Source organism: Joostella atrarenae, assembly GCF_021764745.1.
GTDB lineage: Bacteria > Bacteroidota > Bacteroidia > Flavobacteriales > Flavobacteriaceae > Galbibacter > Galbibacter atrarenae.
In genome coordinates this window covers 1-57671 of sequence record NZ_JAETXX010000005.1, presented here as the reverse complement: position 1 = coordinate 57671, position 57671 = coordinate 1, and the positions used below count along the sequence as shown (strand labels likewise).

The 57671-nt window shown below is 33.3% G+C and carries 40 protein-coding genes, 1 tRNA gene, 1 other RNA gene and 1 pseudogene (1 of these 43 running past the window's edge); 13 read left to right on the top strand and 30 right to left on the bottom strand.

All coding sequences use genetic code 11. The features are described from left to right. Window positions 1-546 carry the 3' portion of a DUF6048 family protein gene (locus JM658_RS09290; RefSeq protein ID WP_236958978.1) on the top strand. It extends 252 nt beyond the left edge of the window, so the window shows 546 of its 798 coding nt (coding positions 253-798); its start codon lies beyond the left edge, outside the window; the stop codon is at window positions 544-546. On the opposite strand, the gene JM658_RS09285 is transcribed toward JM658_RS09290, so the two are convergent. Beyond that, on the bottom strand, window positions 543-779 hold the full coding sequence (locus JM658_RS09285) for a hypothetical protein (protein ID WP_236958977.1): 237 nt from the start codon (window positions 777-779) through the stop codon (window positions 543-545). The two genes, JM658_RS09290 and JM658_RS09285, sit on opposite strands and share 4 nt — an antisense overlap. 102 nt (window positions 780-881) lie before the next feature. After that, window positions 882-2042, bottom strand: coding sequence for a THUMP domain-containing class I SAM-dependent RNA methyltransferase (locus JM658_RS09280; RefSeq protein ID WP_236958976.1), 1161 nt, complete (start codon window positions 2040-2042; stop codon window positions 882-884). 90 nt (window positions 2043-2132) lie between these two features. On the opposite strand from JM658_RS09280, the gene JM658_RS09275 reads away from it, so the two are divergent. Beyond that, window positions 2133-2807 (top strand): ZIP family metal transporter, encoded by a 675-nt coding sequence (locus JM658_RS09275; protein ID WP_236958975.1) that lies wholly within the window; start codon window positions 2133-2135, stop codon window positions 2805-2807. A gap of 1 nt (window position 2808) precedes the next feature. On the opposite strand, the gene JM658_RS09270 is transcribed toward JM658_RS09275, so the two are convergent. Further along, window positions 2809-4002 carry a Gfo/Idh/MocA family protein gene (locus JM658_RS09270; RefSeq protein ID WP_236958974.1) on the bottom strand — a complete coding sequence of 398 codons (1194 nt, stop codon included), beginning with the start codon at window positions 4000-4002 and terminating at the stop codon, window positions 2809-2811. A gap of 213 nt (window positions 4003-4215) precedes the next feature. Here JM658_RS09270 and JM658_RS09265 point away from each other — a divergent pair, with 213 nt between their 5' ends. Further along, the gene (locus JM658_RS09265) at window positions 4216-4644 is read left to right on the top strand and encodes a DUF4268 domain-containing protein (RefSeq protein WP_236958973.1); all 429 of its coding nucleotides are present in this window, start codon (window positions 4216-4218) and stop codon (window positions 4642-4644) included. Between the two features lie 97 nt (window positions 4645-4741). Here the strand turns inward: JM658_RS09265 and JM658_RS09260 are convergent, their stop codons facing one another. The 5 genes from JM658_RS09260 to JM658_RS09240 all read right to left on the bottom strand — a co-directional run bounded on the left by JM658_RS09260 (window position 4742) and on the right by JM658_RS09240 (window position 9034). Further along, window positions 4742-6031 (bottom strand): lactonase family protein, encoded by a 1290-nt coding sequence (locus JM658_RS09260; protein ID WP_236958972.1) that lies wholly within the window; start codon window positions 6029-6031, stop codon window positions 4742-4744. 597 nt (window positions 6032-6628) lie between these two features. Further along, complete coding sequence (rny, locus tag JM658_RS09255; RefSeq protein ID WP_236958971.1) at window positions 6629-8194, bottom strand: ribonuclease Y; 1566 nt, start codon at window positions 8192-8194, stop codon at window positions 6629-6631. 51 nt (window positions 8195-8245) lie between these two features. Continuing rightward, window positions 8246-8375, bottom strand: a non-coding RNA gene (ssrS, locus tag JM658_RS09250) — 6S RNA. A gap of 63 nt (window positions 8376-8438) precedes the next feature. Beyond that, on the bottom strand, window positions 8439-8729 hold the full coding sequence (locus JM658_RS09245) for a cell division protein ZapA (RefSeq protein WP_236958970.1): 291 nt from the start codon (window positions 8727-8729) through the stop codon (window positions 8439-8441). Between the two features lie 14 nt (window positions 8730-8743). Further along, a complete protein-coding gene (locus JM658_RS09240; protein ID WP_236958969.1) occupies window positions 8744-9034 on the bottom strand; it encodes a hypothetical protein in 291 nt (96 codons plus the stop codon). A gap of 265 nt (window positions 9035-9299) precedes the next feature. On the opposite strand from JM658_RS09240, the gene JM658_RS09235 reads away from it, so the two are divergent. Together JM658_RS09235 and JM658_RS09230 are read left to right on the top strand one after the other, a co-directional pair. Continuing rightward, complete coding sequence (locus JM658_RS09235) at window positions 9300-10991, top strand: M23 family metallopeptidase (RefSeq protein WP_236958968.1); 1692 nt, start codon at window positions 9300-9302, stop codon at window positions 10989-10991. A gap of 219 nt (window positions 10992-11210) precedes the next feature. Next, entirely contained in the window at window positions 11211-11843 is a 633-nt protein-coding gene (locus tag JM658_RS09230) for a hypothetical protein (RefSeq protein WP_236958967.1), read from the top strand. Between the two features lie 80 nt (window positions 11844-11923). On the opposite strand, the gene JM658_RS09225 is transcribed toward JM658_RS09230, so the two are convergent. Both JM658_RS09225 and JM658_RS09220 read right to left on the bottom strand, forming a co-directional pair. Beyond that, the gene (locus tag JM658_RS09225) at window positions 11924-13390 is read right to left on the bottom strand and encodes a Gfo/Idh/MocA family protein (RefSeq protein ID WP_236958966.1); all 1467 of its coding nucleotides are present in this window, start codon (window positions 13388-13390) and stop codon (window positions 11924-11926) included. Window positions 13391-13593: 203 nt separating this feature from the next. Beyond that, window positions 13594-15099 carry an ATP-binding cassette domain-containing protein gene (locus JM658_RS09220; protein WP_236958965.1) on the bottom strand — a complete coding sequence of 502 codons (1506 nt, stop codon included), beginning with the start codon at window positions 15097-15099 and terminating at the stop codon, window positions 13594-13596. A gap of 187 nt (window positions 15100-15286) precedes the next feature. Between JM658_RS09220 and JM658_RS09215 the strand changes: the two genes are divergently transcribed. Then, a complete protein-coding gene (locus tag JM658_RS09215) occupies window positions 15287-15892 on the top strand; it encodes a hypothetical protein (protein ID WP_236958964.1) in 606 nt (201 codons plus the stop codon). Between the two features lie 10 nt (window positions 15893-15902). On the opposite strand, the gene JM658_RS09210 is transcribed toward JM658_RS09215, so the two are convergent. Further along, entirely contained in the window at window positions 15903-17096 is a 1194-nt protein-coding gene (locus tag JM658_RS09210) for an MFS transporter (RefSeq protein WP_236958963.1), read from the bottom strand. 351 nt (window positions 17097-17447) lie between these two features. Here JM658_RS09210 and JM658_RS09205 point away from each other — a divergent pair. The 3 genes from JM658_RS09205 (at window position 17448) to JM658_RS09195 (ending at window position 20037) form a co-directional block, all read left to right on the top strand. Then, a tRNA-Pro gene (locus JM658_RS09205) sits at window positions 17448-17522 on the top strand. Window positions 17523-17738: 216 nt separating this feature from the next. Then, on the top strand, window positions 17739-18989 hold the full coding sequence (locus JM658_RS09200; RefSeq protein WP_236958962.1) for a site-specific integrase: 1251 nt from the start codon (window positions 17739-17741) through the stop codon (window positions 18987-18989). A gap of 892 nt (window positions 18990-19881) precedes the next feature. Continuing rightward, on the top strand, window positions 19882-20037 hold the full coding sequence (locus tag JM658_RS09195) for a histone H1 (RefSeq protein WP_236958961.1): 156 nt from the start codon (window positions 19882-19884) through the stop codon (window positions 20035-20037). Between the two features lie 529 nt (window positions 20038-20566). On the opposite strand, the gene JM658_RS17130 is transcribed toward JM658_RS09195, so the two are convergent. From JM658_RS17130 to JM658_RS09130, 14 genes are all read right to left on the bottom strand, one after another. Beyond that, window positions 20567-21118 (bottom strand): alkaline phosphatase, encoded by a 552-nt coding sequence (locus tag JM658_RS17130; RefSeq protein WP_317207870.1) that lies wholly within the window; start codon window positions 21116-21118, stop codon window positions 20567-20569. 17 nt (window positions 21119-21135) lie between these two features. Then, on the bottom strand, window positions 21136-21684 hold the full coding sequence (locus tag JM658_RS17125; protein WP_262911751.1) for an alkaline phosphatase: 549 nt from the start codon (window positions 21682-21684) through the stop codon (window positions 21136-21138). A 141-nt stretch (window positions 21685-21825) separates the two neighbouring features. Next, window positions 21826-23127 carry an L-fucose:H+ symporter permease gene (fucP, locus tag JM658_RS09185; RefSeq protein ID WP_236958960.1) on the bottom strand — a complete coding sequence of 434 codons (1302 nt, stop codon included), beginning with the start codon at window positions 23125-23127 and terminating at the stop codon, window positions 21826-21828. An 84-nt stretch (window positions 23128-23211) separates the two neighbouring features. Continuing rightward, complete coding sequence (locus JM658_RS09180; RefSeq protein WP_236958959.1) at window positions 23212-24741, bottom strand: sulfatase-like hydrolase/transferase; 1530 nt, start codon at window positions 24739-24741, stop codon at window positions 23212-23214. A gap of 340 nt (window positions 24742-25081) precedes the next feature. Further along, window positions 25082-28627: a T9SS type A sorting domain-containing protein gene (locus JM658_RS09175; RefSeq protein WP_236958958.1), complete on the bottom strand. Its 3546-nt coding sequence runs from the start codon at window positions 28625-28627 to the stop codon at window positions 25082-25084. A 277-nt stretch (window positions 28628-28904) separates the two neighbouring features. Then, window positions 28905-29609 carry an exonuclease/endonuclease/phosphatase family protein gene (locus JM658_RS09170; protein ID WP_236958957.1) on the bottom strand — a complete coding sequence of 235 codons (705 nt, stop codon included), beginning with the start codon at window positions 29607-29609 and terminating at the stop codon, window positions 28905-28907. A gap of 7 nt (window positions 29610-29616) precedes the next feature. Then, complete coding sequence (locus tag JM658_RS09165) at window positions 29617-31038, bottom strand: sulfatase-like hydrolase/transferase (protein ID WP_236958956.1); 1422 nt, start codon at window positions 31036-31038, stop codon at window positions 29617-29619. Window positions 31039-31051: 13 nt separating this feature from the next. Next, window positions 31052-32230, bottom strand: a complete 1179-nt coding sequence (locus JM658_RS09160; protein WP_236958955.1) for a glycoside hydrolase family 71/99-like protein — start codon at window positions 32228-32230, stop codon at window positions 31052-31054. Window positions 32231-32352: 122 nt separating this feature from the next. Further along, complete coding sequence (locus tag JM658_RS09155; RefSeq protein WP_236958954.1) at window positions 32353-34662, bottom strand: GH92 family glycosyl hydrolase; 2310 nt, start codon at window positions 34660-34662, stop codon at window positions 32353-32355. A 157-nt stretch (window positions 34663-34819) separates the two neighbouring features. Beyond that, complete coding sequence (locus JM658_RS09150; RefSeq protein WP_236958953.1) at window positions 34820-36157, bottom strand: glycoside hydrolase family 71/99-like protein; 1338 nt, start codon at window positions 36155-36157, stop codon at window positions 34820-34822. An 88-nt stretch (window positions 36158-36245) separates the two neighbouring features. Next, window positions 36246-36932 carry a DUF3823 domain-containing protein gene (locus tag JM658_RS09145; RefSeq protein WP_236958952.1) on the bottom strand — a complete coding sequence of 229 codons (687 nt, stop codon included), beginning with the start codon at window positions 36930-36932 and terminating at the stop codon, window positions 36246-36248. Between the two features lie 32 nt (window positions 36933-36964). Then, on the bottom strand, window positions 36965-38845 hold the full coding sequence (locus JM658_RS09140) for a RagB/SusD family nutrient uptake outer membrane protein (protein ID WP_236958951.1): 1881 nt from the start codon (window positions 38843-38845) through the stop codon (window positions 36965-36967). A gap of 12 nt (window positions 38846-38857) precedes the next feature. Then, window positions 38858-42025, bottom strand: coding sequence for a SusC/RagA family TonB-linked outer membrane protein (locus JM658_RS09135; RefSeq protein ID WP_236958950.1), 3168 nt, complete (start codon window positions 42023-42025; stop codon window positions 38858-38860). Window positions 42026-42974: 949 nt separating this feature from the next. Beyond that, window positions 42975-45257, bottom strand: a complete 2283-nt coding sequence (locus JM658_RS09130; RefSeq protein WP_236958949.1) for a GH92 family glycosyl hydrolase — start codon at window positions 45255-45257, stop codon at window positions 42975-42977. Window positions 45258-45469: 212 nt separating this feature from the next. Here JM658_RS09130 and JM658_RS09125 point away from each other — a divergent pair, with 212 nt between their 5' ends. Next, window positions 45470-47983 (top strand): hypothetical protein, encoded by a 2514-nt coding sequence (locus JM658_RS09125; RefSeq protein ID WP_236958948.1) that lies wholly within the window; start codon window positions 45470-45472, stop codon window positions 47981-47983. 440 nt (window positions 47984-48423) lie between these two features. On the opposite strand, the gene JM658_RS09120 is transcribed toward JM658_RS09125, so the two are convergent. The 5 genes and pseudogenes from JM658_RS09120 to JM658_RS09105 form a co-directional block, all read right to left on the bottom strand. Continuing rightward, entirely contained in the window at window positions 48424-49089 is a 666-nt protein-coding gene (locus JM658_RS09120; RefSeq protein WP_236958947.1) for a hypothetical protein, read from the bottom strand. A 12-nt stretch (window positions 49090-49101) separates the two neighbouring features. After that, window positions 49102-49413, bottom strand: a pseudogene (locus tag JM658_RS17255) (HNH endonuclease signature motif containing protein); the annotation flags it as partial. Between the two features lie 5 nt (window positions 49414-49418). Continuing rightward, entirely contained in the window at window positions 49419-49913 is a 495-nt protein-coding gene (locus tag JM658_RS09115; protein ID WP_236958946.1) for a helix-turn-helix domain-containing protein, read from the bottom strand. Between the two features lie 1027 nt (window positions 49914-50940). Further along, window positions 50941-52035 carry a hypothetical protein gene (locus tag JM658_RS09110; RefSeq protein ID WP_236959125.1) on the bottom strand — a complete coding sequence of 365 codons (1095 nt, stop codon included), beginning with the start codon at window positions 52033-52035 and terminating at the stop codon, window positions 50941-50943. 91 nt (window positions 52036-52126) lie between these two features. Then, the gene (locus JM658_RS09105) at window positions 52127-52825 is read right to left on the bottom strand and encodes an RNA polymerase sigma factor (protein WP_317207867.1); all 699 of its coding nucleotides are present in this window, start codon (window positions 52823-52825) and stop codon (window positions 52127-52129) included. A 551-nt stretch (window positions 52826-53376) separates the two neighbouring features. Here JM658_RS09105 and JM658_RS09100 point away from each other — a divergent pair. The 3 genes from JM658_RS09100 (at window position 53377) to JM658_RS09090 (ending at window position 56609) form a co-directional block, all read left to right on the top strand. Continuing rightward, window positions 53377-53670 (top strand): hypothetical protein, encoded by a 294-nt coding sequence (locus JM658_RS09100; RefSeq protein ID WP_236958945.1) that lies wholly within the window; start codon window positions 53377-53379, stop codon window positions 53668-53670. Between the two features lie 573 nt (window positions 53671-54243). Further along, window positions 54244-54909 carry a hypothetical protein gene (locus JM658_RS09095; RefSeq protein ID WP_236958944.1) on the top strand — a complete coding sequence of 222 codons (666 nt, stop codon included), beginning with the start codon at window positions 54244-54246 and terminating at the stop codon, window positions 54907-54909. Window positions 54910-54944: 35 nt separating this feature from the next. Then, a complete protein-coding gene (locus tag JM658_RS09090; RefSeq protein WP_236958943.1) occupies window positions 54945-56609 on the top strand; it encodes a restriction endonuclease in 1665 nt (554 codons plus the stop codon). The last annotated feature ends 1062 nt before the right edge of the window (window positions 56610-57671 follow it).

The following is a 57671-nucleotide window of genomic DNA, read 5'->3' as shown; positions in this document are numbered from 1 at the left end:
AACTTTTATGTTGCTGCAGAGCTTGGTAATGAAGAAAAAACAACTCAAGAAGACAACTTTAATTTCACAACTAACGGAAGCTACGTAAAAATTGGTTTTGATTGGAATACCTATGAGAATTGGTATGGAATGGAGAATATTATAAATATAGGAATTCGTTTCGGACTCAGTACTTTTGATCAAACATTAAATGAATACCAAGTATATAATCCTAATCAATTTTGGGGAGAAACTGCCGCTGGAATTACAGGAGAAGATATGTTGGGCACTTACAGTGGATTAAATGCACAATGGACAGAAGTAGTTTTTGGACTTAAAGTAGAACTCTTTAGAAATCTTTATTTGAGTGGAAGTGTTCGCCTTAATTTCTTAATTAACGAGACTGAAGCTAGTCAATTTCCAAACTTATTTATTCCTGGCTTTAACAAGGTTACAGACGGAAGTAGATTTGGGGTAGGTTACAACTACACTTTATCTTATTTAATTCCAATATTTAAAAGTAATAAGCCTAAAAAGAAAGAAAAGGATAAACCAGAAAACAACTAGCTTACATCTTTAAAACCTTTCAAGAAAATCCACTTCATTTTAATCTGCTCTTTACCTTCAATTTCTACTACGGCAAATTTTGGAGCTAATAAGCTACTGCAAAAAGCTGCTATTAGAACTAGAACAATATGAGATACATCTTCAATTAGATACAATAAACTAAAACGAAGTATTAAAAATATACCAATAAACCCTACTAAATTATATATTAATGCTTTTGTTTTAGGCTTCATTTTATAAACTATTTATCGATTTTATATTCCAAAATATATGCTCAGATGTTAGGCTCTGAGCATATATTTATATTTTATTATTAATTAAGTTTTAACTAAATGCTAGTATTTATTGAATTTAGCTTTCTTACTACCTTCATAAATTTCATACTTCAATAACTTACTTTCTAGCTTCCCGTTAAAAAGTTTAATTCTTCTAGAAGGTCTCAAACCAACATTTTTAATTGCTTCCATATTTGAAGTTATAAACCAAGCATCTGTATTTGGATAGCTTTGCTTTAATGTATCTCCAATTTCAGCATAAAAAGCTTCCATATCTATCTGTAATCGTTCTCCATAAGGCGGATTGAAAACCATATGCAGTTTTCCTTCTGTTTGCTTAACTGAAGCAAAAAAATCTTGCCTCTCAATAGTAATATAATCAGATAGATTAGCATTTTTCACATTGTCAATTGCTTTTGTAACCGCTGAAGGCGCTTTATCGAAACCATAAATTTTATGGTGAAATTCTCTTGTCTTCTTGAGGCTACTCTCTACAATCTTATCAAATAAATCTTGATCATAATCTCTCCATTTTTCAAAAGAAAACTCTCTTCTATTGATATTTGCTGGAATATTACAAGCAATCATTGCAGCTTCTACTGGAATTGTTCCACTTCCACACATTGGATCAAGCAAATCCGACTGGCCATCCCAACCACTTAGCAACAGCATTCCTGCTGCCAAAACCTCATTTATAGGAGCTATATTGGTTGCTGTTTTATAACCTCTCTGATGCAAAGACTGACCAGAACTATCTAAAGAGACATTACATATATCTTTCTGGATATGTATGTTTATTCTAAGATCTGGATATTTCAAATCTACATCTGGACGTTTTCCTACAGTATTTCTAAACTTATCTGCAATAGCATCTTTTGTTTTCAATGCTATAAATAAAGAATGGTTAAATTTTTCTGAATTTACTGTAGCATCTATAGCAAACGTATTGTTATAAGACATATATGCTTCCCAATCCATTTTATAAATTTTATCATAAAGGTCTTGTTCGTCCCTTACTTTAAAACTATGAATAGGCTTTAAAATTTTTATAGCTGTACGTAGGCAAAGGTTTGCTTTGTACATAAACCCTTGATCCCCTTCAAAAGAAACATTCCTAACTCCCTTTTCTATATTAAGAGCCCCCAGCTTTCTGAGTTCATTTTCTAGCACCTCTTCAAAACCAAACATGGTTTTAGCTACCATTTTAAAATTATTAGGCATATTGTATTTACTTTAAAAGACAAAAATACATTAATTTAGCTCGCTGAAATAATAAATACAAGATATGCCCATTAAAATAGGGATTTTAATATGTTAAATTATCTACTTCCAATATTAGCTGTACTTATAGGATTCTTAATCGTTGTCCTTTTTAAATTCAATGAAAAGAGCAACCTTAAGCTATTCTTAGCTTTTAGTGGGGCATTTTTATTGTCTATTACTGTTTTTAATCTCTTTCCAGAAGTATATCATCATGGAGACACCAAACGAACTGGAGTCTTTATTATGCTTGGAATATTACTACAGATTTTCTTGGAATTCTTTTCGAAAGGAGCTGAACATGGCCATGTTCATATCCATGATGATATGAATAAATTCCCTTGGTTACTATTTGTTAGTTTAAGTATCCATTCCATTTTAGAAGGTTTTCCGATGCATGAACACGATACGTTAGTTTACGGAATAATAATCCATAAAATTCCGATCGCGATTATTCTTAGCACCTTTTTTATAAACTCTAAGATGAGTAAAACTAAAATAGCTGCTTTCTTAATCTTCTTTTCTTTAATGACCCCTTTAGGAAGCTATATAGCCGATAATTTCCAAATAGCAAAAGATTACTATCATGAAATATCGGCTATTGTAATTGGTATCTTTTTACATATCTCAACTGTTATACTTTTTGAAAGCTCAGAAGGACATAAATTTAACCTTAGAAAATTAATCGTAATTCTCTTGGGGATTGTAATTGCTTATTACGTCTAACTTATAACAAAGACGATTCTTCCCAAGTTACAATTCTATTTTGATGCATTGCATCTATTCCCATTTGTACGGCAATTGCAGCATTTGCTCCAGTTACCACATTGGATATAGGTTGCTTATTTGTTAAGATACTATCTCTAAAATCCATTAAAGCTTGCTTACTTGGATCCTCATGATCAATATTTAATGGTATCCCTTTACCTTCATCCCATCCAGTAGTAATTGTAGCACCAGAAACGCCATCAACATCTCCTAACACTTTACTATTTTGTTTTTTTCCTTCAGGATAGAACCATGCTTTTGTATAGTCTAATATTAAAGTTCCCTTGTCTCCAATAACTTTAATTTGGTAATCGTCTTTTGCATTAGAAGTTAAGCATGTAAAAGTAGCTTTTACACCTTGAGGGTATTCATACATAAGATGCACATTATCGTATGTTTCTCTACCATCCTTCCAATAATCAATTCCTCCCATTCCCATAACACGCTGAGGAGTAGACTTGGTTACCCAATTAACAAAATCTATTTGATGTGAACATAATTCAGCTACTAATCCCCCTGAAAACTCTTCGTACATACGCCAATTAATGGCATGCTCAAGCGATGGATCTGGCACTGCTCTTCTCCAATCTCCATTTCTGTTCCATTGGCACTCAAAAGCAGTAATATTACCTACTTTACCTTCATTAATCATTTTAACAATATCAACATACATTCTAGAACTATGATATTGATGTCCTGTTTGAACAATTTTACCAGAACTTTGTGCTAAATCTACTAAGTCTTTTATCTCTTTATAACCTCTGGTCATTGTTTTTTCACAATACACATGCTTTCCAGCTTTTAAAGCATCCATTGCTATTTTTCCGTGAGTTGCAAAGGGAGTCGCTATAAGAACAGCATCAATATTTTTGTCTGCTAAAAGATCATTATAATCTGTATAAGATTTAGCTTGCTTTCCTGCTCGCTTTAATCCTTTTTCTAGACGGAAAGGTAAAACATCGCAACATGCTCCTACTGTTATTCCTTCTATTTCATTTAAAAAAGGAATAAGACCTCCTCCTCTACTTCCAGTTCCGATAACTCCGATTTGAATGGGTTTATCAAATGAAAATGAATTCGCTGCAACAGTTCCAAAAACTGATGTAGCTGCTAATGCAGCGCTACTTTTCATTACAAAATCTCTACGTTTCATTAATTTATTCGGTATTTATAGGGGGTTAATAATTATTTAATTTAAAACTAAAAGGTTAAAAAATAAGGGTACAAATAAAAAATGTGTACGTACCTTATTTTAAAACAAAAAAGTTTAGCTGTGAAATTAAACATAAAATGAAGAATAAAAAACCTTATTAACATTCTCTTTTACTAGAAATGAAATATTTTTGCTTTCATATAACGTGAATAAATGTTTAGCAGAGAAGAATCTAAAGCAATGCGTAAGGAATTTTGGATATCATTTGGAAAGTCATTTCCAAGGAAATGGATTCTTTACAATACAAAAATTAAAGACTTTTCGTTTAAGTTTGATTTTGATACAAAAAAAGCCTTAGTAACCCTAGATATAGAGGACAGCAATCTTGAAAATAGGATTAAATATTATGAGAAATTAGAATCTTTAAAGTCGGTATTGACTGAAAATTATTTACCAGATGTAATCTATAACGATTCATTCTTTCTGGAAAATGGTAAAGAAATATCAAGAATTTATGTATTAAAAGAAGGTGTTAGCATCCACAATAAAAATACATGGCAAGAAACAATGGTTTTTCTAAATGACACTATGGATAAATTTGAAGAATTTTACTTAGACTTTGAAGATTTCATTAAATCCTAATACCAAAACTAAATAAGAAATAGTTATCAAAAACTACAAGAGCATATAAATAAGCTCCTTTAGACGACTAAAGGAGCTTAAATTGCATTGATAAATATTATAAGGTTATAATACCGTAAGTTCCTACTTTAGGCAGTTGCGTAGAAGAATAAACCCCTAACTCTTTAAGCTTATTCCCTGCTAAAACTTCGAAAACCATTACAGCACCTTGATTGCCTATTAATTGATATAGGTATTTCCCATCTTCACTAACCACAAGATCACTAAAAAAAAGCTCTTCAGAAGTATCTTTATATAAAGTTTCGTCAGTAAGCTTCAATTCGCCATTATCTGCAATTAAATAACTAGATATAGAACTAGAAAGAGCGTTCGCTGCCCACAATGTTTTTCCGTCTTTGGATATCTCTACCCAACAGTTAGCAATTTGACCACCTTCCATAGAGTTTCCTGTTTTAACATCGCCAGAAACAAGTTCTATCTGACCTTTGGTATCAACCACATAAGAAGACGTAGATCCTGTTTGCCATGAATATTTAGGAGACTGCGCTACTTTATTAGCTTCTTCTCGTAACATTCCTTTATTATCTAAAAAACGAGCTTCAGAAACTAAAATAATATGCTTATTTCCTTTTTTCACGATATCAAAGCCAACAGGAATTGGTAGCCATCTTCCGTTTTTAGAATCATGAGGAGAATTAGCTTGAGAAACAGGTGCGTCGCTAAGACTTCCATCTGCATTTACAGCATAAATTTTTACCAACCCACTTACCAGTTCATTTACAACCAAAAACTTACCATCTTCAGTAAAAGCCACACAAGATGGTCTTGCATTTAAATCTCTAACAGAATTAGAAATAGCCGTAAGTTTACCATTAGCGTCTATCTTAAACCCTTTCAAGTTACCACTAAAAGGTGGAGTAGGTACATTTCCAGAACTTGCTACATATACAAGGTTTCCATGCGAAGCAACACTTAAAGGATGAATATCTCCAGCTGCTGCTTTATCTACTGAAGTTAGACTTTTGTCTGCCATAACCTTCATTGTACTTATAGAAGCATCACCAGCATTTACAACAATTACAAACTTACCATCGTTAGTATTTGTAAGTCCATAAGCAGAGATTAAAGGATCGATTCCATCTTTTAAAGGATGCGTATGATCATAACCCCAATCAAATATTTCAACATTCCCAGTACCTTTTCCTTCTGTTGGAAACTCTCCTATCATATTTAATGCTCCATTTCCATCTTGAATAAAGCCCACAACCGTATTTGCTGTAGTATGGTTTGTCGCTACATAAACGCCTTTACCATTTTGTGATTGCACATCAGCAATCCCTGCGGAGATCATTAAAACAATTGCCGCTTTTAATTTTTTTGATTTCATTAGTGTATAAATTAAATTAATTAAAACTCAAACTGTAAACAAACTATTAAACAGTTATTAACTTTATCACTAATAAGGGTTTACCAACTAGGTTGCATATGGTAATTCTCTTAGAAAAATTAAGCTGTTTAATTTGAGTAAAAATGAAATCTTAATTAAATAGAGTAAATAAATAACATCACCCTATTAATAGGTTTAAAAACAGAATCCCCACTTAATACTACTTATAAGCGCATTTTTTAAATAAAAAAAAAGCTTACAAAAGATGAATATAAAGAATATATTAATATAAACACTACTATATTTAGTATATATTCTAAATTTTAAAAATTTATGATTTAAAACTTATAATGATTAGAGGTTTACTACTACGTAAAAAAAACATAGTCAACTGTTAGAGGTTGTTATGCTTAATGTATAGTGTCGATTAGAATACTATATTTAAACCATTTCATTATCGTGAATGATGCAGTTATACGTTAGAAGAAACCATATAGATTCAAATAGCCTATTATAAGAAAACAAAGAAAAATAAATACAAAAAAAATCGCCTGAAAATTACTTTCCAGACGATTATATAAGTTATTATATATAAGGCTATTTAGCTATATTTACTGCTCTAGTTTCTCTAATTACAGTAATTTTTACCTGCCCAGGATACGTCATATCCGTTTGTATTTTTTGAGAAATTTCAAAAGATAATTCTGAAGCTTTATCATCACTTACCTTTTCACTTTCTACAATAACACGAAGTTCACGTCCAGCTTGAATAGCATAAGCTTTTTTCACTCCAGTAAACCCGAAAGCTATTTCTTCTAAATCTTTTAGTCTTTGGATGTAAGAATCTAATACTTGTCTTCTTGCTCCTGGTCTTGCTCCACTAATAGCATCACAAACCTGAACAATTGGCGCTAAAAGAGTTTTCATTTCAATCTCGTCGTGGTGAGCACCAATAGCATTACATACATCTGGTTTCTCGCCATATTTCTCTGCCCACTCCATACCTAAAATAGCATGTGGAGTTTCCATTTCTGTTTCAGGAACTTTCCCTATATCATGCAATAAACCAGCACGTTTCGCCAATTTTGCATTTACTCCTAATTCTGCTGCCATCACACTACATAATTTTGCAACTTCTCTAGAGTGTTGTAGTAAATTCTGACCGTAAGAAGAACGATATTTCATTCGTCCTACTGCTTTTATAAGCTCTGGATGTAGACCATGAATTCCTAAATCTATTACCGTACGCTTACCAACTTCTATTATCTCTTCTTCAATCTGCTTCTTAGTTTTCTTAACTACCTCTTCAATTCTAGCAGGGTGAATTCTACCATCAGTAACAAGTCTGTGTAACGATAGTCTTGCGATCTCTCTTCTCACAGAATCAAAACATGAAAGAATAATAGCTTCAGGAGTATCATCTACAATAATCTCTACTCCAGTAGCAGATTCTAAAGCTCTAATGTTTCTTCCTTCTCTACCAATAATACGACCCTTAACGTCGTCTGACTCTAAATTAAACACAGACACACAATTATCTATTGCCTCTTCTGTACCAATTCTTTGAATGGTATTTACAATAACTTTTTTAGCCTCTTGTTGTGCAGTAAGTTTAGCCTCCTCCAATGTATTCTGAATAAACGCCATGGCATCACTCTTCGCATCGGATTTTAACGATTCTACAAGTTGAGATTTAGCCTCAGCGGCAGAAAGCCCTGAAATCAACTCTAATTGATCAATCTGACTCTTATGGAGTTTCTCGATTTCCCCTTGCTTTTTATCTAAAAAGTCCAAGCGGTAATCATAATCTTTATTTTTAGCCTCTACTTCTAAGTTAAGTTTTCTGTTTTTAGCAAGTTCATTAGACACTTGAGACTCTTTATCTCTTGTCCTTTTTTCAGCTTCTGCAATTTTTTTATCCTTAGAAACAATTACTTTTTCATGTTCTGCTTTAAGTTCTAGAAACTTTTCTTTCGCTTGAAGTATTTTATCTTTCTTAATACTTTCTCCTTCTGTCTTAGCTTCTCTTAATATCTTTTGAGCTTCTTTCTTAGCTCCTGAGATCATTTTGGTTGCATTCTTCTTTTCAAGCACCTTCGCTATCACAAACCCAACTATAATCCCTATTACTCCAACAATTATTGATAGTGTAGTATTATCCATCTTTACATATATTTAAAAAAAAAGCCTACATTGGTAATTGAAGTTTTGTACAAACTCCTCTAAACAGGTTTAAGGCTACCAAACTGATCAAGGATCCGCGATTCCTGTATCTGAAGTTAATCAGAGGAGCGGCTTGCTTTTACAACTTGAACTCACCTTTTTTAATTAATACTTGTTGAGTTTGTCAAAAAAATGCAACCAATGTAGGCAGTAACATTATACTATTTTAAAGAACATTTTATTTTCAGCTCAAATGCTTAGATAACATTGCGTCTAAGTTTTTTAAACGCTCCTCCATCTCTTCACTTGTTTTGTTAGTATCAATACCTTCTTGTTCTACTTTAGAAGCAAATTGTAAGGCACACATAGCCAATACATCTTGTTTGTCTCTAACGGCATAGTTCTGTTCGAACTGCTTAATTAACACATCTATCGTTTTCGCCGCCTTCCTAAGTCCTTCTTCTTGTTCTGGCTCTACAGTTAAAGGATACACCCTATCTGCTATAGATATCTTTATTTTAAGCTTCTCTCCCATCTATTTTAGAACGTTTATTCCGATAATTGAGCAACACATTGATCAATTTCTCGAATTAAAGTATTTATTTTAAGCTTAGCTTCTTTTTTATTTTCATTACTGCCAAGCATTGAATTTGCCATTTTGAGCGATTCATATTTATCCTCCCATTTCGTTACTGAAAGTGATAAATCCTTATTTTCATTCTTCAAACCACTTAATTCTTCTTCTAATTTACGATTAGCATTTCTTTGCTGCTGCAACTTCTCAAGCAACTTACCAATCTTATTTTCCAGAGAATCAACTATTTCTATAATCTCGCTCATATATGCAATATTCAATACATATCTTTACAAAGTTAAGATACCTTTACATACTTCACAACAGTTTGCAAAAATTTCTTTTCCTATTAAATTTCTTAAGTTAAATCTTAGTTATTTTTCAGAACAAAAAAATTCCTGTTCCTTAAAATATTTATCTTTTTTCTATCGTTATTATTAATCCTCACTAATATAATTAATTTTGCGTTTTTATAGTACTTTTTACTGATTTAATTATCATTTCATTATTTTTGTAAGACAATTTTTTTTCATGCGCTATCTATCGGTATTTATTTGTAGTCTTCTACTTCCCTTATTTATTTACTCACAAAACAATTATCCGAAAAACTATTTTCGTTCCCCTTTAGACATTCCTATTGTACTAGCTGGTACTTTTGGAGAGTTACGTTCCAATCATTTTCATGCTGGAATGGATATTAAAACACAACAAAGAGAAGGACTTGATGTTTATGCCGCTGCAGATGGATATGTTTCAAGAATTAAGGTTCAACATTACGGTTACGGAAAAGCAATTTACATAACTCACCCTAATGGGTATACTACTGTATATGGACATTTACAAAAGTTCTCCCCAGAAATTCAAGAGATAGTAAAAAAGCAGCAGTATAAGAATCAATCATATGAAATTGAGCTTTTTCCTCCTGAAAATGAAATAAAAGTATCCAAAAGTCAGCTTATCGCCCTCAGTGGGAATACAGGCGGAAGCGGCGGTCCACATTTGCACTTTGAAATCCGTGATGGATTAGAAAAACCTATCAACCCTCTTTTATTTGGTTATACTGTTAAAGACACCAAAGCACCACGCATTTTAGGAATTCACGCCTACCCAGTAGGAGATGGCTCTATAATTAATAACAATGACAGCAGAATAGAACTGCGCCTTACAAAACAGCAAAATGGGACTTATTTAGCTGATAAAATCGATGCTTCTGGTAGCATTGGTTTGGGCGTAGAAACTTATGACCAGCTAGATATGGCATATAATAAAAATGGTGCCTATAAAGTTTGTACTACTGTTAATGGGACTTTAAATTTTGAATACGATTTTGAAACTTTTTCTTTTGATGAAAGTCGTTATATAAATACATTAATCGATTACCCTACTTATATAGATAATCGTAAGAAAATTCAGAAATGCTATATCGAGCCTTATAATAAACTAAGCATTTATAAAAAGAGAAATGACAACGGTGTAATTTCTGTTGATGAAGGTATGTCGTATCAAGTAACTATGGAAGTTTCAGATTTTGTAGGAAATACAAGCACTATAATTATTCCTATTGAAGGCAAAAAACAGAACGCTTCTTTCCTTCAGAAAAAAGAAAACATAGGAGATTATCTTATCGCCAATCGTGATAATATCTTTTCCGTTGGAAATGCCTCTCTATTTTTTCCTGAAGACACTTTTTATGAAGATTTCTTTATTCAGTTAACCCAAGAAGATGAAGCTATCATTATTCACAACGAACGTACACCTGTAAGAGACGATTACACAATTAGCATGAATATAAATAATAGAACCGATATTGATAAAGAAAAACTATTTATCGCTCATGTTAATGAAGACGGAAGACTTTCATACGAATATACTTATAGAAAAGGTGATTTACTAAGCACAAGAACCCGCGATCTCGGAAAGTTTAAAGTAGCTAAAGACACTGTTGCTCCAGTAATTAAGCCTGCAAACTTTAGAAGTGGGCAATATCTTTCTAGTTATGGAGAGTTAAAACTAAGAATCACAGACGATCTGAGTGGTATAAATTCATATAAAGCAACAATCAATGGCGAATGGATTTTAACTGAATATGAGTACAAAAAAAACATGCTTACTTATGATTTAAGCGATATAGACTTTAAAGATAGCTCTAGAAACCTAGAAGTTATTGTTACAGATAATGTAGGTAATAGCGCAACCTTCAACGCTACTTTTAACTCTAATTAATCGTTTTAAGTATTTCTGAATATACACAAATCGTGAAGAAAAAGTTAAAAACAAGCATTTACAGAACAAATCTCGAGAAATTGAGGTAGGCTTAGAGATTTTCGATATTTTTGACACCCAAAATTAAAGACACCACACCAAACTGGATTAACAACTACTGATAGAGAAATTCAAAAATAATTTTTCTAATATAAAAACAGAATTCAGGTTCTAAGAAAAATGAAAAAAAATATATTATTACTCACTTTACTACTTTTAAGTAGCATCACATTTGCACAAAAAACAATATACCAAAGTGATTCTTTTGAAGAGTTAAGCAAAAACCATAAAACGGTTGCCATTGTTCCTTTTGAAGCACGTTTAGAGCTAGACAACAAGCAACTCACAAAAGAGCAACTAGAGAAACTTCAAGAGAAAGAGGGATATGAAGTGCAAAATGCATTAGAAACTTATTTTCTTAAGATGCATAAACGCAAGGACTACCGTATAGAGTTTCAAGATATTAACAATACAAATGCAATTTTATCTAAAGAAGGTATAGATCTAATGAATTTAGATATTTACACAACTCAAGATTTATGTAAACTCCTAAATGTCGATGCTATTATTTCTGGAGATCTAACATTAAATGCTTTAATTTCTGAAGGTGTTTCTACCGATTTTGACTTTGTATCTTTTGTTTCCGGAACATCAGATTACGGAAGAATAGCTATTAAATTAAGTGATGGTGCAACAGGAAAATTACTTTGGAAATACGAAAAAGTAATTACCAGAAAATCTGGAAAAAACACTTACGACATTATTGAAGCTATGATGCGTAAATCTACTCGTAAGTTCCCTTATGACAAATAATTAACAACTTACTATACATTAAAAATAAAGGCGAGCCATATGGTTCGCCTTTATTTTTTGGTATAAAACAATTCAAAATATTACATTTTCCATCCTTTACGATAGTCTCTTGTTACAAACTGATTAGCTTCTTCTAGATTTGTGATTTTCATGTTCTCACCATCCCATAATAGTTTCTTACGGCCATAAAACTCTTCACTTCCTTTACTATTCTCTCTTTTCAGCATATAACTTCTAATAGCTAAATTACCCATCAACACAGTCTCTGTCATTGGACCTGCATAATCAAAAGAAGAGGTAAGTCCTTTATGTTCTTTACTATTAAATCCAGCTTTACATGCATCCACCCACTTACGTTGGTGCCCATATTCTGGTTCTGGCATTTCCTCAACTTCTGGACCAAATTCTGTAGTACCATCATTTAGATACAACTTTGGCATTAATGGAGAACTGTCATTAATATTTGTAGAAATGATTCCATTTTCACCATGAATTAAAACTCCATTTTGACTTCCTTTACCTCCAATATCACTATCCGCAGGTATAATATCTGGATGAGACGGTCTAATACCTCCATCACTCCATGTCATTACTAAAGGAGATTTTGTCTTCTCTGTAGCATCAAATTTTATGGTTATAAAAGAAGAGTTAGGACATCCTTCTGGATGATAATCTGGTGTCCACATTTTAGTAAATACTGTACCTACACTACATTCTGCAGCTTTAGGATACATTAAATCCAATGTTCTAAAAGGAATATCTATAAGGTGGCAACCTACATCTCCCAACGCTCCAGTTCCATAATCCCACCAACCACGCCAGTTAAATGGATGTATGTTTGGCACATATGGAGTTTCTTTAGCTGGACCTAACCACAAGTCCCAATCTAAAGCACTAGGTTTTTTACTAGGATCTGGTTTTGGCATTTCATAACCTTGAGGCCATACAGGGCGATTTGTCCAAACCTCTACTTTTGTTATTTTACCTAATTTACCAGAATCTACCCATTTTTGGACCATCCCTAATAAAGGATTCGACCCCCCTTGATTCCCCATTTGAGTAACAACCTTTTGTGTTCTCGCCATTTCCGTAAGCATTCTAGCTTCACGAATATTATGAGTCATAGGCTTCTGAACATAAACATGTTTTCCTCTCTCCATTGCATACTTGGCAGCAGGGCCATGAACATGATCTGGAGTAGAAATAGTTACCGCGTCTATATCTTTCTCCTTATCGAGCATCTCTCTAAAATCTGCATATAACTTTGCCTTAGGAAATTTCTTAACTGTTGCTGCTGCAGATCCTGAAAAATCGACATCACACAAAGCTAAAATACGTTCTCTACCATTTACAGACGCATTTACAATGTCGCTTTGCCCTTTTCCTCCAGCTCCAATTGCGGCAATATTTAATCGATCACTAGGTGCCATATATCCAACACCTCCTAATACATGCCTAGGCACTATTAAAAATGATGATGCTAAAGCACTATTCTTAATAAAATTTCTTCGTGAATTGTCCTTTGTTTTTTTACTGTTTTCACTCATTAATTTAAGTCTTGGTTTATTAATTTAGGTTATTCTTACTTAAGTGTGCAGCACATATAAATAATAAAACGATTTAGTATTTTATCATAAGCATGTATACTGAATGCTAAATTTATAAAAATGATTGCAATTTATTACACCTTCTTCAAAAAAAGATAGCTTTTTTATCTAAATGAATGATAAACAACTAATATCTCTGTGAATTAAACTATTTTACCTTTTGACAAGGTTAGTGTTTTATTTACGCTATTTGGAATTTCCTCTTTTCGATGAGAAACATAAATCATAGTTACTTCCTTAGACATACAAATATAATCCAAGAGTTCTTTAAAATACTGAATTTGGTTGCTATCCATCCCTTGACATGGTTCGTCTAAAATAAGAAGCGGTGGATTTTTAACTAAAGCTCTTAAAAGCAATAAAACTCTTTGCTCTCCAAGCGATGCATTAATAAACAATGAACTTTTTAAATGCGACAAACCTACTAAAATCAACCAATCGCTAGCAATTTCCTCTTGATTCTTGGTTGGAATTGAAACAGTACCAATTTCATCTTTAAAACCAGAAATAATCACATCAGAACATGTTAAAGTACTATAATGATTGGCAGTGGTTTTCATTCCTGGAACACTATTTATTACACCCCTACCCCGCATAAAATAAAGATGCAACTCTGGTGACAAAAATCCAATCTTTTGCTTTATATCCCATATACTTTCACCACTTCCACGTTTTGTATCAAAAAGCACTAAATGATTATTGTATCCTTGTGGATTATCCGCAGTAATTAAACTTAACAAAGTAGACTTTCCAGCACCATTATGTCCTAAAAGCGCCCAACATTCCCCTGGCTTTATAAGCCAATCTATATTTTTCAAAATAGACTTTCCAGACATAGAAACATTAACACCTTTCATTTCTACAATTATATTATAATCATGGTCATTGCTCTTAAGTAATTTACTTAAATCAATATTTTTATCAATATTTACAGCAGATACTTCTATATTTTTAATTGAAGAAGGAGTCGTATCCTGCACAATTTTACCCTTCTCTAACACAATAGACCTATCAATAAAAGGGGGAATCTCTTCTGTTCCACAAATGAGAACAAGTGTTACTCCTTGCTGGGTAACATCATAAAAAAATTTGGATAACTCTTTTCTGGCAGCTACATCTAAACCCGTAAAAGGTTGATCTAATATCAACAACTCTGGAGCTTGAAAAATAGCAACTACTAATTGAAGTTTCTTACGCTCTCCATTACTTAACTGCATTAAATTTTTATATAATAAACTAGAAACATGGAAACTATCCAAGAGCTCATCCTCCAGAATACTCCCTTCTGTATACTTTTCCTTTTTATTTATTTGATATAAATACTGACTCACAGAAAGTTGTTTCTCATACTCATGAAACTCATAACGCTTACTATAATATGTACTAGCCATCCCTGAAACTTCACTAAAATTATCTTGTTGAGAGACAAAAACAGTTTTTAATGGGTTATAAATACTCCCCGAACTTTGTCCGTTCCCATTGGAAATTAAAGTCGCTAAAGTTGTTTTTCCACTTCCGGAAGCTCCAGATATAGAAAGAGATGTCCCCTTTTCTATCGTCAAGTTAATATCCTCTAAAATAATATGATTTTTAATCGCTAAAGTCACTTTAGACAATTCAATAAAAGGAGTCTGAAATTCTGGCATCATAATTAAATTTATCACAACGAATTTCGGTCTTTCCTAATAGAATAACAATACCATTAACTTTAAAATAAAGTTCAAAACAAATTTTAATTATCTTTATAATACTACCAACCTAACACATATGAAGTAAATCATAACAACTAAAATGTTTAAAAGTGAATTTACTTCACACATAAAAAATTAAAAAAAGATGAAAGCTCTTATATTATTTCTAACATTCGTTTCCTTCATTTCCTGTAAAGAACCAAACAACAAAAACACAGATACAGTTGAAAAAATAACAATAGAAAGTCATGAAAAGGAAATAGAAAATCCTGTCCAAGAAAATTATGCACAACAAACTGTAAACGATGAATTAGCTGAGAGAATTAAAACCTATTTAAAGGAAGTCTATTTAAAAAATGATATTGATATTTTAGAAGAAAATGATAGAAAATTTCAATTATATGAAATTGACTTAAATGATGATGATGAAAATGAGGTTTTCATAAACTTCTTTACTCGCTATTTTTGTGGAACTGGCGGCTGTGCAATGTTACTACTAGACACTCATCTTAAACCAATTACAAAATTCTCTGTAATGAATCCACCACTCTTTGTTGAAAAAACAAAGAAAAATAAATGGGCTATAATTTTAATCAAAGATGCAGGAGTATATAAAGAACTCATATATAGCGAAGGCAAATACCCTTCTAACCCGAGTGTTTTAGAAAAGGCTCCATACGATGCTCCAAGTGGTCATGCCGAAATACTTTTTAGTGATGATTACAGCAAAGCAAAAACCTATACTTATTAAATAAAATGAATTAATTCTGGAAAACTAACCCTTGCTTGGTTGCCTTATTTTTACGGTACCATAAAATTGAAATAGCCAAAACAACTCCACTTGAAGCCATTATTGCGCCTACAATACTTGCTGAAGTATAACTGAGTCCATATGCAATAGGAAGTCCAGCAAAAAAGGCTCCTGAAGCATTCCCCATGTTAAATGCGCTTTGATTGGCTGAAGATCCTAACATCTCAGAACCTTTGGCACTTTTTATTACCGCCATTTGAATCGGAGTAGATACAGTAAAAGCAGTCATTCCAATAATAAACGTCATCAATAATACTACATAACCACTTGATGCTACAAAACTATTAATTAGTAGCACACAAACCATCACCACTAAACTGATAATAACGGCTTTTAAAGGCGAAAATATTTCTGCCAATTTTGCTCCAACAAAATTTCCTACTACCATTCCTAAACCAGCAATAATCATAGCGTAGCTAACTATATTTTCATTCAATCCAGCAACATCAGTAATCAAAGGGGCTATATAACTATACCAAGCAAAAAATCCACCAGTACCAACCATTGTAAGTACAATAAGTCCTAAGAAATCTAAATTCTTAAATACTTTAAACTCATTTGCCATTCCTCTTGAAGGCGTAGTTTCCACTTTAGGCATCCAAAAATAAATACTTAACATAGTCATTATCCCTATCACACCTACAATCATAAAGGAAATACTCCAATGGTAATGATGCCCAACATAAGTTCCCAACGGAACACCAATAACATTAGCTATTGTTAAACCAGAAAACATTGTAGCTATTGCTTTGGCTGACTTCCCTTCTCTAGCAAGCTTTCCAGCAACCACAGCTCCTATTCCAAAGAAAGCCCCATGAGGCAACCCAGATAAAAACCTAGCTACTAATAAAAGTGAATAACTATCTGCAAATGCAGAGATGGTATTAAAAACAGTAAACCATATCATTAGGTATAATAACATTTTATGAGGCGCCCACTTGTTACCAATGGTAGTCAATAAAGGTGCCCCAACGACCACACCCAATGCATAAGCAGATATAAAGTGGCCTGCCTTAGGAATTGAAATATTTAAAGCTGCAGCTACATCAGGCAAGATCCCCATTATAACAAACTCTGTCATTCCGATGCCAAAACCACCGATAGCTAATGCTAATAACGCTTTTTTGTTTGTTACTTCTGCCATTTTATTTCTTAGTTAGATTACTTAAATTTATTTCTACAAAAGTACCAATCTAAAAAGGAATATAACTATACAGAATTGTCTAGTATATGTAAATAAATATCCTATACTTATTGAGCAATATTCAAACTCAAAAACTTAATTAATCTGTAAGTACAATTAAATATTCTCTATTAAATTATTATTACAAAAAAACATAAGACACTGCATATCAGATATAAAAATTAATAATGAGAAATATCTTCAAAATAAATTAATATTTAGTTTTTTTATTCAAACAATAATCATACTTTTGTGCCCGCTTTAAACGGTACTTTTATTTAAAGTGAAATTGAACTTTACTCAAAAAGTTTTCGGGGTGTAGCGTAGCCCGGTTATCGCGCCGCGTTTGGGACGCGGAGGTCGCAGGTTCGAATCCTGCCACCCCGACGAACCTAGAAATAGGTCAAAATAAAACACTGTTAATCTGTTGATTTTCAGTGTTTTTTGCTTTTTATGCATTCATTTGATATCATTTAAAATCATATAATAGGTGTGCAATTCGGTGTGCAATGTTTCACTAAAAATGCACTATCTTTAGAGAACCTTCGGGTATGATTTGACTTTCTATTTAACAGATTATTGTTTAACTAAAAGTCATTGAAAATGAAGACAAAACACACTTTTACGATGATTTTCTTTACCAGAAAATCAAGGAGTAATCCCAAACAACTTTCCATCTATGTACGTATTACGATTAACGGAAAACGTGCAGAAATTAGTTTAAAGCGAGTTGTTCCAGTCAAAGATTGGGACAGTCAAAAAAGAAGAGGCAGAGGTAGTTTGCAAAAAATAAGAATCCTAAACGCTTATTTGGACGAGGTTTATAACAGGCTTTTGGAATGCCATAAAGAACTTTTGGCAGAAGATAAGTTTATATCTTCGGATGCTATCAAAGCCCGGTATTTGGGAGAGGATGCTAATAGTAAGACCCTACGGGAACTCATTGCATACCATCATGGAAATATGTCATTTGTTCTTAAAAGGGGTACAATGAAAAATTATTATACCACTGAAAAATATCTTTACAAATTCTTGCTAAAGAAAAGAAGATTAAAGGACATCTACCTGAAACAATTGAATTACGAGTTTGTAACCGATTTTGAACACTTCCTTCGCAATTACAGGAATTCCAAGAAACAGCTCTTGTTAAGTAATAACGGAGTTATGAAACATTTGGAACGTTTCAAGAAAATAGTAAACCTTGCCGTTAAACTGGAATGGATGCATAAAAACCCGTTTAACCAATTTCAATTGAAATACCAGAAGTACGATAGAGCTTATTTAAGTGAGAGGGAACTGGAATTGTTAGAAAGTACAGAGTTCACAAGTGAACGGTTACAGCGGGTAAAGGATTGTTTTGTTTTTTCATGTTATACAGGCTTGTCTTATATAGATGTAAAAGAACTAACCGAAGACAATATCGTACAGGGTATCGATGGGAACTATTGGATATTTACCAAAAGGGAGAAAACAGACGAACGTGTTAAAGTGCCATTAATGCCCGTTGCATTAGAAATCATTGAAAAATACAGAATCTTACATGAGACGGATTCAATGGGATATTTATTACCTGTAAACTCCAATCAAAAAACCAATAAATATTTGAAAGAGATAGCAGGAATGTGTAATATTCATAAAAATATTACTTTTCATGTTGCCCGGCATACCTTTGCTACAACCGTAATGCTTTCCAATGGTGTACCTATTGAAACGGTATCAAAATTACTGGGGCACTCTAAACTTACGACCACACAATTATATGCAAGGGTTGTGGAGACTAAAATTAGTGAGGATATTTCTAATTTATTGGACAAATTTAAAGTAAGAGGAAAAAAATTAAGGACTAAAACCTAGGCTAATGAGAGTCTTGAATTGTTCAGTTTCAAGGGAAGCATACAATACCTTTGCCATTAAAGTGTATGCGGCTCTCCTACATTGGTTATAATCTCAAAAAACACCTTAAGCTCACCCAAAAGCATACTAAAAGTAGAGTGGGAAGCTTAAAAGTACGTCGAAAACATATTTTATGCTGTTTTAAGCACTCTGATTTTAGCGTACAATTCAATCAGATCTTAAAAGAGGCTGTCTAAAAACTAATTAGATAGCCTCTCCACTTTTGTTAGGCTCGTAGCTTGGGTTGTAATTTTCTTACATCCTTCCAGAATGGATGCTTTATTCTAATGGTGATAGCATTACCTTGTGAGAAAAGTCAAACCGTTCGCTTTGAAAGTCATCAAACAAAACTATTTCATGACCGAAAAGGGCTTTTCTCCAATGCTTTATAAATATAAATTTTAGGGGTTTGAAAGTGAGTGTAGTGGATGTCAAGCCAGCTATCAAAAGGCTGGCGACCTATTATTCTTTGGAGTCTGCCTTGGTTTTCCACAGTACCGGGAACCAAATAGGAGCTTCTTTTATTAAGAACCCTTAGAATGTGTTGGGACCGTACTTCCATTTTTGGGACTTTGTCATGTAAATCTCCAAGCAGGGCCTTTTTGAAAAATGGATGTTTGGTCAAGTGGGAATTTTTACATTGTTAAAAGGGAATAACCAAAACCGCATAGTAACAATTACGGAAAAATTATAAATGATAAATTTAAGACCATACTCAAATAACGCAGACGACCATTACCTAGCAATGAAATGGTTGAAGAAAAAGGTGATTACAAAGAAGAGTCACTTTACTCACTTTGGTTTTTAAGTTTCTTGTTCTTAAAATATAACCATCTTATGAAAGATAAACAGGATGGATGCCGAATTTGAGGCATTTCAAAAAAACTATAACACACAATTGGAAAGTGGGAACAAAGCCGCAGGTACTCGCGCCCGTAAATCATCCCTTGATCTTACAAAACTCTTAAAGGAATTCAGGAAAGAATCTTTGGAGGTTTCCAAGAAGTAATCGATTAAAGAAAAAATCTGTCTAAAAATAGTTTAGACGATTTTTATTTATAAACTTTAAAGTTGGAGTTGCTATCTCTCCTGTTGTTTTGAAACAAACTTATGAGTAATCGTTTCTAATATTATACCCATAAGCAAAACTTGAGTGAGTGCTTGTCAAAATTCTTGATTGTTGTTTCTAGGCTTAACAGTTTTATGTTTTCAAGCGTGTAAACTAAAGTTTCATACTTATGTTCAGATAAATAAGCCTTCAATTACTCTTTATGAAGAGTTTAAAAATCTGAATACTTTGCAATTAGAAGCTTTGTGGATTAAGTCTCCACAAATAACCGTAAATTTAGTTTGATTTCATTCATTTACTTAACCGCTTGTTCATAGTATTTAATACCATACTAATACCCCTTACTCTCCCAATTGAGTAGCGAAAATTGCACAAACTTGTGCGATTTTTTATTTTATTTTGTAGCACGAACAATTGCTTACATAAACATTAAAAATGAAGAAAGGGTTCATATTTTACTATAACTAAATTACTTTTGTTTCCATCCAGTAACCTTCAATATTTTATAAAAGATTTCGTTGTTTTCATAAACTCCGGTAAATTCTTCTGCTCCAGGACCAAAGGCAAAAACAGGAATAAGAGTTGCAGAATGACCGTTCGTTGAAAAATTCATGCCTACTCTTCTGTAATCGTTATACTTCGTTGAATCGGCTTTCGTCTTGCGCTGACCCGCTAAAGTAAAACCTCCAGTTTCATGGTCCGAAGTGACAATGACCAATGTATTTCCATCTTTCTTCGCAAAATCTAATACTTTTCCAATAGTATTGTCAAAATCTATTAACTCTGACACCAAATAGGGCCCGTCATTATTATGCCCGCCCCAATCTATTTGCGAGCCCTCAGACATAATAAAAAATCCGTTATCATCTTTCTTTAAAAAATTAATCGCTAAAAGGGTTGCATCAGAAAGAAAATTACCACGTCCATCCAACATTTTAGGCATTGCATTGGGCGCTAATAGATATCCTGCCTTCTTTTTAGATTTTATTGAGTTAAAATCATCTAAAGTATTTGTATTAATGTGAAAGCCTTTGTTCTCTAATTCTTTAAGTAAATCAACTTCACCATGCTTCTTAAAAAACTGTATACCCCCCCAGCAAAGAAATCCACCTCTGATTCTACTAAATCTTTAGAAATAGCATCATTCATTTGTCTACTGAATTGGTGTGCATAAAAACTAGCAGGTGTGGCGTGAATTATTGAAGAAGTAGCAATCACACCTGTTTTAATATTATTTTGATATCCGATTTCTACCAAATTTTTTATGGCCGTAGAATCATCAGCAACTCCAACAGCTCCGTTAAAAGATTTCTCTCCACAAGCAAAAGCTGTAGCTCCAGCAGCAGAGTCTGTAACATCAAACCCAGACGAAGATGTTTTTATCAAACCTATATTTTCAAATCTCTCATAATTTGATTTCGTTTTTTTAAAATAAAATGATGAAGAAATTTGGTATAATCCTGTTCCATCACTAATAAGTAGTATTACATTTTTTACTACCTTCTCTTTCCTATCTACTTGTGATAGTCCACAACTAACCATGGAAAAAAAACTGAAAATTACAAATATGCTTTTTTTTAATTTCATCTTATAATTATTAGAAAATATAGGTATTTAAAGATCAATCTTTTAAATTCACTTGGCACCTCCAATATCTTAATGTGCACTATAATTCTTCATAAAGTTAATCTACAATTATATACGCAGTAATGATAAAGACTTAATAAACTAATACTTTCGTAAAACTTTATATCCGTACCAGCCTATATATATAAAACAAAGGATTGGTAATATAAAAGAAAAGTTTACTTCCGGAACTCCTAAAATTGTAATATCAGAAACGTCACTTCCTCCTAAATCTATAATTAATGCTTGCATTTTAGGTAACAATGCTCCACCCACAATGGACATAATTAAACCTGCAGAACCAACTTTAGATTGTTCTTCAGTTAAATCTCCAAGGGCTATACCATAAATAGTTGGAAACATAGGAGACATCCAAAAGGAGACCCCAACCAAACAAAATAGGCCTACAATATTATTTATAAAAATGGCTCCCAGAAGAAAAGCAATTCCAATAATGGAGAAAAAAAGTAAAAGCTTACCAGAACTTATAAACTTTAAAAGATAAGTGCCAATTGCACGGCCCGAGGTAAATAAAATAAAAGCACCCATTTGATAATATCCTGCAATTGCACTATCCATTCCTATACCCTCTGCGTATTGGTAGATATATGTCCAACACATTATTAAGCATCCCATATGACAAATTTGGGCTATTACACCCAATACATACTTATGGTTACGACTTAAGGTCCAAAAAGTGGTTTTAAGGCTAGGCATTTCATTTTCATCTTTTGATTGCGGCATTTTACTTAAAAAAAAGACAAAAAAAACTATGATGAGTATCAGTCCTAGAATTACATAAGGACTTCTTATAACCAACAAGTCGGAAGTTTTTATTAATATTTTTGATGCTTCATCTAGAGCACTAAAATTAGAAATATCGTCTGATTCTAATTCCTTTAACACAAATTGTTGAGCAACAAATAATCCTGCAATTAAACCTACTGGGTTAAAAGCCTGCGCCAAATTTAAACGTTGAGTCGCTGTTTTTTTGTCTCCCATAGCCAGTACATATGGATTCGCCGCTGTTTCTAAAAAAGCAAGACCAAACGTTAATATATAGAGTCCCAGACAAAAAAACCAAAATTGTTCTGTAATAGATGCTGGATAAAATAAAAGTGCTCCAAATGCATACAATCCTAGACCTATTAATACGCCAGTTTTATAAGTGTATTTTCGCATGAACATGGCGGCTGGTAATGCCATACAAAAGTAACCTCCATAAAACGCCATTTGTACCCAGGCAGCTTCCGAATTAGATAGTTCCAATACTTTTTTAAATGCTTGTACCATGGGGTCTGTTACGGCGTTTGCAAAACCCCATAAGGCAAATAGCGAAGTTACCATAATAAATGGGATTAGAAATTTTCTTTCAACGATAGGCCCCTTTTTTGTTTTTTTCATTTTAATTTATTATTTAAAAATGCTTTAGAAAATAAAATATCACGTTCTTGCAAGCGATGCAATATTTTATAAACTAAGAATTCTTTAGATTAATTCACGTGACTTTACACCTTGATAGCGATCTGAATTATTTTTTTTCAACCATTCCAACAAGCAAGCTCTAAGCTCTTCTGCTTTCTCTTTATAACTTTCTCTGTTAACGTTTTTACCTAAAAGATTATTTAATTCATGCGGGTCTTTATTAAGATTGTACATGGCATTGATTACTGTAGACTCTTTTGTGTATGGAATTATTAATTTCCAACCATCTTTAACAACCATATAATTTGGAGCAACAGGACCTCTATAATCCCACTCCGTAACCACATATTCACCATGTTCTTTATCCTTTCCGTTAATGACTCCTCGTAAACTTTTACCATCGGAGGGATGTGTACCAGAAATATCCAAATAATCTAAAATAGTTGGAAACAAATCAACAGTTGAAAAATAACCATCAACCACTGTATTTTTTTTAATCTCTCCAGGAAAACGTACTAGTAAGGGAATATGTGACGATTCTTCATAGAATACATTTTTCTCTCTTAAACCATGAGCTCCAAGCATTTCACCATGATCACTTGTAAATATCACTAAGGTATCATCGGTTAATTTATTCTTATCTAAAGTGTTTAAAATCTCCCCTATCCAATCGTCTATTTCGGTAATGATTCCGTAGTAGTTAGAAATCATATATTTTATTTTCTCTGGATCAGAATATTCTGCCATCCCAATTCTACCATTGGCCTGTTTATAAGGAGAATTTTCCATATTATCATCTATGCTTACTGGTGGTACCATTTCATCAACAGAATACATCCCATAATAAGGTTTTGTAGGTGTCATTGGTGCATGAGGCATATGTATAGATAATGTAATACTAAATGTGGTGTCTTTTAGCCGCTCTATAGCTTTAATAGTTTCTTTAGCTTGATAAGCTGTAATACTATGAGCTGCTGGCACCATTAGCTCCCCGTGTAAATCTGGCTGTACTCTTCGGTTCTTTCTATCCTTCTTTACTTCATCATACGTTTCTCCATAGTAAGAGTCTAAAGGGTCTGGCTTATAAGGTCTTTTAACAAAAGTATCGTAAAATTCTCCTTCATTTAATGTTGGCTGCGGAAACTTTTCATTTAAGTAATCCATATAGACATAGTTTTGGCCTCCATGTTGAAATATAGATTTTCCGTTTTTAGCATTTTGTATAGGGTTTCTATAAATACTTGCATGGCTACTCATTGTATGCCATTTACCATAATACTCACAATGATATCCGTTGGCTGTAAGTATCTCATCAAAAGTGGGAGTAGTCATTACTGGCTCATCATTATAATAATAGGTTTTGTCGTTTGTATTTACCCCAGTATTTTCTACTGTCATCCCTGTTAGAATTGCAGAACGTGCTGGACCGCAAACTGCCATAGGCGTATAAGCATTTTTAAAATATGCGCCACTGTTTGCCAACCGATCTAAGTTAGGCGTTTTTAAAACCGAATTACCTGCTATACTCAAAGCTTTGTATTGTTGCTGGTCTGTAATAATAAAGAGTAAGTTCTTTTTCTTTTGGGAAAACATTTTACTAGATAAGAGTATGCATATTACTATACATAAACTGTATCTAAAAATTTTATTTAATTTCATATTTCTTGCAATTGTTATGTGTATTTTGATTGTATGAACTTGGTGATTAGTTCTAAAAAAGACAAATAGATGTCTTGTTTTTACTACAGGAATCAAATGTAATTGGAAGCTCTTAATTAACTATTAAAAACTAATTAACAGCAAGCTCATTTGTGTTTTTAATATTGAAAATTGTTGTTATAAAATGGGTTCAAAATGAGTGTTAAAAGAATCTCAGAAGCATTAACACCTTAGTAATAGCTTGAAAATTAAAGTTTTAGAGTAACCTTATTTTTTATTTAATTATTAATTTTTTTTCAAAAATCCGATTTCCTTGCTTTATAGATACTACATAAACACCCTTACTAAATTGTTCCGTATCTATTTTTAATTCGGTGTTTTTACTATTTGAAAATTGTCTATTGAGCAGCTTTTGCCCTGAAGTGTTATAAATGACCACATCTACTTTATCTTTTTCTGAAAACTCATTATAAAGACGAATCTTAATCATATTGGTGGCAGGATTTGGAAATAACTTCATTCCTACTGTATCCTCTATTGTAAAGTTCTCTTCTATTAAAAAAGATTTTGCTAAACCACTAGACATTTTAATTTTAATACCATCTATTCTCGTTGTAACAGAAGTTCCCGACTTATCATTATAAAGCCTAAACCAGTTTATCGCGTTTAAATTTGGAGCTCCTATAGTTTCGGCATCAATAAAAGGTAGCTCTATTTCGTTCCATCCTGAGGAGAGATTTTGAAGCGTCCACTGAAGTTCATCTGTATCTGCTTGTCCTCCACTTCCTAACTCTACTCTTATTCCGTTTAAATCTGCTGCATCAGCATAATAAGAAAATGACAACTTGCCCATTGAGATAGAGGTTCCTGAATTGTATGCAGGAGAAAAAACCTTAAAAAATTCATCTGTAGCATTCCCTGTAGTTTTAACACTAGCTGTACCTTGAACAAAAGTGCCACTTCCGCTTAAATTGTTACCAGCTTCAGTATTCCATCCATTTAATGTATCGCAAGTATCCAAATATTCATCTGAGATAGTAATTTTTTTAGCATCTGATAATTCACCAAACCAAGAAACACCATCTTGAACCATTTTCCATTGAAAATTATACGTTCCCTCTTGTAAGGGAGCAATTATATCGAAATTAAAGGTTACGGTTTCATTGGGTTCAACACTTTCCCCAGAGCTTAAATAAACTCTATTCGTTCCCCAATTCGTATTGTCTTGAGGGTTCTCACTACCAAGTTTATAATTTCCTGTTGCTAACCAAGTAGTAGATCCTATGTTTTTATAAGTTACATCTATAGAGACTGTATCCCCTGGATGAAGCACACTAGGTATGTTTCCATAAGAAACAAACTCGGCATCGTTACTTTGAACTTGTAAAGTATGCGGTGTTGATGGTTCATGATCTAAAGTAAGTGGCAATTCTTCTTTTAACATTTTTGCTCCATTGCCCGTTAACCTTAAGTAGAAATCTGAGGAACACTGTACGCCATCTGCATCTAAGGTTAAAAAGTATTGATTGGTAGGAATCATAGACGCATCTTCTGCGGCTTTGGCAATAGCAGTACCTTCATCGTACTCATCAAACATGGCTACGTATGCAGAAGCAGGCATTTGTTTTTCATTAAATTTACTTTTTATATAATAAAATTGTTGCCACATAAAATCCCCATGCATCCTCGGTATGCTATTCGGTCTATCTTCATAGCCTTCTTTCCAATTAGACCAAGCAAACCCCGGCCATGCTCCTGGCATATAGTCTATTCCATTGGTTTTACAGTATTCCATATCGTCTGCAATTTTCTGAACCCAATTATGATTAAATTTTTGACTATTCAAGCCGTTAAAATCCAATGTTCCTACGTGCCAAGGATTAATCATATCCGCTTCATTATAAGCGGGAAAGTTCTCAGACTGCTGTCTCCAATTTTTATCCAAACCAATTATTACATAATATCCCTTATTTTTAAACCACTCGATAACGTCCTTATAGGATGTATTGTTACCTGGTCTTCCTGGGGTTCCTAATCCCCAGATACAAACAACTGGTTTTCCATCTTGTTTCGCATAAGCTGGCGATTGTAGCAATTGCAAGTTTGAAGTTACTGTATTATTCCAATCAGACTTAATTTCTGTTTGGAAATTGCTCCAACTGGAAATATCATACATGATATAAAATTTTCGACCATAAGTCTCGGCAGCTGATTTAACTTTTAATGCCATACCATCTCTTTGAGCCTTCAACGAACTACTATTCAACTCACTCCCGAACCTTTGTAACGCTGCCACCTCTATTCCGTAGTTTTGCATCCATTCAAAGTGTTTATTTACAACTTGATCATCATAAGATGAAAATAAAGTTGAAGGTTGCCCGTTCCCGAGGTTAGCATACCCCGTTTGATACCCATTATTATATTCCCTCATATCTGGGTACAACTCAAATGATTGGTTTCCTGGCGAGGGTTGACTTGTTCCCCAGTGCACCCATTTATTTCTAGGTGAATTATCTCCTGTAGCAGAAAACCAGCCCTGATATCCTGTAATTACATTTCCTATAATATCTCCTTGTAGCGTGTCTACTACCTTAATTTTTTTGGGTAAGGTTTCTTCTCCAAACCACTCCACAAATTCTTGTACAACTTTCCATTGAAAGTTATAAGTTTCTAAAGAGTCTGGTGCCGTAATCGAAAAATCAAAGGTTTTTTCCTCATTGGGAAGTATTTCCTCTAAAGAATCTAATTGTACACGCACAAACCCGAAAGAGTCATCGTCATTGAAACTTCCAAGTTTATAAGAATCCTCTCGAGTCCAAGTTGTAGTACCTGCATTTTTCATAGTTACACTCACATCAATCTGTTGCCCACGTTCCATTCTTTGTGGTATCGAACTCTGGCTAATAAATTCAGCATTATTACCCATTTGATTCTTCGCTTTCAGAAACCAAATCTTGGAAGAAGTCCCTTCTCTTACTGAATATAGATCAGCTCCATTTGTACCATAAGCTAAGGCCTCTTCACCCTGTCTCCCTACAGGCATATTTATAATTTGGTAAGGCTGTTGAAAAGCATCCTGCCATGTTTCATTTTCCTTACGAATAAATTGGTAGGCAAAATCTTTATACGTTAAAACTGCCGCATGATGGCCATTATTTGAAATATCCATGGCTGTAGTATCCTCACTTTTAAGCGACGCTATTAATTCTGCTGTTAAGTTCTCTGTACCAGTAGTTATAGACAATGGAAGTTCATACACATAGCGTATCTCATTATCGTGAGATTTACTAAAAAGTATAATCTTTCCTGTATGTGAATCTACCGCTACCGACTCACAATTTTGTTTTCCGTTGCTATATTGGTATTTAATAGTTTTTACGATCGAATAAGTATTTCCGCTTATAGACTGGGGATCGTAAGCAGGCTCTTCAATGATAAACAATCTATACTCGCTCCTATTCCTTGGATTATCCCCAACATCTCCAATAACCAGATAAGAAGTACCATTAAGCTGAAAAGATGCTATATCCTCCCAATCGTTGGAACTAGCATTGGTAACACTTCCTTCGGTAAGGGTGTTTCCCAAACTATCAATAAGAAATAAATTGGGGCCATCTCCAGAATCGTTATGTACCCAAAAGGCACCTTGTGTTTTATAGGAAGCTGCTATTCCACTTGCTTCATTAATATCGGGGTTGGTTATGGTTCCAACGCTTACAGGTTGATCATAACTTAGCATGGTATCTTGTGCATAAAGCTTATTTAAAGAGCTTATAAGCACCATAACAATAAAGGCTAAACTAATGGTAATAGATTTCATTTCACATTGCTTTTAAGGGTTGGTTTTTACGAATTGATTAATTCTAATATTGAGTTTTTAAAAAGTCTTCAAAGTAGCGTTATCTATTTGTATTCAGAATGGTACCTCTAGTGGTTTTATAGAATGGTAACATCGTTTCAACAGTTTTAACTATTGCAAGTCTCTCTTTTATTAAGAAAAAGCTAATCATTTAAGAATATTTAACTACCAAAATTGGTTTATGATCGGAAGGATATTTCCCTTTTACATTATAATCTATTTGTTTATAATTGAGTACTTATACATTTCCCTTATACAAAATCCAGTCTATTCCTTTGCCTCCATTCAAACAGTCTTTCAACAAATTATGTTTTGCTGCATTCTCACGAGCCAAAGTATCTATACTTCCATTAAAGAAATGAGTGTTGAAAATGTAAAATTCTTTATTATCCTCCCAATGTCCTCTGTAATCCTCTGTATAATTATTTCCATTCTCATTATCGGGCATATTGATAAAAGCAAAACGAGCCATAGTTGCAATTCTTGGATTTACGCGAGGGCCACTACCCAAAATTTTGGGTGTCCTCGAAAGTGCAAAATTATTTAGTTCTCGTAGCCTAAACTTATCCCGCTTACAGAAAATAGCCATATGTTCATCGTCATCACCTCCTTTGCGACCTTCACCCATTACTGCGTATGCTGGCAATTGTTCAGCTAAATAATCTATTTGCTCTTTTAACCCTTCCTGTGTTCCTATAATATCCGGATCGTATTTTTTAATCAATGCCACTTGCATTTCTCGACGGTCTTTCCACAAAGGCTTGTGGGTGGAGCTTGCAAATTTTAAATTATACGTCATTAGCGATAATGACCTCTCAGCTTTCTTATTAGCATCTGTTTGCCCATACAGAACGCCCCCCAATGTTAGGAAACAAATTAGCATTGAAATACGCCTTTTAATGGTAAACCATTTTTTTTCATCCAAACTTATAGTTACCCCCATATAGCTATTATTTTTTATTTTTAAAACTTTTTAAAAACTCCTTATTCTCCTTCAATAACTTCGCTACCTTATCTGGCATTTCCGCTGCTAGGTCGTGAGATTCCGTTGGATCTGTTTTTAAATTAAAAAGCTGAATTTTATTCTTTGGTTCCTCTGGGGTTACCCCTGGATAATCATCAGGAGTTGCCTGTCCTTTCATTTGTGCAATAATAGTAGTACCATCGGGTTTTCTAGGGTCTGACCAAGTACTTAAATCTATTTTTTTACGGTACCTTGGCTTGTTGACAAACAATTTAAAATCTCCTTTTCTTATCGACATAATTTCATCATTATGCATACTAAATACGGGAGGATGCTCCTGGCTTCTCCCTTGAAGAATGTTCGTAATATCTTGTCCATCTAATGTATTGTCCTTGGGAAGGGGTGTATTGGTAAGCGCACATAATGTAGGTAAGATATCGGGAGACCAAAGCGGTACATTAACCTGAGTATTTTTTGGAAACACTTTAGGGTATTGAATCATGAATGGAACTCGAATACCACCTTCCCATGTAGTTGCTTTCATCCCTTTAAAACCTCCGGAACTTCCTCCATACCATGGACCGTTGTCTGACATAAAAATTACGATGGTATTATTTAAAAGATTTTCTTTTTTTAAAGTAGCCATTACTTCACCTACAGACCAATCCAACTCGCGTATAACATCTGCATATAAGTCATTTGGCGTTTCAGGAGTGTAAAATTCATCAGAAGCAGCCAAAGGTTTATGTGGCATAGCATGCGCTAGGTATAAGAAAAAGGGTCTATGCTTATTTTCTTGAATAAAACTAACTGCTTCTCTTGTATATTCCTTGGTTAATTTTCGTTGATCTATAGGAAACTCAACAACTTCACTATTCTCTATAAGTTGTACTGGACGCATATCATTAGAATAAAGTATGCCATAATATTCGTCGAAACCTTGTGCTTCAGGAAAAAACTTAGACACATGTCCTAAATGCCATTTACCTATTGCTTTGGTACGGTAGTTAGACTTTTTAAAAACCTCTGCCATGGTTACTTCTTTTGGATCTAAACCGATAGTGTCTACTGCAACGTGGGCATCTGGAGTAGGGTTTTTTAAAAGTTTATGGCGTAATGGAAATTTTCCAGTTAAAAGTGAGGCTCTAGAGGGAGCACAATACGGTGTAGGCACATAAAAATCGGTACTTGTAACTCCATTTTTTCCAATGCTATCAATGTTTGGAGTTTGGTAATTTTTCTGTCCGAAAGAAGAAATATCGCCATACCCCATATCATCAGTTAAAATAATCAAGACATTAGGTTTAGACTCTTCGTTAGGTTTTGTTTTACTTCCTTCACAAGAAACTATACCAAATATAACACAGCTTATTCCTAATAGTTCCCATATTTTATTGAATATTCTCATAAACTAAAAAATCTTAATTTTTTAATGGCATTTCTTTACTTAAGGGCTTTTCTCCTTTAATCATTTTCCCTGCTTCTCCTGTTAAAAACAAGTAGTGATCTGGTGCAACACCATCGTTTCCAACAAAATGTACACCTTCACTATTTGGCGGATTATCAAGTATGGGAATAATTGCAGTTCCTTCATCCACCTCATCAAACATTCCTACATATAACATTTCGCCCCCTGCTTGAATGGCATTGTAAATTAAATCCCAATAAAACCTACCTCCAACTCGTGGTATCGCCCCGTATGAAGTATGCCTAGCTAATCCTGGTGTTCTTTTAGATAAGTTATGCCAGCTAAATCCAGCATATACCAATGGCACGTAATCTACATTGTTATTTTTACACCAAGCAATATCAGCTATCACGTGATCTCTATACCTAATTTCATCTTGATGTAATAAGGGTGTAAAACGTTGTACCATCCAAGGCAACACAATATCTGCTGATTTAATTACCTCATGTAAATATGGGTCTGGCAAACAATCTTTATCTAGTTCCCTAAAATAAGTTGGCACTCCTAGCATAACAGCACAACCACCATATTCTGGATCATTTTTTAGAAAATCTATCAATCGATTAATCCCTATTTCTCTAATATTATAAGGTCTATCTGGAAAGCCTATCCCCCATATAGCCACCAAAGGTTTTCCGTTATATTTCAGGTAGTTTTCGCTATTGGTTACTTTTAGTCTGTCTACTAATTTCTTCCAATCTTCAATAATGGCAGAACAATCTTCTCCATCAGCTTTTAAGCCCGACAAATCGTACATCACAGAAATGGCTCGACCATTCTTTTCAGCAGCATTTACTGCATTTCTCAAGATAATATCTTCAGATTTATTAGAGTTTTTATAATCTCTTGCAACATTAAAGAAGCGTTGCATAAATACACCATCAATACCATATTGTTTCATCCATTTAAAATGAAGATCGGTAGTACTTTTATCCAAAGAACTAAACACTTTTGCTTTGGTTCCGTCTGGAAACTTAAAGCTTGTCTCGTATGTTTTTTCATACGCAGAAACGTCTGGCCAAAAATCAATTGTATTATGTGTATTATCAAATTTCCCATTGGCTCCATAATGACCCCACTGCTTTCCAGATCCATCGCCAGGAGCTCTAAACCACCCCTGGTAACCTGCCATTACTAAGCCTTTATAACTTTTAAATTTACTCTTTTCGCTGTGTTTGCTTTGTGCTACGCTTGTTAGACATACAAACAATAAAATAAAAATAGAACTATGCTTTATGTAACTCATTGTTTGCTTTATTTAAATAATTCTTTATTTGGGGTTGGTCCCATTTCAAATTCTATAATCCCACCTTGAGTAATCACATCGTGGTTAAAAAATGGTTTTTCAAGAGCATTTCCGTTTACAGCAATTGATTGTATATATTTATTTTCTGAAGTGTTGTTTTTTGTGATTACTTTAAACTTCTTGCCATTTGTAAGATTTATAACTACCTCATCAAAAATAGGTCTACCAATAGAATACACGGGTTCTCCGGGATTAAAAGAATAAAACCCCATGGCATTTAATACGTACCAAGCAGACATTTGTCCGCAATCTTCATTCCCTGATAATCCATTAGGGTTATTAAAGTATAAAGACTTCATAATACTATCTGTAAGCTTTTGAGTCTTCCATGATTGGTCTACATAATTATACATATGTGTAATATGATGGCTCGGCTCATTGCCATGTGCATACTGACCTATTAACCCTGAGATATCGCTTGATCTTTCTTCTCCTTTAATCTCAGAGCTTGTAGAAAATAATTTATCTAGCTTAGCTGAAAATTTATTTTGTCCTCCCATAAGCGCAACCAATCCATCGACATCATGTGGAACAAACCAAGTCCATTGCCATGCGTTTCCTTCAACATAATCATCATTTCGGTGTTTCGAGTATGCCGGATCGAATGGTTCTCTAAATGTTCCATCTTCTTTAACCCCTCTCATAAAACCAGTTTCTTGGTCGAAGTACTTCTTGTACCTCTTGGAGCGCTCCATAAAGCGTTTGTAGTCTTTTTCTTTTCCTAAATCTTTAGCCATTTGCGCTATACACCAATCGTTATAAGCATATTCTAAAGCTTTAGACACTGCTTCATTTTCTTTATCTGAAGGTATAAAACCAAGCTCTTCATTATATTTTTTGGCTAAAGGAGATAACTTGTTTTTAACTCCTTCGGAAGGGAAGTAAATTCCAGTTGTATCATAGGATGCTGTTCGAACCATAGCTTCATAAGCTTTGTTAACATCGAAGTTTTGGTCTCCTTTAAAGTATGCATCTACAATTACTGGAATTGAGTGATACCCGATCATGGTTCCCGTATAATTTGCTGCTAATTCCCATTTGGGCAATATGCCACCATGCTCATATTTCTTCAGCAAAGAATTTATAAATGCGGTATTCCTTTCAGGATTCGTTATCGTCTGAAGCGGATGAAACGCTCGAAAAGTATCCCATAAAGAAAATACTGTATAAATATTCTCGTTAGAATCGCTTTTATGGATCTTTTGATCCATTCCTCGGTACCTTCCATCTACATCAGAAAAAATATAAGGGCTTAATGAAGTGTGATATAATCCTGTATAAAAAATTGTTTTTTCCTCTTCTGTACCTCCTTTAATTTGAATTTTATCGAGTTCTTTAACCCATTCCTTATGTGCTTTTTTACGCACTCTATTAAAATCCCAATCTGGAATTTCTTCATTTAAGTTTTTCTTTGCACCTTCATAATCTACAGAAGAGATTCCTACTTTTACTTGTAACGCTCTTTTAGTATCTCGTTTGAAGTTTAATACAGCTACTACTTTATTACTTTTTATTGTATTAAGGTTTGGTTGGATTGAGTCGTTGCTGTAAAATGTAGATAGGAAAGGTCTATCAAACTTCGCATAAAAATATACGTGATGATTTTTTGCCCAGCCTTTTGTCACTTTATGTCCAATTATTTCTGTATCACTCAACACTTTAATTTCATTATTTGTATTAAAATGATCATGAACAGTATGAGACAAATCTATAATCATTTTTTTTTCTGTGCTTTCTGGATATGTATATTGATGAAAACCTGCACGCTTACTGGCTGTTAACTCTACATCTATATTATAATCGGAAAGTTTCACTGCATAATATCCTGGTGTTGCTTTTTCGGTATCATGGCTGAATCTGCTTCTATATCCTTCTTGAGGGTTTTCTGCACTACCAGGTTTAATGTGTGTTTCTCCTGTGTAGGGCATAAATAAAATGTCTCCTAAATCTCCTATCCCAGTTCCACTTAAATGTGTATGGCTAAAGCCCATAATAGAATTATCTGAATAATGATATCCACCACAAGCATCCCATCCAGAAGTTCGCGTGTCTGGACTTAATTGAACCATTCCGTTAGGTGTAGTAGCACCGGGGAAAGTATGTCCATGTCCTCCTGTTCCTATAAAAGTATTTACATATGACACATTTTCAATCTCCTCTTTATCTTTAGATTGATCTGTATTTGATTTCTTTTTAATGGTACAGCTTACTATTAAAAAAAATGTCAAAAAAATTGTACCTAATGAGTTTAACTTCATCAAAAAAATATTAAAAATTGGGTGAATATATTAAAGGGCTCGCATGAAAGCGAACTGAGTTTATCTTAGATAACATAAAAACAACAGACAGGTAATGTTGCACATGCCTGCTGTTTTTTCAACTAACTATGATAAACTAACTAATTATAAAACTTACTTACCGAATAGGTTTTGAAATGCTATAATTTCCATCATTATGAAACCAATTAGCTCCTTGCCCAGTTAACCATAAATAATAGTCTGTTTGTAGGTCTTTTTCAATCCCAACAAATTTTCCTCCATCATCTCCATTCTGGGGAACTTCATTTTCTAATTTTACTTTAAATATGGCAGTTCCTTCATCTATTTCATCAAACATGGCAACATATAAGCTTTTAGCTCCATTGAGTTTTGCTCCTGCGATTTGCTTCCATAAAAAATCTCCCTTAGCACGAGGAATTTGATTGTATAAGCTTGGATCTTTTCTCATATTACCCCAAGTAAAACCTGGAAAAACCAACGGCACATAGTCTACATCATTTTTTTCGGTCCATTCTATATCTTGCGATACAATATTAGCATTGTAACTATCTATATTGTATCTTCCTACTGCCCAAGGCATAATCACATCTACCTGTCTAATTAAATCATGAAATGCAGGATTGTTTTCTGTATCGTTACCAAAGGTTCTCCAGTAATATGGTACCCCTAACATTATAGATACTTTATTAGTGGGACCTTTTAGCTTAACTACTAATTTGCTCACATCATTTGTATTATACTCTCGATTATCATCAAAGCCTACTCCCCAGATAGACATCATTGGTTTTCCATTATGTCTTAGATAAGTTGGGTGTTCAAAATTATCGAACAGGTTAAATTTTTCAACAATTTCATTCCAATCCTTTTCTACATAAGCTACACGTTCACTATTGCTTCCACTTAAATCGTACATAATACTAATAGCTCGATCGTATTTCTTAGCAGCTTTTAATGCATTTTCCAGTACTTTATTGAAATGTCTTTTTCCTTTTTCATTAGAAGAATGAATTTCAGCAACAAAACGTTGCATGTGTACACCATCAATACCGTGCTCTTTCATCCATTTAAAATGAAGATCTACAGATTCCGCATCATAAGGACTGTATAGATAAGCGGGACTACCATCGGCATGTTCAAACGGACTTAAATACTTTTTTTCATACTCTGCCATGTCGGGCCACATATCTATAGTTGAACAACCAGGAAAAAAGCCACAGTCATTTTTGTAGTGATACCAGCCTCGGTTGCTATCATCACCTTCAGCGGCAAACCAACCTTGATATCCAGCCATAACCAATTCGGTATAAGAAGTGTATAGACATCCTGTTTCATCGTATACCGCTTCCTCTACTTGTGCCGGCTGTTCTGGTTTGGGATCTGGCATATCCACGTCTTGGCCTCCATTATCTGAACAGGATGACGTCCATAAAATGAAAGATAAAACTAGTAAATTAATAATCTTAAATACTCTCATAAATTAATATTTTGATGGTTTTGAAACCCTCGGGAGCTCTTTATAATAAAAGGAACCCCCTAAGGATTTTAAATAATTAGCAATTTTGTTAAAGCTCTATACTTACTGGTGAAGCATAATTAAATCTAGAGTTTGGAGCATCGTACAGGGCTCCTATTCTAAAAAAGTAGGTATTGCCTTCTCTTAAATCAATTTCATCTTCAACATTAATTGTCAATGTGTACTCTATGGTAGGATCTACAACAGTATTAATGTCTAGTTCTGTCAAAGCTAATCTCATAGGCTCTCCTACATTTCCATCTGCTCCAGCATATAGTCCAATTTTCTTAACTGGATTAACTCCTGTCTGCTCAACGGAAAAAGTAGCTGTTACTAAATACCCTGATTTGGAAATCTTTGGATTCTTAATTCTTAAATATGGCTTTACTGTTAAATCCAATTTAGTTCGACCATTAATTTCCATTTTAATAGTATCAATGGGATGAAAATTTGTTTTAATCGGAAACACATTATAACTGGCTGCAAATAACTGACTGTCTTCAAAAGTACCATCTACCTTATAATTCATGTATTGTGGAGAAACATTTTCCCAACCGTGCTCTCTCAATTCCAATTCTCCCCCTCTTATTATATCTTGTTGAACTAATTCTCCCGTAGCTTCATCGATTATACTTCCATATAATCCAGAGTCTGGTGCATCAAGCTCATCTATATCGCAAGAAGTAGCCACACTAAATGTTATTAGTAAGACTAATATATATTTGATTTTTTTCATGTTTACTTTTTTTAAAATTAAGTTGCTAGAAATTATGGATTCTGTGTTAATCCATTTAATCCTACACCAGGAATTTTTCTGTAATAATTGGTTACATCAAAAGTTTGCGGACTATTCCCCCTTACTCGATTTCTAACAAAAATATATTCGTAAGGGGCATTTCCTCTCAAGTCTAATACAGGCATAATTGAGTGCTTACGAGTATTATTAAAGGTAGTATGGTAGGTTCTTCTTCTCATTAAGTCCCAAACTCCTTTATTTTCGAAAGCTAATTCTACAGCTCGTTCTCTTAGAACATTTTCTACTGTTAAAGCGATGTCGGTTTGATGAAAAGCTCTTTTTCTTGTGGCATTTAGAGCTTGTGTGGCTTTTGCCATGTCTCCAAGTCCACTTTCTACTACTGCTTCTGCATAGTTTAACAGTACTTCAGCATACCTGAATTCTGCAAAATCCGTAGTACTTCTATTCCATCCTGGAACCACTGGCTCTGTGCTTAAGAATTTTTTAAGTCCAAAGCCTGTTTTGGTCATATTTCCACCATAAGGATTAAAACCTGAATGTGCATCTGGGTTCTCTGTACCGTATGTATAATAAGTTTGACCATTTACCTCTATACTTGCATTTGTTTCTATTCTTGCCTCTCCGTTGGGTTCAATGTATCCTGCTTGGTATATTATGTTGACGTCCTTCCACTGAGAGTTTGGCAATATTACCGTAGCACTTAATCTAGCATCTTTATTGGCAAATAAATCTAATGGGTTTGCGAAATGTTTGTAGTTTCTATTAGGGTCAAAACCATTGTAGTTATCTAAGTCTCCATCGGTTGTAGTAACAATTGAGCCATCTTCTCCTGGTTTGTCATAATACTCAAACAAATCAACAAGTTCTAACGTTGGACAATATCTACCAGGATGAGGCCATCCATTTCTTGTTTGAGCCGGATTAAACCAAATATCATAATTATTACCATAATTGTCTCCAGGAATTGTACGCCCTTTTATTAGAATAGCTTCTTCTGGAGCAATATTAGGATCCTCAAACATAGCACGGAAATTTTCCGAAGCCTCTTCAGCACTGGCTGGATTTGGCTTGTACAAAGAGTAAGGGCCTTTGTCTATGATTTCTGCAGAAGCATCGATACACGCTTGGTAATACCTGTTAGCTTCAATAGCAGGTATTCCTACTAAATCCTCATTAACAGCATCTCCTGTTAGGTCTATTTTTGAACCAAACTTTGCTATAGAGGCTGCATGTAAGGCTGCTCTAGACTTCAATGCCAAGACTGCCCATTTAGAGGCTCTTCTACCGTTGGAATCTCCCAATGTTTTTATAGCTACATCGCACTCTGATAAAATAAAATCCCAAGTTTCTTTTTCTGTACTTCTAGAAACCAATAGCGAAGATGGATCTCCATTATAATCTTGAGGTTCAAGAATTATAGGCACCCCTCCATAACGCTTCGCTAATCCAAAATAAGCAAATGCTCTTATAAATGCAGATTCACCTATATAGAAATTTTTGTCCTCCTCTGAAATGTCTAAATCGGGTATAATATCAATAAATAAATTTACATCCCTTATTAGCCTAAAAGCAGGATCCCACCAATTCAAATAACTACCACTAATAAAACTATTTTTTTCACTATGATGTGCCATCATCGTAAGCATGGAGTTAGAAAATCCTCCATTATTAGGCCCTCCATCATTATAATTAAAACCTTCTTTTGGGAAATACGTTAGGTCTTCAATGGGTAGTCTATCGTATAAATCAGCCAAGTATAGTTTTGTGCCTTCGGGATCGGAAAACAATTCGTCTGCCGTAATTTTATCAGTTGGTTCCAAATCTAAATCATGATTACATGCTGTAAATGGAGCTAACAGTATAAATAGTATAAAATATTTTGTAATTTTCATATCGCGTTCATTTTAAAAATTAACATTCATCCCTAAATTAAAGGTTCTGGTCACAGGATAAGTAAATCCTGCTGAATATGAACCTTCTATCTTCTCTGGATCAAAAGGCTTTACAAAGTCGTCTGCCCAAGTATAGAGATTAAATCCATTTAAATAAATTCTCACATTTGTAATTCCCAATGCATCAGATAAAACATCGGATTTAAGGTCATATCCAAATTCAACAGATTTTAAACGAACATAAGAAGCATCCCTTCTCCATACAGAGCTTTCTTTATACATAGCTCCTACATCCCCAATGGTTCTATTTGCAGGCCATGTACCTGGTATCCATTCGCTATTAATGTCATATGGGTCTGCTTTACGCCATCTATCATAAAAATAAGCAGGAGTATTTCCCCTAAAAGCAAACATTTCTGCATAGACTTCTCTAAATCGAACTGTGTATTGTGCAGCTCCTTGAAACAAAGCGTTAAAAAAGAACCCTTTATAGCTAGCATTCAAGTTCAAACCAAAAAACATTTTAGGTCTTCCCGAATAAAATAAAGGTTGTTCATCTTGACCATCTACAATTCCATCATTATTAACATCAGCATATTGAAAATCTCCAGGCAATTCTCTCAATACGTTACTTCTATCTCCATTTTGTAAAGGAGCGATTACCAATTCTTGCTCATTTTGAAATTGACCTATGTAATCATATCCCCAAGCAATGTCATTCCATCTATCACCTCTTTGATTTCTCCATCTGTCCATGCTATTGGTAAAGGCTTCTCCCTCTACATAATCTCTTTTAGTTCTAGCATAGGAAAAGTTGGTAGAGATCCCGTAATTAAAATCCTGACCTATTGTATTTCTATAGGCAAGAGTAAACTCTACCCCTTGGGTAATTTCGCTATTTAAGTTCTCCTCTGGCAACACACCTCCATAAGTATTAGGCAATGCAACACTTGGTCTTGCTGGGATTCCTTCCAACAATCTTTGATACATATCAAAAGTGAAATTAAATCTGTTCTTGAAAAGATCTATATCTACTCCAAGATTGGTAGTGGTAGCTTCCATCCAAGACAAGTTGCTATTTGGTGGTGGTGGTGTACTAATCCCCTCTGTTAATTCTCCATTTGTAAACTCATACGACCCCCCACTCCCAATCGAGTACCCTGGCACATATTGGAAAGGTCCACCTGAAGGCATTCCGGCGATACCATAAGAAACTCTAAATTTTAAGTTGGATATCCAACTTATATTATTTTTTATGAATGACTCTTCAGATACTCTCCAACCAACAGAAGCACTTGGGTAAAAGCCCCATCTACTATCAGGCGCATATCTGTATGAACCCATATAACGTCCTGCCAATTGAATCAAGTACTTTCCTTTAAAACCGTAATTTATGTTTCCTATATATGAGAAATCTGCTGTTTCAACCTCAAGACCATCACTTTCTTGATTCTGAGCATCTGCAAATCGCAATTGGTCTTTTGTATAAAAGTTTGCATAGTATCTTTTGATATTGGAAAATCTTTCTAACCAAGAATTTTTTTCAACAATAAATTGGGCTTCCACATCGTGTTTATCATCAAATAAATTCTTATAATTTACATACCCTTGAAACGATAAACCATCGCCATTTTTATTTCTATTACTTATACTCGCCGTACCGTCCTCCTGTTTTTGTGGATTGTATGCGTCATTTTCTTCATCATAAGTATATAAATTATAGGTAGGATATACACTTTTACCTTGTTCATTTAACATATCGTAAGCCCCTACTCCCTTTAAAGTAAGACCTTTTAAAAATGGTGCTTCGTACTCCAATGAAAATGTAGATGTAAAAGTCCTGTTCTTACTTTCACTGTACCCCGTAAGGTCTTGCTTCATAAATGCAACAGGATTTGAACCAGAAGAAACAGGAGCATGGTATTCTGGGTTGTAATTTGCATATGGTCTCTCAATTGGCAATGTAACACGAGAACCTTTAAAAATATTAAAAAAATTGGTTCCTGGCTCCCAGTTTCTGTCCCATCTCCCGCTCAACAAAAGTGACCCTGTTAGGTTGTTAGCAAATTCGGTTGTAATATTAGATCTAAAGGTGTAACGATTATATCCCATATCTCCACTTTTCAATAATCCATCTTCAGAAACATAACCAAAGCTCATAAAATAATTTGTTTTTTCGTTTCCTCCAGATGCTGTAAAATTTTGTTGGATCGTAAATGCACTATTTTTTATGGTTAAATCTGTCCAATCTGTACTTTCATAACCTGGCCCTCCAGCTTTCCATTTTTCTATTTCTTCACGGGAATAATATGGTACACCTGCTCCTCCAGGAATAAATAGTTGTGTGTCATTCCACATTTGTGTGTACTGAGCTGCATTAGCCATTTCTGGAATATCTGTAGGCTGAATCATCCCAGTTAAAGAACTGTAAGTAAATGATGTTTTCTTTTTTCCGCCCTTCTTTGTGGTAACCAATATAACACCATTAGCAGCTCCCAATCCATAAATAGCAGCAGATGCATCCTTTAGAATTGATATACTTTCAATATCTTCGGAATTTAGTTGTTGAAAATCTTTAGAACCGCCTCTACGAATTCCATCAATAACATAGATAGGCTCTCCAAAGCCTCTAATATTAATGGAATTATCAAATGATCCCGGTTGCCCTGATTGCTGCCTAATTTGCACCCCAGCAACTTTACCAGATAACTTCTGAGCAACGCTAGTATTAGCAGTAGTTTCAATTTCTTCATTTGAGATAACTCCTACTGCGGCTGTTAAGCTTTTTTTCTTCTGAGTACCATACCCTATTACAACCACATCATCTAATGCTGTAGTGTTTTCCACCATAATGACTTTAAAGTCATTACCTCTATCTATTGGAATATTTTGGGTCTCGAAACCTATATAACTAAATATTAAAATAGGATTTGATTGATCTGATGAAACTTTAATTTCGAAATTACCATCAAAATCCGAAGTAACTCCATTTGTAGTACCTTTAACTAAAATAGATACCCCTGGCATAGGTGTGTTCGATTGATCATAGACAGATCCTCTAATTGTTTTGTTTTGTCCATACGTTACTATGCTACTAAACAACAAAAAGCAAAGCAATGTTAGTTTAGGCGGGAGTGAAAACTTACTCCCTAAGCTTTTTCTAAATACATTTTTCTTCATAAAATTAAATTTCAGTTAGCGTTAGATTTGTCATTGTACGTTCAATTAAGTTTTAAGCTCTTCAACTAAACAATAAATATTAGTTGTCAATTATGTGAATATCAAACTGATTGAGATATTCTAGATTCTATAAAAACTAATGGTCCGATTATTTAGATTCCGAATGTATAATAGAGAGGTTAATTAACGGATAATTAACACTTAATAATAAATTAATTATTACTTAATTTTATTAAAAATGCATTTATTTAAAATTAATTTGAGTGTATGGGATAAAAACTAGCTAAAAACTACCATAATCTTTTATTTTTAAGACTTTCAACATATTACACCATCTCTTTATTTCCTCTATTTTTCTATTTTTTTTTAGATAATTATCTCCTTTTTTAAAGTGCTGAATCGTCTTATCTTTTTATAAATGACAATAGGCTACTTTTTAAAGAAGTCTTTTATCTAAATCACTCAATAATCTGAATTCTTTACCATGAATACAAGGTTTGAATTCTGCAATCCGCACACACATATAAAGTATCATACCCTATAAATGTAAATTAGCATTATTAAAATTCACGCTTAGCTTTTACTTTATATTGCAATAGAATTTGATTTAATCCGTAAAAATAAGTTAGTATAGCAATGGAGTGTATTAATTAAAGGTTCAACTTAATTAATGTGAGTACCGATTTACTTTTAAGTTAAAACCTGACCATTATCAAATGTCTCTTATATAAGATAAAGTAGGCAGGCATATGATCAACATTATGTTACACAGAGTTATCTGTTCACTGAAAATAAAACATATCTTAAACACTTATAACTATGTATTAAACTAATGACTAATGAAGTGCATGCAGATAAATTTTTGATTTAAAAAAATACCTTCTAAGAAACTTTCATTCCTAAGAAGGCACCACATTATGATTAAATAATAGTTTGTATTTTCAATTCATTACTCCCTTAACTCAATAGCTGAAGGGGGCTCGTTCTTTATATTTGCTCCCCATTCCTTATTTGCTTTTTTTCCCATAGTAACTTCAAGAGCTCCTCCATTTATAATATCACTATGCGTAAACCATGGCTTGTTCCATTCAACGCCATTTAATTTTGCAGATTGAATGTATTTATTATCCTCACTATAATTTTCTGTAATAATTTTAAAGGTCTTTCCGTTAGTAAGGTGTATACTTGCCTCTTCAAATACTGGACTTCCAATATTATATACGGGTATTCCTGGAGTAACGGGATAAAACCCAAGCTGAGAAAAGACTACAAATGCCGTCATCCCTCCACCATCTTCATCTCCGGGAACCCCCATTAAATCATTTCTAAACCATTGCTTTAATAGATTTCGGATTCGCTTTTGAGTCTTCCAAGGTTGCCCAGCATAATTATAAAGGTATGGAATATGCAAAGAAGGTTCGTTTGCCATTGAAAACTGACCAACATTACCTGTATGATCTGGCAATTGAGCATAAAAAGCAGACTTACTTCTACCCAATGGTTCTACAAACATAGCGTCTAGGTTATTTATAAATGCTTCTTTTCCTCCCATTAAGCCAATAAGATCCTTAATATTATGTGGAACATCCCATCGGTATATCCAACCGTTGTTTTCACCGTAATACTTTCTGGCTCCCATACCTCCCGAAAACTTATAATCAAATGGCTCTATAAAAGACCCCTCTTTATCTTTAGGGTGAAAGAACTTGGTTTCTGGGTTAAATAAGTTACGGTAATTATAAGATTTTTTTAAAAACGCCTCTCCTTCTTGTTTTTTATCTAACTCGAAGGCTATTTGAGATAAACACCATTCATCATAAGAAGTCCCCAAAGTAACTGCAACAGGTTGTCTACTCTCAAAAGAGTGAACCTCAGGAACAGTTTCTTTTTCTCCCTGCTGAAGGGCTGGAAAATATCCTTCTTTTTTATAAAATTCATCCAACTCGCCCGCTGGCATACCAGACCAAGGAGCTAGTGTTTTTTCAGTTATTCCATTCTTACTAGCTTCATAAGCTTTCAATAAGTCAAACCCATGTAATCCCTTTCTATATGCATCAATTACAGAGGCAACACCGTGGTTTGAATTCATTCGTCTACTATCTCCAGTTACTTCAGGGAAAGTAGGCATCCAAAAATTATCCATTTGCTCTGCCATTCTTATAAAAGAATTTATAATATCTTCTTCCCGCTTAGGATCTAATAAAACTCGAAGTGGATGTTGTGCCCTATAAGAGTCCCAAATCCAATCATCTGTATAAAAAGGTACTCCTTCATCTTCGTGTATCTTATTATCAAAAGCACTATAATACCTACCATCCTCAGACAAACATACAGGACGTTCGAAAGTACGATATAATGATGTGTAAAATATCTTTAATTCATCTTCACTTGTACCTTTCACTTCTATCTTACCCAAAGCTTCATTCCATATTTCTCTCCCTTCCCGTTGTATCTCATCTATATTCTTATATGCAACTTCTCTTTCAAGGTTTTTGGCTGCTTGGTCTTCATCTATAAAAGATATACCGTAACGCACTGTAACTTTAGCATTTTCCTTTGGGAGTTTCAAAATTAAATTAGCATTGTCTCCAGAGCTGGTTACTCCTTTTACCAATTCATTATTGGCATTAAGAGTAAATACAGCTTCTGGCACATTACTTAATTTCATATATAAGTATACCTTTGTATTATTTTCAATAATTTGAAACCCTGTTAGTGCCGTTCCATCCCAATTTACTTCTCCATTTTTAGAGTTGACAACCAGAAAAGGTTCGTCTTTATTTTCAAAATCTATATCATACAAAGCAGATTGATGGGAGAGTGCATAGTTAACAGAAATCTCTTGCTCGTCTAAATATACCTTATATGAATAAGGAGTAATATTCTCATTATCGTAACTGTATTTAATAACAGGCTGAATTTCCCTTTTGGTTCCTTGATATGGACTTAAATTAAAAGCCGAACTTCCCCTGTGACTTGTGATCATCAATGGCAACCCATTTAATACATCTCCAGTATAATCCCCTCTTTCAGGATAAACTCTAAGCATACTATTAGGTAAATGAATGGTAGGAAAGGTAGGTACTAAAAGGTGACTTATATTCCCAATATAAGGATTTACATAATCTATAGGAGTTTTGTGATTTCCTTCTTTTACTCCTTTTTTACAAGAAACCCATATAAAACTCATAAACACAATAAAAACGGTTGCAATTCTAATTACTTTATTCATTTGATATTTTTACTTATTTTTCAACTAAAAAGTTAAGTGCTGTACTGATATCAAAAGTATCCCTAGACTATTAATTAAATAATAATTAATGATTAATAATCGCATAAAATTGAAATAATTAAATAATTCCTTGATTTTTTTTTACAATTTTATAATTTTCGCAACATATTTTGCTTCCTAATCAAATCAAAAAAATTAACTTGGCTGCTTATATGAGATCTACTATTTGTTTATTTTTTAGTCTGCTATTTTTTTTCCATTTATATGGTCAAGAAAATGGAAAAGATGGTCTATACTTTTCTTCGCATGAAGTAAATCAGGATTTAAGAACTTCCTTAAATATTTCTCCTAACGGCCCTCTATCGTTAGAAGGTGGTTTTCGCATAGAGTTTGATGCTAAATTTAGACAAGGAGACGGTTACTATGGAAACATTTTAAAGATTTTTAGTGGGAATGATTTAAATATCGATTTAGTATCTCATCTTATTCAAGACAATTCAAACTTTTGGTTGGTTGTAAATGATGCAATAGTTTTTAAATATAAATGGGCTGATATTCCCAACAGTGGTTTATACAAATGGTTAAAGTTTAAACTCGAAATAAACCAACTGGATAAATCCGTAATGTTTTCAATTAATGGGAAACAATTCAAAACCACTTCTGATAGTATTGTAAACATAAAAAACTACCATATTATTTTTGGTAAAAGTGATTATGATAACCATATTACAACTGATGTTTGCCCTATGAGTATTAAAAACATTCTATTGTTTGACAGTAAAAATAATCTAATAAGAAACTGGCCTTTAGGAAAACACACTAAAACAAACAAAGTTTTCGACCTTATAAAAGAAAAAGTAGCCATTGCGCAAAATCCCAAGTGGTTAATGGATGAACATATTTTTTGGCGGAAAGAAAAAACTCTAAAGTTTAATAATCTTTTAGGTACAGCAACAAGTCAAGAACTAAATAAAATATTCTTTATTGATAAAAATGCAATATATATTTATTCTCTTAGCAATAATAGTATAGATACACTTTTGTACAAGGGAGCTCCCTACCCTTGTGAAGCCAATACCTTTATCTATAATAAACACAAAGATGAGCTCTGGTCATATTCTTTTGACAGCCCTAAAATTAGCAAATTCAATTTTAGAACTTCTAGCTGGTCATTAAACACCCCACAATGTGAAGAAACCTCATTTTGGCATCATAATAAATTAATCTCACCAAGAGATAGTTCCTTGATTACATTTGGAGGATATGGCCATTATAGCTATAAAAACACTTTTAAAGTTCTTTCTAAAAACAAAACCGCATGGAAGAATAAAAACAAAAATGAAAGTTTACCTCCTAGATACTTAAGCGCTGCTGGTATTATAAACAATGACGAGTTTTTAATTTTTGGTGGCTTTGGTAGCATTACTGGAAATCAAATGGTTAATAGTCATAATTTTTATGATTTGTATTCTGTAAGTTTCGAAAAACTAGACGTAACAAAAATATGGTCTATTGAAAAACCCGAGTTTGCACCTTATGTACCATCAAATAATCTACTTATAGATAAAGAAAGTAACACCTTTTACACTTTAGTTTTTGATAATACTAAGTTTAATTCTAGTTTGAAATTGGCTCAATTTAAAATTGATGAATATAATTTAAATATATATTCCGACCCCATCCCATTCAAATTTGTAGATACAAAATCTAACTCCACATTAGTATTAAATTCTGAAAAAAATAAATTAACAGCTTTAACTACCTTTGAAAATGAAGTTAACTTATCTTCCATTTCGTACCCTCCCTTATTGGCAGAAGAAGTTTTTATTGATGAACCTGTGAATAATATAATTATTAATGTATTAATGGGACTAGGGTCTATAGTATTACTTTTTTTAAGCTACTTCCTCTGGACGAAAAAGCGAGCACAAAAAGTAAAATCAGAAAAACCTTTAAAAATAACAAAAGAAAATACAAGTATTAGTAAAATAACTAAGAGACAGAAGAGAAAATATTTAGCAGTTTATATGTTTGGAGGTTTTCAAGTTTACGATAAAGATGGTATGGATATAACTGCATCTTTCACACCCAAAATTAAACAGCTATTTATTTTAATTTTATTATCCGGGGTAGAAAATGATAAAGGAATTACCTCTAAAAAATTAATATCTCTTTTATGGTCTGATAAGGCAGAAAGCAGTGCCAGAAATAATTTAAATGTAAATTTAAGTAAACTAAGGATTTTAATTGATCAAATAAGCAATATTGAACTAACAAACGAAAATACTTATTGGAAATTAAATATCGATCACACAATTTATTGTGATTATCTATATGCCGATAATATACTGCGATCTAATAACGATATTAATTTATCTCAAGAAGATTTAAACAATTTCTTGGAAACTATCTCTCCAGGGGTAATCTGTCCAGATATAAAAGAAGAATGGATGGAAAGCATGAATGCTGAAATAACTAATAAAATAATTAATAAATTAGAGATTCTATCTAGAAAACATAACGATCATGAGACTCTTATTAAAATAGCTGAAATTAATTTAAAACTAGATAGTTTAAATGAAGAAGCCATTATACTTAAGTGTAAAACATTGTACAGAATGGGAAGAAAGGGATTATCAAGAAAATATTATGATGAGTTTTGTGAAAGTTATAAGGAAATCTTGGACACAGAATTTCATTTAAAATTTAAAGATTTAATACATTAATATATTCTTTACTTTGTTAAATACAAAAAGCCATTTTACAAATACACTGTTATTTATAACCTCCTGGTTGAATCATTTTGATAATTAAATATTTAAGGTTTGTTTATTCTAATTTCTTCCTTAAAGAAAGTAGCGTACTGGCGCGGCCCTACTAATATGTATTATAGTGCGAAGTCAATGTTTATATGGGCTTGAAGAAATTTAGAAAATTATGAGTTTTGGTTTTTCATGTAAAAACGCTCTCTGTCCAGTCAAATTAGCGAATTTCTAATGGAAAAATAAAAATTGACTTTGTCAAATGGGGCTTAGAAACATATTTTTCTCAAGCAAAATAGTATTAGTTCTGATAAGGATTTGGGGGCTTTTTTTTATGGATTTAAATACTCAGGTGCAATAGTCAATTTTTTGGCGGTTCGGCATATCATTTTTACTTCCTTTTTTTAACAATAATCATCTATCGAATCTCCGCCTGACCACTCAAGTCCTTGTACAAGTGTAAATTGTTTTTCTACTCCGCCTTTCTGGACAAAAGTTCCGAGACTATTATGAACGAAAATGTTATTTTGATAAGTTATCTCTGCTAAAGAATAAGGCTTTATTGGATTTCCGTCACCGCTCTTACACATAATCCATAATGTATTCACATCATTGGAAATTGCAAAACGTTCAATAATCGAACTCGTATATTGATTTCGGGAAAATACATCTCCTACATTTAGATTTTTGGCATAGGCAGTTATTGGATTAACAGTATTTTCTTGCGGACAGCAAGGAAATTCAGTTGATGTTTTCCAATTTTGAGCTTTTTGAACAGCATTAGAAGTTAGCGAATTTATAAACTCTGGTTCTTCCTCAATTTGTATTTCAGGTAAATTACGATTGAATATCCATTCTCCTAATGTTCCGTCTTTTGATGATTTGTCGCTTTCTGCCCACGCTAATAACCTTTCTCTACTTGCCTGTGCTTCTTGTTTACTGACTGTACACATCCATTCATAATTTGGTTCTTGAAATTTGTCCCGAAATTTAGAAGGGTCGGTAAGAAATTCTTCAACACTACAACCGCAAGTAGCCTCAATGCGTTTTACTGTGATTGGATTAAGCAAAACGTTCTCTAATCTTGTAACCCACCTAAGATTGTCAGGTAGATTATTTTGTTTGTTTGTGTCAATGTGGTCAACAACGTGTTCTCTTGTTGGCGATTCTCCATGAAAAGCTGTTGCCACTATTCTGTGAATACGAACTGATGCAATTTCTAAATATCCTGTCCTGCTGTTTAGTTTTCCAAAAGTCCATTTATTGTCGGTCGGTCGAGTTCGTGTATTGAATGGAGCGTGTCGTAATACAGCACCATTATCCCGAACAGAGTAATGCTCATTTTTATAATGGCATTCCTGAACGCCATTATAAGTTTCAAGTAAATTTTCCACAGTGATTACATTTGATTGGGTACAATATCAATATGGCATCCTAAAACAAATGCTAACTTGGAAAGAATATCAAGCCCAACGGAATATTTACCTTGTTCAATTCTACTGAGATTTGCGGCGTCTATATTTGCCAGCTTAGCTAAAGCTTTTGCTTCTATTCCTTTTTCTTCCCGAATTTGGCGGATTTTTCTCCCTATTCGGGCTCTTTCTCCTTGTCTGTTTCCGGAACTCATTCCCATAAATGACACGCCATTTAGCATTAAATCACGCCAAATATTGTCGGTCATTATTTCTTTGTCTTCAGAGAAATTTTTATCAAAAACATACTCTACCATATGTAGTTGATAACGACGAGTTTCTTCGTTGGTGTATATCCCAATTTGAACGAGTACGGAAAAAACCTCTCCATCTGGTGCAATTACCTCGACCATTTTGTCATCAATAATTGTTGCTTTTGACTTAAATTCAGTCGCCAAAAATTTTTCAAGTTCTGTATTCATAACATTTAATGCCGCATTTAAAGTGTTGCCACCACTTTTAAAAGTTATAAAGCAAATATAAAAATAAATTCCTTAATTGGCAAATTTGACAATTAAGGAATTTAATGTATTAAATAGTTTCTCTTATTATTTACAGGATTGGAGCACAACACTTTTTGGTACGGCACATTTGATTTACTTTCCCAAAGTCGTATACATCGAACAACAAAATAGGGAGCAACTGATTTTCAAATTATGTTGTCTGGAAAACTTTGTCACGTAGGAGCGAAGTTTGAAGAGCAAGAGGGTAACACGCTAAAGCGATGTTACTGATTTTCATTTCCTCGAAATTCCCTTTGTTTATAGCGGTTTTCAGCGTTTTCAGTATCTTTTAGATTATTCCTGTTTACTTTTTTTTGCAGCAAATCCCTCGCTATCTCTAATAAATAGGCTGTTTTTTGCTGCAAAAAGTATGATTCCGCATGTCTGTTCTATATAAATTTCAGATGTATTTTAAGAAAATTTCTTGAAATGAATTTAGGTGTTTTCGGAAGGTTTTTTACTAAAAAATGCGCTCAGCCTTTTAAAACTAGGGTATTTTTTAGTAAAAAATGAATAGGAAGCCTTTTTAGACTTCCTATTAAATTTGTAGTTGAGAGAACTTTAAAAGCCTGCCTAGCTTCAATGTAGAATTTTTAGCTAAACGTTTCTTATCTCGAAACATTATAGTATTTTAATAGCTCTTATAAATCCCATTTTAAAAAGATAGTATTAGTTATGGTAAGATTTAGGGGCTATTACCATAACCAACATAATAAACAAGAAACCCATGCCATTGTATATGTTACTCATATATTGAAGTGTTATTATTATCAATCAATAGGTTTGCCTAAATCGGACCCTTAATGTATATGCTATTGGCATTTAGTTAATTTTATGGTTAACCCCATTTATTTAAACAGGTTTTTTGTTGTAAATGCTATTGGCATTTAGTGAGTGTTATGGTTAACCTCACCTTATGGGTGTACAAGCACCCTCTATAAATTTTTCAACCTATAATAAGTTCGATACCTGCTTTTTCAGCCTTGTATTTTATCTTGGTCATTAGCTTATAATAGCTCCAGTTTCTAAGCACAAATTCTTCTTCCTTAGCAATTCCGATCTTGTCCTCTTGATTCAATAAAATGAGTGTTCCTGCCTGATGTTTTACACAAAAATCAATCAACCTTCTGCTGTATTCATGCATGCGATGGGATACATAATTACTTTCTACACCATGAAATTTGTCTACTGCTTTGATCTTACGCCTCCTTCCTTTTCCCGATTTGCAATAGGTAGCACCTACCTGAGCTCTTTTTAGCGATGCCTGTATGGCTAGCCTTCTATACAGGAACTCTTCCCGGCTGCCGATGGTAAGTTTGGCTTTGCCGGATTTTACAACTATAGGATATTCCAGGGAAAGTGAGGCTTCTGCTATGATCTCCGGTTTGAGACAATGCTTCTCTTTTTCAATTTCAAAGGTTGCCAACCAAAATATTTTTTTGCCTTTTAGTTGAATATGCGAAGTACACAGCTTGATATCCCCTTTTAATAAACGCTCTAATAGTTTCCGTTTGTCGGTAAAGTCCCTTCCTAAATAGGTTTTAAATGGAATTTTAAAGAATCGAAAGTAAAATGTCTTTTTCTCTTCATCATAGGACAGTCTTCTTATGTCCCTAGGTCTAAATGGAAACGCCATATCTCTTTTAAAGTTATCTACCGAACGTAACCCCTCCCAATATTCAGATTTATTTTTATTAAAAGTAGAAAGTATCGTGTTATTCAAACTTGCTAAAATATCGGTTGGTATTTCACCTTTAAAGCGATCCGATACCATGCGACAGGTAGCGCCGATGCGGGAATATTGTAAGATGCCATCTTCATCTTTTTTTTCATCGACAAGTTTATATTTGACCCCTTCAGATAAATAAAAGAAATCCTTGATCATCTCCTGTATATACATATGGGAAACAATAAGGTTTGCTGCCCTATAGCATCTGTTTCGCCATTGGCGGAGTTTACTGACCGCCTCCTTTCTTTCTTCTTTAGGTAGGTCAACTTCTATCTGAATCTTTCTGGTGAGTATGAGTGTCGATTTTTCCATAGCTAAGCGGATTTTAATTGTTTTCCCTCTAGCTCTTGCCATAATTTATAGGCTGCTACAAATTCTTTATGCACCTCTTTTTGGGATAGATTCAATCGTTCAGCAATAGATGCAAAAGAATGGCTTTTTCAAAGCGTAATTCCAATATTCTTTGCTGTTTTTCACTTATCACATCCAAAGTCTTTTCTTCATTATTAACGCATTTTTGCTCATTTATAAGTGCATTTCCACGGTTGATAATGGTTTTTAATTCTTCTATCGCCCTTTTTACCTCGTTACTGGTTTCAGTCATACCTATTCCCATAACCTTTCCAATAGCTTTATAATGAAAACCATATTTTAAGCAGAGTTCAATCAGATGTTTCCTCTTATCACTTAACATAGGTAATACCCTTTTAATTTGGTCAAATTTCATTTGTTCCACTTCATGATCTCGTAAATGCTCATAATCATTTAAAGGATCATCCCCTATCATATAATCTTGGTAATTGTTGTACTTGTCCAATGAATAAATATTTCTAAAAAATTTATTTCTGGGTTTACTGTAATAAGTAAAGCATTCCTTTTTCATCACAAACTTTAAGAAAAAGTAAATATGTTTGGGTGTTTCTATCCGATCTCTACAAGCCCATAGTTTTAAAAAAACATCCTGGACTAGGGTCTCTATCACAAATTCATCATCAAGCCATCGCTTGCCCACCCAAAAGATACTTCTGTTGTACTGAGCATGAATTTTCACTAAAGCGTCAGGATCACTGTTTTTTAATAATTCAAAATTACTGTGTGACATAATAAACTTTACTTTTATTAAATGCTAAACCACTTGGAATCAGCAAAGCCATGCAATTTCCTAGCCTTGTAATGACAAGGAATATCAACATTTAATTTATTAATAGAAGCATGGCCGGATACCATGAAAAATGAAGTATGTGAATTATAGGATTAAAAATATCGATTACCGGAATTAAAAAATTGTAGTTGAGTATCCTATAATTAAAAATATCATATTGGGTTCTTTGGTTTTTTCTTAAATAGAATGTCAAATACACTAATTCCTATACCATAATTACTTATGAATATGTATTTTAAATTAGTCTGATTGGCTTTTGGATTTTTCATTATCCAAATAGTTTTTAATTTATCAAAAATAAATACAAGGATTCCCTTATAAGTGAACCTCATTCAAATAGTTGAATACCTAACTCTCATTAATGAAATCAGTGAGAGCATATACCTTCGTTTTTCGTAAAAAAACTATTTATGAGATAAATATAATAAAAAAATCTTTAATGAGAGTGTTCGCTCTCATTAAAGATTCAAATATTTTTTTCATTTGTGTTAATGGCTAGCAAAAACGCAAATAAAAGTAAAGTTTATTTTTCCAATAAATATGTATGTAAGTTTATTACTGAAGAATGGTTTACTTCAAATGAAACGAGCACAAGAAAATATGGGAAAATTTATGGTGTTAATTATCATGTAATAGAGAAAATCCAAGAAGAGGATGGGTATAATATCCCATTATCCACATTAAGTACTATGTGCTTCAATCATGGAATTAAATTATCAGATTTTTTTAAATTGGTAGAAAAGAAGTATGGGAAATTTTTAAATGATGGATACGAATACAAATAATTCTGAAACCATAGAACTAATTAAAAGCAAAAATTAGCCCTAAATATCTTATCGAACAGACTTATGTTGCGAGGTGGCTTATATATTTACAACATAACTTTTTAATATTAAATTTTTGTCCCCTTTGCGACCTTCGGGAGTAAGCAAGATGTTTTTGTGGTAACAAAAACACATCTTCAAATTCCCTTTCATATGGGTTATTTTCCCTTTTATGGTTTTCCGTAATGGTAATATCCTTTTATTAATTAACTTCGATATTAGAACAATAAATTTTAGGCTTTATAGATTTGACTAAGTAAGGATATAAAAACCGCTTGTTAATTTATAAAAGATGATTAAATTGTCATCAAGTAAGAATTTTTAACTTTTTTGTGGAAAAGAATAAACCTAAAAATAACCTATACTCCCGCATAGCCATCGAATTTGTTTGCGTAAATGGATATAAATTCTGTATATATTTGTGCACCATCTTGAATGAAAAACCCATACAAAATACATCTTACCAAATTTTTTGAAATAGTTACCGATTTCAAACACACATCTAACCGACTAAATAAAGTCTTGTTAAACGATGTGAAGAAATACACATCAGAAGATTCTAAATATTTTTCGGGAACATCCCTTGTTATTGGAGATTGGACAGGTCCAACTGAAAATGGTTGGAAAATAAACTATCATACAGGTGTAAATAAAACTACATTCAAAGAAAATTATTCTAATGAAATTAATAGAGTACTTTCAAGAGAATTTGCATTTGCTTTTTCACAATGTTATGAGGCATTAGAAACTCTTTTAAAAGACTTTGTTTTTATTAAAATTAATACCGATGAAGCGTTTAAAAATTCTTTACCCAAAAACACAGACTATTCAAGGCATCGCTCAAAAGGTGGTGAAGACATTTTTAAATTAATTAAAAAAGCAGGAGGTACAAGATTTCAAAATTATTCAAAGAAAAATAACACCAATTTTAAGTTCAAAGAAACATTTAGAATATTCTCTGAAGTTCGACACGCAATAACACATTCACAAGGAGTATTAAAAACCTCCAAAATTCCCAATAATGACTATTATAAAAGGCTTTTTGAACATTTGTTACCACTAAATGAGCTAAATGAAGAAACGGTACATTTAAAATTTAACCATAAGACGCTTAACCAACTTTTAGTATATTTAGCCGAATTTGGTTATCAGATATTTAAAACATTTAGTGAGGAAGATAGATATGATTGGAAAATGTAATAACACTAAATACGACTGACTAAGAATATAGAAATATGAAAAACAAATTACACTCTATAATAACACGACACGAATATACTCGAAGTTATGATATAAGGTATGTTTCCGAAATTCAACATTTAGGATTAGGTAAGTTTAGGGTCCTAAAAGATACTGATTCATATATTTTACGCAATAAAATCAACTCGCAATTTAAAACTTGGGATGATCAATGGGAAAGGCAAGAAACAAAAAGGATAAAAGGCCTAAAGCGAGCAAAGAATAAAGCAGTTGCTAATGAAGAAACATTAGAAGCTCAAAAGACTCTTGAGGATTTAGATAATATTTTATTCCATACACTTGAAATTGATGACACTATAGATTGGTCTACACTCAAAGACAAATCAAAATTTCAAGAACTAAATCCTAGAAAGTATATAGATAGTGAGTTAAATAACATACCCCCTCCGACAAAAGAAAGAGATGCTATCAAACCCGAAGAGCCAAACCCGAATATGTTTAAGCCAGAATTAAGTTTGATTGATAAAATAATTTCATCAAAAAAAAGGAAAAAGACAGAAGCTGCCGAGAAGGCCTATAAAGAAGCTCTTGATAAATGGAAATCTGAATGTAAACAAGTTGATATCCAAAATCAAAAGAAAGATGAAAAACTTCAGCGCGAAACCCAATGGTACAACGCTGAAGTTGAAGCAATAAACAGTAAGTATGACAAACTTGAAGAAAAATGGAAAAAGTGTGAAAAAGAATTTTATATTGAACAAAAAGAAGCCAACATTAAGGTAGAGAAACTTAAACAAATCTACCTAAACAAAGATAAGGATGCAGTTTTGCATTACTGCGAGATGGTACTAAATAATTCGACCTATCCAGAATATTTCCCAAAAGATTTCGAGTTAGAGTATAATTCAGAAAACGGTATAATTGTTATTGAATATATTCTTCCAACTTTAAATGATATGCCAACTTTAAAAGAGGTAAAATATATAGCGACGAAAGATGAACTAAAGGAATATCATATTTCTGAATCGCAAAAGAGAAAAATCTATGATGAGGTAATTTACAAAATAGCGTTAAGAACTACCCATGAACTATTTGAAGCAGATGTAGTAAATGCTCTAAATTCTGTTGTATTCAATGGTTGGGTAAATTCAACCAATAAGGCAACAGGAAAACCTGTTAACAACTGTATTGTTTCGTTAAAAGCAGATAAAGAAGAATTTGAAGATATAGACTTATCACAAATTGATCCCAAAGCTTGCTTTAAAAATTTGAAAGGAATTGGAAGCAGTAAACTAAATGCCTTAGTTGCTATTCAACCAATTATACAAATTGAAAAATCGGATAATAGGTTTACAGACTCATATGATGTTGCTACAAATATTGAAGGTGAAAACCTTGCATCAATACCTTGGGAAGATTTTGAACATTTAATAAGGGAGTTATTTCAAAAAGAATTCAGTGGTAATGGCGGTGAGGTTAAGGTAACCCAAGCGAGTAGAGATGGTGGTGTAGATGCTGTCGCGTTTGACCCAGACCCAATAAGAGGAGGGAAAATTGTAATTCAAGCAAAAAGATATACAAATACAGTAGGTGTTTCGGCCGTGAGAGATTTATACGGAACAGTCTTAAATGAAGGTGCTACTAAAGGGATTTTGGTTACAACATCCGATTATGGTCCAGATGCTTACACTTTTGCCTAAAATAAACCGCTAACTCTTATGAACGGAGCTAACTTATTATATCTATTAGAAAAACACGGACATAAATCAAGAATTGATATTAAAGAAGCAAAAAAAATACTGAAAGAAAATAATAATGAATAACACCTTGTCCAATTGATAAAAAAAGGTATACAGTGACTTATAAAAAGCTTGACCTAAAGTTTTTGTATCTATAAAAGTAATAAGGCTATTTGGAAAAGTTTGCGTGTGCTGGCCGCTAACTTCCATTGTAGCCTTACCCAAATTTTAAGCTTACCTAGTTTTTAAAAAGTAATATCTAATAATTTTCATATATTTATAATATTTAAAGAGAGTAAATCATATTCCCAAGGTTCTTTATTTGGCTTTAGTGTGCAAATAGGTGTGCATAAACAAATGAAAATTACAGAATAGCAGTAGTAATAAGGGTTAAGGCAGTTTTAAGTTAAGCCTGCCACCCCGACTAAAAAGGTTATTATATGAAAATATAATGACCTTTTTTTTTATTCCATCTTGCCACCTATGAAGGAGACACTTATCATTACAGCTCATTTATGTTGAATTCCTAAATATAATGGATATATCCATTTCTTAGGGTCACTTTAAGCCTACACAAGCTCCACAATAAACTTTCCTATCGAAACTAGAAATAATGAGAACTGATAAGCCTATTTAATATTGAATTTATCTAGGTTAGAAGTTTTAAACTTATCATATATGAATCACTTTCCAAGAACAAGCTATTAGTATTAGAGCAATAAAGCGTAAAGAGATTACTAGTGATGAAATCAATTTAAAACATACAAGATTTCAAAATCAAATACTATGAAGAAAAGCTCTAAAAACTCAGTAGAACCTTTCTAACGACCATACAAGTAAATATTCAAATAGCTAGCTTATGCTGATTCTAAATATCAACAACAAAATGAATAATAAACATATAAATGATAAGACAATGAAGTATAATCATTGATTCTTCCAGGAAGAGATGCTACAGAATGTGCTAGGCAAGTATAAAGGCAACTTTGACAGAAGACTGGTGCCTGCTTATGGAAATCTAAT

What these genes read in the sequence shown, in the direction of transcription:
- JM658_RS09285 (WP_236958977.1), bottom strand. Translation starts at nt 779, where the DNA reads ATGAAGCCTAAAACAAAAGCATTAATATATAATTTAGTAGGGTTTATT.
- JM658_RS09280 (WP_236958976.1), bottom strand. Translation starts at nt 2,042, where the DNA reads ATGCCTAATAATTTTAAAATGGTAGCTAAAACCATGTTTGGTTTTGAA.
- JM658_RS09275 (WP_236958975.1), top strand. Translation starts at nt 2,133, where the DNA reads ATGTTAAATTATCTACTTCCAATATTAGCTGTACTTATAGGATTCTTA.
- JM658_RS09270 (WP_236958974.1), bottom strand. Translation starts at nt 4,002, where the DNA reads ATGAAACGTAGAGATTTTGTAATGAAAAGTAGCGCTGCATTAGCAGCT.
- JM658_RS09265 (WP_236958973.1), top strand. Translation starts at nt 4,216, where the DNA reads ATGTTTAGCAGAGAAGAATCTAAAGCAATGCGTAAGGAATTTTGGATA.
- JM658_RS09260 (WP_236958972.1), bottom strand. Translation starts at nt 6,031, where the DNA reads ATGAAATCAAAAAAATTAAAAGCGGCAATTGTTTTAATGATCTCCGCA.
- rny (WP_236958971.1), bottom strand. Translation starts at nt 8,194, where the DNA reads ATGGATAATACTACACTATCAATAATTGTTGGAGTAATAGGGATTATA.
- JM658_RS09245 (WP_236958970.1), bottom strand. Translation starts at nt 8,729, where the DNA reads ATGGGAGAGAAGCTTAAAATAAAGATATCTATAGCAGATAGGGTGTAT.
- JM658_RS09240 (WP_236958969.1), bottom strand. Translation starts at nt 9,034, where the DNA reads ATGAGCGAGATTATAGAAATAGTTGATTCTCTGGAAAATAAGATTGGT.
- JM658_RS09235 (WP_236958968.1), top strand. Translation starts at nt 9,300, where the DNA reads ATGCGCTATCTATCGGTATTTATTTGTAGTCTTCTACTTCCCTTATTT.
- JM658_RS09230 (WP_236958967.1), top strand. Translation starts at nt 11,211, where the DNA reads ATGAAAAAAAATATATTATTACTCACTTTACTACTTTTAAGTAGCATC.
- JM658_RS09225 (WP_236958966.1), bottom strand. Translation starts at nt 13,390, where the DNA reads ATGAGTGAAAACAGTAAAAAAACAAAGGACAATTCACGAAGAAATTTT.
- JM658_RS09220 (WP_236958965.1), bottom strand. Translation starts at nt 15,099, where the DNA reads ATGATGCCAGAATTTCAGACTCCTTTTATTGAATTGTCTAAAGTGACT.
- JM658_RS09215 (WP_236958964.1), top strand. Translation starts at nt 15,287, where the DNA reads ATGAAAGCTCTTATATTATTTCTAACATTCGTTTCCTTCATTTCCTGT.
- JM658_RS09210 (WP_236958963.1), bottom strand. Translation starts at nt 17,096, where the DNA reads ATGGCAGAAGTAACAAACAAAAAAGCGTTATTAGCATTAGCTATCGGT.
- JM658_RS09200 (WP_236958962.1), top strand. Translation starts at nt 17,739, where the DNA reads ATGAAGACAAAACACACTTTTACGATGATTTTCTTTACCAGAAAATCA.
- JM658_RS09195 (WP_236958961.1), top strand. Translation starts at nt 19,882, where the DNA reads ATGGATGCCGAATTTGAGGCATTTCAAAAAAACTATAACACACAATTG.
- JM658_RS17125 (WP_262911751.1), bottom strand. Translation starts at nt 21,684, where the DNA reads ATGAAATTAAAAAAAAGCATATTTGTAATTTTCAGTTTTTTTTCCATG.
- fucP (WP_236958960.1), bottom strand. Translation starts at nt 23,127, where the DNA reads ATGAAAAAAACAAAAAAGGGGCCTATCGTTGAAAGAAAATTTCTAATC.
- JM658_RS09180 (WP_236958959.1), bottom strand. Translation starts at nt 24,741, where the DNA reads ATGTTTTCCCAAAAGAAAAAGAACTTACTCTTTATTATTACAGACCAG.
- JM658_RS09175 (WP_236958958.1), bottom strand. Translation starts at nt 28,627, where the DNA reads ATGAAATCTATTACCATTAGTTTAGCCTTTATTGTTATGGTGCTTATA.
- JM658_RS09170 (WP_236958957.1), bottom strand. Translation starts at nt 29,609, where the DNA reads ATGGGGGTAACTATAAGTTTGGATGAAAAAAAATGGTTTACCATTAAA.
- JM658_RS09165 (WP_236958956.1), bottom strand. Translation starts at nt 31,038, where the DNA reads ATGAGAATATTCAATAAAATATGGGAACTATTAGGAATAAGCTGTGTT.
- JM658_RS09160 (WP_236958955.1), bottom strand. Translation starts at nt 32,230, where the DNA reads ATGGCAGGTTACCAGGGGTGGTTTAGAGCTCCTGGCGATGGATCTGGA.
- JM658_RS09155 (WP_236958954.1), bottom strand. Translation starts at nt 34,662, where the DNA reads ATGAAGTTAAACTCATTAGGTACAATTTTTTTGACATTTTTTTTAATA.
- JM658_RS09150 (WP_236958953.1), bottom strand. Translation starts at nt 36,157, where the DNA reads ATGAGAGTATTTAAGATTATTAATTTACTAGTTTTATCTTTCATTTTA.
- JM658_RS09145 (WP_236958952.1), bottom strand. Translation starts at nt 36,932, where the DNA reads ATGAAAAAAATCAAATATATATTAGTCTTACTAATAACATTTAGTGTG.
- JM658_RS09140 (WP_236958951.1), bottom strand. Translation starts at nt 38,845, where the DNA reads ATGAAAATTACAAAATATTTTATACTATTTATACTGTTAGCTCCATTT.
- JM658_RS09135 (WP_236958950.1), bottom strand. Translation starts at nt 42,025, where the DNA reads ATGAAGAAAAATGTATTTAGAAAAAGCTTAGGGAGTAAGTTTTCACTC.
- JM658_RS09130 (WP_236958949.1), bottom strand. Translation starts at nt 45,257, where the DNA reads ATGAATAAAGTAATTAGAATTGCAACCGTTTTTATTGTGTTTATGAGT.
- JM658_RS09125 (WP_236958948.1), top strand. Translation starts at nt 45,470, where the DNA reads ATGAGATCTACTATTTGTTTATTTTTTAGTCTGCTATTTTTTTTCCAT.
- JM658_RS09115 (WP_236958946.1), bottom strand. Translation starts at nt 49,913, where the DNA reads ATGAATACAGAACTTGAAAAATTTTTGGCGACTGAATTTAAGTCAAAA.
- JM658_RS09110 (WP_236959125.1), bottom strand. Translation starts at nt 52,035, where the DNA reads ATGGAAAAATCGACACTCATACTCACCAGAAAGATTCAGATAGAAGTT.
- JM658_RS09105 (WP_317207867.1), bottom strand. Translation starts at nt 52,825, where the DNA reads ATGTCACACAGTAATTTTGAATTATTAAAAAACAGTGATCCTGACGCT.
- JM658_RS09100 (WP_236958945.1), top strand. Translation starts at nt 53,377, where the DNA reads ATGGCTAGCAAAAACGCAAATAAAAGTAAAGTTTATTTTTCCAATAAA.
- JM658_RS09090 (WP_236958943.1), top strand. Translation starts at nt 54,945, where the DNA reads ATGAAAAACAAATTACACTCTATAATAACACGACACGAATATACTCGA.